Raw genomic sequence first — 56,329 nt, forward strand, 5'->3', positions numbered from 1 at the left:
ATTTGGTATATGCAATATCGCGCATCGTTCCCAATGTGATAGAAAAAATCATCGTTATTTTTAAGAAAATCTGGACTGTTAATTTTTATAACATTTATTAATGAATTTGGCATAGGAGAATTTTCTTCAATATAACTTTCTGCAACATCAATAAACTTCTTCTTTTCGATAATTTCTTTTCTTATTTCTGCGGAAATTCTTTCTAGATACAATAGAGCGTTGTGCTCTTTGTCATTTCGATCATTTTGATAGTTCTGTTGGGCAATGCGCGTGGCCGATGTCGCGGAAACGTATGCCAAGAAACCACCGCCAAGCGTCATGGCACCGGCAATCAGGGCGCCGACCAATGTCGCCCAGGTCGTTTCAGCCCAACCGCTTGGGTTGGCACTGGCAATCACATAGCCGCCAGCGATGACCAGCAGAGTCAGGGCGTGAAGAGTGGTGACAACGATGTTCCACATACTCCCCATGCTGCCTGCGGTACTGTGTTCCGGCAAGCCCCGATGGTGGCGGCATGAGCGGCACAATCGAAAGGCTGAAGGGCGACAGGGAAGGCGCGCAAGCAAGGAATAGGCGCATCCCCCATTTCCCCCTGCCGTGGCCTGTCGCCTTGCGCTAAGACTGTCGCATGAACAGCGCGATCCTCCTCGACCTTCTGGGCATTGCCCTTTTTGCCGCGACGGGGGCGCTGTCGGCCTCGCGCAAGCAGCTGGACATCATCGGCTTCCTGTTCCTGGCGACGATCACCGGCATTGGCGGTGGCACGGCGCGCGACCTGATCCTGGACGTGCCGGTGTTCTGGGTCGAGCAGCCGCTGCACATCCTGATCTGCGCGGTGACGGCGATTGGCCTGTTCTTCACCGCGCACCTGCTGGAATCGCGCTACCGCCTGCTGCTCTGGCTGGATGCCGTGGCGCTGGCCGCCTATGGCGTGTTCGGCGCCTATAAGGGGCTGCTGGTCACCGGCTCTCCCGTGGTTGCCGTGGTCATGGGCATGCTGACCGGCACGCTGGGCGGCATATTGCGCGACGTGCTGGCGGGCGAGCCCTCGGTGCTGATGCGCAAGGAGATCTATATCACCGCGGCGATGGCCGGCGGGCTCTGCTATGTCGGCGCCAGCCTTATCGGGCTGGCGCTGCCGCTGGCCGCCGGGGCCGGCTTCGCGGTGGCGCTGGGCATCCGCAGCGGCGCGCTGGCCTTCGGCTGGTCGCTGCCCTCCTACAAGGGGCGGCCGGGCCGCAATCCGGAAGATATTCCGTGAGGGGATTTCCGCTGCGCGCGCGCCTTGCCGGCCCTGTTGCGCTTCTGGGGGCGCTGGTGGCGGCGCTTACTGTCGCCGCTGTCTGGCAGTTCGCCCTGGCGCTGCGGGTGGTGGCGCCGTTCTCCGACATGTTCCGCGAATATCGCCGCTATGCCGACCGCGATCTGCTGCCCTACCTGATCTTCCCCGACAATGAACACCGCCCGGTGCTGCCGCGGCTGGTCTTCATCGCCGACCATCACCTTGCCGACTCGCTGGGCCTGATTACCCTGCCGGTGTCGCTGCTGTGCCTGCTGGCGGTGCCGGCTGTCATCTTCCTTGCGGTCCGGCGCGGGCTGGGCTGGAAGGCGGCGCTGCTCGCGGCCTCGGCGCTGGCGGCGGCCCTGTTCTGGCTCGGCCACCATCCCAACCTGATCTGGCCGAAGCAGCTGCACATGCATATGGCGCTGCTGCTGGCGGTGCTGGCGGCCTGGGCCGGCGCGCGGGAGCGCTGGGGCCTCGCGGCGCTGGCAGGACTCGCCGCCAGCTTCAGCTTCGGCTACGGGCTGGTGGTGTTTCCGATGCTGGTCATCGGCGTGCTGCTGGCGCGGGCGGGTTCCGGGCAGCGGATGCAGCCGCCCGGCATCGCACTGGCCATCGTGCTCGGCATCGGGGTGCTGACGGTGTTGCTCTATCTCGCAACCTTTCAGGCGGGGGGCGGGGCCGGCATCCAGCGGGGGCTTGGCGGGCCGGTCGGCATGGGCGGTATCGCCGCCTCGTTGCTCGATCCGCTGGCGGTCGCCCGCTATTTCCTGACGCTGAAGACCGTTCCGCTGGATTTCCTGCTGGGCAGCCTGGGGCTGAAATTACCGTCCCTTGTGCTGATGGTGCTGGCGGCGGCCGGTATCATCCTGTTCGCTGCCGGCACGCTGGCGGCATTACTGTTCCGCCGCCCGGTGCCGCCGGAGCAGCGGATGGCCCTGCTGCTGGGCTGGTTCTGCATCGGCACGGCGCTTATGACGGCGCTGGCCCGCGCCGGGCTGGACGAGCCGGGGCAGGCGGCCTCGGCGCGCTACCAGCAGGTCAGCCTGCTGTGGTGGTTCGCCCTCGCTTTGTGGGCAGCGCTGCGCTGGCCGGTGCTGCGGCCGGGCCTGGCCGCGCTGGCGCTGGCGGCCATTCTGATCTTCCCGCTGTCCAGCCGCGCCCTGCTGCCGGGCGTGGCCGCGGAATATCTCCAGCTGCGCCTGCCGGTCGCCGCCATCCTGTCCGGCGTGCCGGAGGAACGGACGCTGGCGCTGCTGCGCTCCAACCCGCGTGCCCGCGCCGAGGGGCTGGCGGTGGTGGCGCGGCGCGGCTGGGCGCTGCATGCGCTGCCGCAGGCGGGCTGGCCGGGGCGGCGACTGGACGATCTTGGCCTCAGCCGCGCGGACGGTGAATGCGTCAGCGCCAGCCTGGACGCGGTGCCGGCGGAGGGGCTTGCCGATGGCTGGGTGCTGCGCGGTGCCATTGCCGGCGGCGGCTGGCTGCACTGGATCGTGCTGGCCGATGGCGACGGGGTCATACACGGGCTGGGCGTGCCGCTGGGGCTGCAGAGGCCGGATGGCGTAGCCTGGCAGGGCTTCGTTCCGGGGGCGGCGCTGCCGGACGGCCTGACGGTCCATGCCGTGGAGCGCGGCTTGATCCGCGACCGGCTGCTGCCGCCCTGCCGCTAGAGGCTTTTAGCCCCCGTCACGCAGTAGGGTCACGCAGCGGGCTGCGGTCGATCTCCTCGGCGATCAGATAGTGCGGGCGCTGCTTCACCTCGATGAAGACGCGGCTGATATATTCGCCGAGGATGCCGATCGACAGCAGCTGGATGCCGGTGAAGAACATGATGGAGACGACGATGGTGGGGAAGCCCGGCACATCGGCGCCGAACACCAGCGTCTTCACGATGGTGTAGAGGGCGAACAGGAAGGCCATCAGCGAGATCACGAAGCCGATCCCGCCCCAGATCCGCAGCGGCACGTTGGAGAAGGAGGTGATGCCGGTCAGCGCCAGTTCCGCCAGCCGCAGGAAGCTGAAGGAGGAGCGGCCGATGCGGCGCGGCGCGATACGGACCGGAATGGCGAGGCTGCGGAAGCCGACCCAGCTGAACAGGCCCTTCATGAAACGGTTGCGCTCGGGCAGCTGGTTCAGCGCCGCCACCACCTTGCGGTCCATCAGCCGGAAATCCCGCGCGTCGGGCGGTACCTCTGTGCTGTTGCCCTGCGCCATCAGATAATAGAACAGCCGCACGCCGACACGCTTCAGCAACGTCTCGTCCTTGCGGCTGTCGCGCACGGCATAGATCATGTCATAGCCCGCATGCCAGTGCTCCAGCATCTGCGGAATCACCTCCATCGGCTCCTGCAGATCGGCATCGATGATGATGACGACATCGCCGCGTGCTTTCTGCAGGCCGGCGGTCATCGCCGCTTCCTTGCCGAAATTGCGCGAGAAGCGGACCAGCACGAGGCCCAGCGCCTCCGCCTCGGCGGCGACCGCGAACAGGCTGTCGTCGGTGCTGCCATCGTCCACCAGCACGATCTCGAACCGGCTGGTCTGCTTTTTCAGCAGGCCATGAAGCTGGCGCAGAAAGCCAAGGATGTCGGGCCCTTCATTATGCACCGGAACGATGCAGCTGATCGTGTAGTCGCTGGGGCGTGCGGTCATGTCCAGTCCGGCGGTAGGGGGACCCCTGGGGCGGACCCTGGGGCGGGACCTTGTCGTGCCTATCCTCTAGCAGATGGAAGAGGGCAGGCAAGCCAAACTGTTCGCTGCTAGACTGACTTCCAGGTAAGGGCAAAAAAGGAGGCGGCGGCGATGAGGCGTATTCTGGTGACGGGGTCGGGCAGCGGTATCGGGGCGGCCACGGCGCGGCAACTGGCCGGGCCGGGCACATCCATCGTGCTGCACGCGCTGAAGAATCGGGAGGGCTGCGAACGCGTCGCGGATGAGCTGCGGGCCAAGGGCGCCGAAACCCATATCGTTCTGGCGGACCTCACGCGGGCGGCGGAGGCCGACCGGCTGATCGATGAGGCTGTCTCCGCCCTGGGCGGGCTGGACGTGCTGGTGGCCAATGCCGGCTTTCCGGAGCTGAAGCGCTTCGGTGCGCTGGAACGGGCCGATCTCGACCGCTGCTACAGCGTTATTCTGGGCGGGCTGTTCCAGATGGCGAAGCGGGCGCTGCCGGCGCTGAAAGCATCGCAGGACGGGCGGGTGATCGCCATCAGCACGCTGAACGCCCATGTGTTCCGGCCGAATTATCCGCTCTGCCCGGCCTCGGCAGCGGCCAAGGCGGGGTCGGAGGCGCTGATCCGGGCGCTGGCGGTGGAGCTTGCGCCCTACAAGGTGACAGCCAATTGCGTGGCGCCGGGGCTGATCCTGAAGGATGCCGATACCGAGCAGTTCTACGATGATTCGGAGATGAAGCCGCTGCTGGCGCATATTCCGCTGGGCCGTCCCGGGGAGCCGGCGGAGGTGGCCGCGATGATCGGCTTCCTGTGCAGCCCGGCGGCATCCTACGTCACCGGACAGGTCATTCATGTGAATGGCGGCATTATCTGACGGTCATCGCGCGGGTATGGTGCGGCGCAAGAAACAGCCGGATTGCTGCGCCGGTCCGGCAATATCGCTGCGAAACGTCCGCCTTATCTCCATACCGGGTTGCCTGTCCAGACGTTAAGCGGTAAACCTGTCGTGCTGCATTGCAGCATCGTCTTTTCAAGCCTTGCCTAATGACGGTGTCCAGGCCGATGTGATCCGACCGACCCTTTCCGCACCCTTTTTGCCGCCGATGGTCCTGCTTACAAGCCGGTCTCTCGGCCCTGGTGGTGTAGCGGATACTGCAGGGTCGGCTTTCCGAAACACGGCCTGTTTTCATTCATTAATCGATTTTCGCCGATCCGTTTTACGCGCGTCGGCCTGCCTTCCGGAGACTCCCTTGACGCGATTTTCCCTTCCGCACGATTTTTTCGGACGGCTGCGCCATGAATGGCTCGGCAATATCCGCGGCGATGTACTCGCCGGCCTGGTGGTGGCGCTGGCGCTGATCCCCGAGGCCATCGCCTTCTCGATCATCGCCGGTGTCGATCCGAAGATCGGGCTCTACGCCTCCTTCTCGATTGCCGTCATCATCGCCATCGTCGGCGGCCGACCGGGCATGATCTCGGCAGCCACCGCCGCGACCGCCGTGCTGATGGTCACGCTGGTGAAGAATCACGGGCTGGAATATCTGCTGGCCGCCACCGTGCTGGCCGGGCTGATCCAGATACTGGCCGGCATCCTGCGACTGAACTACGTCATGCGCTTCGTTTCGCGCTCGGTGATGACCGGCTTCGTGAACGCGCTGGCGATCCTGATCTTCCTGGCGCAGCTGCCGGAGTTGATCGGCGTGCCCTGGCTGACCTATGTGATGGTCGCCGGCGGGCTGGCCATCATCTACCTGTTTCCGCGCCTGACCCGCATCGTGCCGTCGCCGCTGGTCTGCATCCTGGTGCTGACCGGCCTGTCCATCGGGCTGGGGCTGGAGGTGCGCACCGTGGGCGACATGGGCGAACTGCCCTCGACCCTGCCGATGTTCCTGATCCCCGATATCCCGCTGACGCTGGAGACGTTGTGGATCATCCTGCCCTATTCGGCGGCGGTGGCGGCGGTCGGCCTGCTGGAATCGCTGATGACTGCCTCCATCGTCGATGAGTTGACCGACACGCAAAGCGACAAGCGCCGCGAATGCATCGGCCAGGGCATCGCCAACACGGCGACCGGTTTCATCGGCGGCATGGCAGGCTGCGCCATGATTGGCCAGTCGATCATCAATGTGAAGTCGGGCGGCCGCGGGCGGCTGTCCTGCTTCTGCGCCGGTATCTTCCTGCTGTTCATGATCGTGGTGCTGGGCGAGTGGGTGAAGCAGATCCCGATGGCGGCGCTGGTCGCCATCATGATCATGGTGTCGATCGGCACCTTCTCCTGGGCCTCGATCCGCAATCTGAAGGACCATCCGCGCAGCTCCAGCATTGTCATGCTGGCCACCGTGGTGGTCGTGGTGGCGACGCATAACCTTGCCATCGGCGTGCTGGTCGGCGTGCTGCTGTCGGGCATCTTCTTCGCCTGGAAGATCGCGCAGATCTTCCGCGTCACCTCGACGCTGTCCGAGGATGGCGCGGCGCGCACCTATGTGGTGGAAGGCCAGGTCTTCTTTGCCTCGGTCGAGGATTTCTCCGCCTCCTTCGACTTCAAGGAGGCGCTGGAGAAAGTCACCATCGACCTCAGCCGCGCGCATATCTGGGACATATCCAGCGTGGCGGCGGTCGATACCGTCGTGCTTAAATTCCGCCGCGAAGGCGCCGAGGTCGAGCTGATCGGCCTCAACCAGGCCAGCGAGACCATCGTTGACAGGCTCGGCATCCACGATAAGCCCGGGGCGCTCGAACGCCTCATGGGGCATTGAGGAAGGAACGACCATGACCAAGCTGCTCGTGCTGATCGACGGTTCGACCTATTCGAAAAGCGTGTGCGACCATGCCGCCTGGGTGGCGGGGCGCACCAAGGCCTCGGTCGATCTGCTGCATGTGCTGGGCCGGCGCACAGTCTCGAACGTACCGGCGGACTTCAGCGGCAATCTGAACGCCGATGCGCGCGACACCCTATTGGAGGAACTCACCAGCCTCGACGAACAGCAGGCGAAGCTGGCGCAGAAGCGCGGCCGGCTGATCCTGGAGGAGGCCAAGGCGCAGCTCACCCAGGCCGGTGTCGCCGATGTCGCGACCAAGCTGCGCAATGGCGATCTGCTGGAAACCGTGCAGGAATTCGAGCCTGAGGCCGACCTGATCCTGATCGGCAAGCGCGGTGAGGCGGCGGATTTTGCCAGCCTGCATCTCGGCTCCAATCTGGAGCGCGTGGTGCGCGCCTCGCACAAGCCGGTGCTGGTCGCCTCGCGCGCCTTCAAGCCGGTGAGCAGCTTCCTCATCGCCTATGATGGTGGGCCGAGCGCCGAGAAGGCGGTGGATCATATCGCCGGGGGCCATCTTTTCCCTGGCCTGGCCTGCCGCCTGCTGATGACCGGCCAGCCGGACGCGGCCATGAAGGCGAAGCTGGAAGCGGCGGCGGCCAAGCTGCGCGCCGCCGGCTATGACGTCACTGCCGGCATCGAGGCCGGGCAGCCGGATGCCGTGATCGCCCGCATTGTCGAGCAGGAGGGCATCGGCCTGCTGGTGATGGGTGCCTATGGCCATTCCCGCATCCGCACCCTGATCATAGGCAGCACCACGACCGAGATGATCCGCTCCTGCCTCATCCCGGTCATGCTGTTCCGCTAATATATAGCCGTTATCCGCTCTCCGACATCATGCTAGCCTGTGATTGAAAGGGCGGCTGGACCCGTTTCCGCCGCGCTCTACTTCAATGGCGACGATGGCCGTCAGGCCATGATGACGCATGTCAGGGAGAGACCGAGATGAAAATCAGGGGCTTTAGTCTGCCTGCCGCAGCGGTTGCTGTGACGCTGGGCTTCGCTGTCGCGGGTGCGGCCCAGGCCGCCACGGTGAAGATCACGCCGCTGGGTAGCCATGAGGGCGAATTCTGCAGCTTCGACCGGGCGATGGTCTTCGAGGACCCGGACGGCACGCGCATCCTCTACGATGCCGGGCGCACGGTTGCCGGTGTGGATGATCCACGCCTCGGCAAGATCGATGCCGTGCTGGTCAGCCACATGCATGGCGACCATGTCGGCGACCGCCATATTCCGGCGGTCGGGGCCGGTGCCTGTGGCCGGCCGGACATCGCCACCGTGGCGCTGCCCGACACGCTGTCGGTGAAGATCGCCGCCGCCAAGGGGGCAAGGATCGTGACCGGCAGCGAGATGCCGTCCTTCTTTGCCGCCAAGCTGAAGGAAGTTGGCGGCGACCCGCAGAAATCCGAGCTGGTGCGCTTCGGCGCCTCGCGTAAGGTCGGCGGCGTTACCGTCACCACCGTGCCGGCGGCACACTCCAACGGCATCGCGCCCGGCATGATCGGCGGCCCGTTCGCCGAGATGCTCTCCAAGGCCGGGCTCACCGCCTATGCCGGCCCGCCGACCGGCTATGTGCTGACCTTCAGCAATGGCCTCGTCGCCTACCTGTCCGGTGATACCGGCGTGACTGCCGAGCAGCAGGTGGTGGTCGGCGACCAGTACAAGGCGAAGCTTGTGGTCATGAATATCGGAGATACCTTCACCACCGGCCCGACCGAGGCCGCCTATGTGGTGAACGAGCTGATCAAGCCGGCGGCGGTGATTCCGTCGCATGCCAACCAGCCCTCTACCGAGGGCGGCAAGCTGATCGCCGGTAGCCGCACCGACATCTTCGCCAAGGCGGTGACGGCACCGGTGCATCTGCCGCTGTCCGGCCGCACCATGGTGTTCGATGGCGCGGCGAAGTGCGTCTCGGGCTGCTGATCGCTCTCTGATATCAAACGGAAACGGGCGCTCCGGTAAGGAGCGCCCGTTTTGCTTTGTGTACGGGTGGACGGTCAGGAGCCGACCACGCCGCCATCCTCGCGGAAAATCACCAGCGTCGCCGAGCGCGGGATGGCGCTGCCGCCATCCGGCCAGTGGCTGACCAGCTTGCCGGCCGCCCAGTCCTTGGGCGCGGTGGTGGCGCCCGGATGCTGCACATTCACGAAGATGGTGCGGCCGTCCGGCGTGCCGGTGATGCCGGTGATCTCCTGCCCGATGGGGCCGGTGAGGAAGCGGCGCATCTCGCCAGTTGCGGGGTCGGCGCACAGCATCTGGTTATTGCCCATGACCGCCATGTCGCCCTTGTTCTGGGCGCTCTCGCCGATATCGGTCTGGATCCACAGCCGGGCCTCGGAATCGAACCACAGCCCGTCCGGGCAGGCGAAGATGTTGTCGGCGGTCAGCTTCTGGCCGTTCGGACCGCGCCCGGCCTGCTCGTCGCCGCCCAGCACGAAGATATCCCACTGGAAGCTGGTGGCGGCATGGTCGCCCCTGGCCTCAGTCCAGCGGATGATGTGGCCATACTGGCTCTTGGCGCGCGGGTTGGCGGGATCGACCTGATCCTCGGTGCGGCGGCTGTTGTTGGTCAGGGTGAAATAGACCGCCCCGGTGCGCGGATCGACCGCCCCCCATTCCGGCCGGTCCATCTTGGTCGCCCCGGCCTTGTCGGCGGCGAGGCGGGTGTTCACCAGGATATCGGCCAGATCGGCGAAGCCGTTCTCCGGCGTCAGCCCGTTCTGGCCCGGCGCCAGCGCCAGCCAGTCGCCGCTGCCATCGGCGTTGAAGCGCGCCACGTAGAGCGTGCCCGCGTCGAGCAGCGCGCCGCTGGCCGTGGTCGGGTCATAGGGCCGGGCCGAGACGAATTTATAGATATATTCGAAGCGCGCATCGTCGCCGGCATAGGCGACAACTGGCTTGCCTGCGACTGCCGGGGCGAACACCACGCCCTCATGCGCGAAACGGCCGAGATGGGTGCGCTTTACCGGTGCCTTGCCGGGATCGAAGGGGTCGATCTCGACAACCCAGCCGAAGCCGTTCGGCTCGTTGCGGTAATCCTCAGCCGCGCTGTCGCCGGTGCTGCTGGCGTCGAAGCGCACATACGCATCGGCACCGCCCTCGGCCAGCTCCCAGCCATAGCGCGACATGCCGCCGGCCCGCACGCCATAGCGGGCCTGCTCGCGCGGCAGGTTCGGCTTCTGGTCCTGCTGGTCGCCATTGCGGAAATAGCCGGCCCAGTTCTCCTCGGCCGCCAGATAGGTGTTCCAGGGTGTTACGCCATGGGCGCAATTGTTCAGCGTGCCGCGCGTGCGGGTGCCGTCCGGGCTGTATTTGGTGACAAGATGGGCCGTGCCGCGCACCGGGCCGGAAATCTCCATCGGCGTCAGTGCGGTGACCCGGCGGTTGTGCGGATCGGATACCACCGCCCAGGCGCCATCGGTGCCGCGCTTCACGCGCACCACGGAGATGCCGTGCCCGTTCATCTCCTTCAGCACCTCGTCATCCGCGCGCTTGCCGTTCTCCAGCAGCACCTCGCTCGATTTCAGCTCCTTGCCGGCATAGCGCGCGCTGTGCAGGAAGCGCGGCTCGACATATTCATGGTTCATGACCAGCAACCCGTCGGTCGCGCTGCCGTCGATGGGGAAGAAATGCATGCCGTCATGGTGCATGCCCATCTGCTGCGCCTGGTCAGCGCCGCTGTTGGACGGGGCGAAGGCCGGCATGGCGCCGGAGATCGGCGTGCCCCAGGGCGCCAGCACCTGCACCTTGTAGCCCTTCGGCACCACCACCGTATCGGCGCTGCTGACCGGTACCGACTGGAAGCCGACCAGCCCGCCGGAAGCGGCCTGCGCGGTCGCGACACGGGCGACGGTATTGAGAGCGGTACCGGCGAACAGCGCGCCAACGGCGGTGGCGAGGCCGCCAACCAGCACGTCGCGGCGTTTCAGCCGGCTTTCCAGCACATCATGGAAGGTCTCGTTGGCCGACAGATTGCAGCGCGGCTCGTCGCCGGGCTGATAGTCGGGGGATTGGGTGTGATCCGGGTAATCCTGTTCATAGGCGCTCATCGGCTTGCTCCGCAGCTAGGAGGGAAAAGCTGCATGGCGGGCCGGTTCGCCGGCACGCTCTGCTTGCAGCTCTCCTTCTATCGCCGGGGCGTTACAGTTGATTGTCAGCAATGGTGACGGAATGGTGTCAGTCGCGGACGCTTCCGTGGAAGCGGCAAAGCCTCTAGGCTGACGTCAGGGGAGCGCTTCGAAAGGGGGGCGCCCTGAAGGAAACCTGGCCGGGGGCTCAATGGCCCATGACAAGCGCAATCAGCGGGTGACGGGTCACGGTACCGGCAACGGCGCCTTTCGCATTGCCGACCGGATGCCTGACGGGATCGATTCCCTGCTGCAGGGCATCCTCGACTATTTCCTGGCCCATCTCCGGGAAAGCGACGCGGTCATCCGCAAGGCGCAGATCGATCCGCTGGCCTTTCACAAGGCGCTGCCGAAGGTCTGGATCTATGAGCGGATCGCGAAGCATGATTTCGTCTGCCGCCTGGCCGGCGACGATGTCCGCAGCATGTATGCCCGTCCGATTGTCGGCTGCTCCCTCTTGGACCTGATCCGCGTGCAGCATGCGCCGGACGTGATGGCGCATCACGAAGCGATCCTGGCCACGCCGGGCGTCGGCTATATGACGGGCCGCGTCTATCTGCAGAGCCTGGAGCGGTATGGCATCGGCGAACGGCTGCTGCTGCCGGCACTGGACGAGGAGGGTCGTCCCAGCTTTATCTGGGGCGCCACCAGCTATAACATCGCGGAAATGGATGACAGATCGGATGTCACGGGGCCAAACCGCCTGCTGATACCGCTCACCGCCTTCTCTGCCGAGTCTTGCTGACAGGAAAATCCCATGCCGATCCGCACCCGCCTGACCGAGCGCCTCGATCTGCGCCATCCCATCATGCTGGCGCCGATGGCGCTGGTCTCCGGCGGGGCGCTGGCATCCGCCGTCACCGGGGCCGGCGGGCTTGGCATGATCGGCGGCGGTTATGGCGACGAGGCGTGGCTTCGGCGTGAACTGGCGGCGGCCGGTAACCAGCGCGTCGGCTGCGGCTTCATCACCTGGTCGCTGGCGCAGCAACCGCATCTGCTGGATCTGGCGCTGGAGCACAGGCCGGCGGCGGTCATGCTGTCCTTCGGCGATCCGGCCCCCTTCGCGCCGAAGGTGAAGGCTGCGGGGATCCCGCTGATCTGCCAGGTGCAGACCCTTGCCCATGCACGCGAAGCGCTGGCGGCGGGCGCCGATATTCTGGTGGCGCAGGGTACGGAGGCGGGCGGCCATGGGGCGACGCGCGGGACCATTGCGCTGGCTCCGGCAGTGGTCGATCTGGTGAGCCGGAACGCACCGGAGACGCTGGTGCTGGCGGCGGGCGGTATTGCCGACGGGCGCGGGCTGGCGGCGGCGCTGGCGCTGGGTGCGGATGGGGTGCTGGTCGGCACGCGCTTCTACGCGGCTGCCGAATCGCTGGCGCCGGACGCGGTGAAGCGTCGGATCACCGATATCGGCGGCGACGATACGCTGCGCACCAGCGTGTTCGACATCGTGCGGGAGAAGGATTGGCCGAAGCCCTTCACCATCCGCGGCGCGCGTAATGCGCTGACGGCGGAATGGCAGGGGCGCGAGGCCGAACTGGCTGCCGAGGGCAAGGGGGCGGTGGACCGCTACAACCAGGCTGTCTCGGCGCTGGATCTGGAAATCATGGGGGTGTTCGCCGGAGAGGGGGCCGATCTGATTGCCGATGTGGCGCCGGCCGCCACTCTCCTGGAACGTATGGCGGGCGAAGCCGAGGCGGCGCTAACCCGCGCCGCCTCTCTGATCGGCTAGGGTCAGTTGATCGTCGGGACACTGCCGCCCAGCACGCCAAACAGGCGCAGCAGCCAGATCACGACCAGAATCACCACGACGATGTTCAGGATCGATTTGATCTTGTGATCCATCGGGATGTAGCGGTTGATCGCCCACAGTACGACGCCGACGATAACAAGAGTAAGAATCAAGGAAATAACCGACATTTCTGCCCTCCTGGCCCTGCGGGTATAGTCGTTCCCGAATCAGGGCCGAAAATTATTTCGAACAGCCCAGGAAACCGGCCAGGAAAACGGCGCGATCTCTTGGTTCGTCCTGGAGTAACGCAGAAGGACGCGTTTGGTTCTCTTGTCGGTTGAAAAAAAGCGGTGCTCTATTCCGCGGCGTCGGTCTTGCCGTGCGGCTGCGCCCAGCGGTCCAGCGCATGATCGTCGCTCTCGCGGGCATCGACCCACTGCGCGCTGTCGCCGGTTTCCTCCAGCTTCCAGAAAGGGGCCTTGGTCTTCAGATAATCCATCAGGAACATGGCGGACTCGAAGGCCGCCTGCCGGTGCGCCGAGGCGGTGACCACCAGCACGATGCGGTCGCCCGGTTCCAGCCGGCCATAGCGGTGGATGATCAGGCTGGCCTGCAGCGGCCAGCGTTCCTGTGCCTCGGCCTCGATCTTGGCCAGCGCCTTTTCGGTCATGCCGGGATAATGCTCCAGCGTCATCGCACCGATGCTGGCATTGCCAGCCATGTCGCGCACGAGGCCGACGAAGCTGGCCACGCCGCCGATGGCACGGTTGCCGTCGGTCAGCGCCGCAATCTCCGCGCTGATGTCGAAATCCTCGCGCTGCACCCGGATCATGGCCTATCCCCCCGTCACCGGCGGGAAGATCGCCACCTCGTCGTCCGGCTTAAGCGGATGGTCGGGGCGGACATATTCCTGATTCACCGCGACCTTCACCACGCGGGCATCCTTCAGCGCCTCGGCATAGCCGGGGCCGCGCGCCTTCAGCCAGTCCAGCAGCCCGGCCACGTCGGTGACCTCGGCGGGGGGCGAGACCTCTTCCTCGGCGGTACCGATCTTCTGGCGCACCCAGGCGAAATAGAGCAGCTTCACAGTCCGACCTCGCTGAACGGCAGATAGGGAACCACGGAACCGGCCGCGATCCGCGTCGCCTCCTCGGGCAGTTCGACCAGCCCGTCGGCGGCGACCATGGAGGATAGCACACCGGCCCCGTCCTGTTCGAATCGATGGGCGACGAGCTGGCCGTCGCCGCGCCGCTCCAGCCGCACGCGGACATATTCGCGGCGGTCCTGCTTCTTCTTGTAGTCGAAGCCCGCCAGCACGGGAAACAGCCGGGGCTCGCTCTCCTCCGCGCCCGACAGGCGCTCGATGATCGGCCGGGCGACGCGCAGGAAGGTGACCATGACCGCGACCGGATTGCCCGGCAGGCCGATGAAGGCGGTGCCTTTCACCTGGCCCAGCGCCACCGGGCGGCCCGGCTTGATCGCCAGCCGCCAGAAATAGAGCGAGCCCAGCGCCTCCACGGCGGCTTTCACGTGATCCTCCTCGCCGCCGGACACACCGCCCGAGGTGATCAGCAGATCATGCGCGCCGGCGGCCCGGTCCAGCGCCTGGGTGATCGCCTGCCGGTCGTCGGGCAGGATGCCGAGATCGGTGACGGCGCAGCCCATGCCGTCCAGCAAGGCCGCCAGGGTGAAGCGGTTGGAATCGTAGATGCCGCCGGCGGGCAGCGGAGCGGGCGGGTCGCGCACCTCGTCGCCGGTGGAGAAGATCGCCACGCGCAGCGGCACGTGTACCGGCAATTCGGTCAGCCCTTGCGCGGCGGCCAGGCCGATATCCTGCGGCCGCAGCTTCTGGCCCTGGCGCAGGAGGCTGTCGCCCTGCCGCACATCCTCGCCGGCCGCGCGCCGGTTGGCGCCGCGCTTGATGCCGGCGGGGATGACCACATGCCCATCCTCCTCCCGGCAATCCTCCTGCATCATCACCGTGTCGGGGCCGCTGTTGCCTTCGCCGGAGGGCATCGGCGCGCCGGTGAAGATGCGGATGGCGGTGCCGCGCCGGGCCGGACCATCCAGCGTGTGGCCGGCGGCGACGCGCCCGGCCAGCGGCAGCCGGACCTCGCCCTCGGCGGGCAGATCGTCGAAATAGACGGCATAGCCATCGACGGCGGAATTATCGTGCGGCGGCACGTTCAGCCGCGCCGTCAGCGGTTCTGCGAGGCAGCGCCCCAGCGCGGCGCGTAGCGGCACACTCTCCATCGCCGTCAGCGGCGCTAGCCGGCCGCGCAGTTCGGCAAGCGCCTCCGCGACCGGAATCAGCCGGCCGCCAAAAGCGAAGCAATCGTCGGTAAGCTGTGCCATGGGAAGATACTGGTCAGCGTTGCGACAGACCGCAATGGGTCAAAATGAACCGGACGATAGCGTCCGGATCGCTGATCGGCAGCACCGGCACTTTTGCATCCTCCAGTACCGCGTCGCTGGCGATGGCGACAACCTTCGGATCGTCGCGGTAGAGCGGCGGTTTGCCGACCGAGGGGCGATAGACTTCCAGCTTGTCATGGCCTTCATGCTTGAAGCCCTCGACCAGCAGCAGATCGACCGGCGTCATGTTGCGGGTAAGGTCGGTCAGCGTCGGTTCCGGCGCGCCGCGATGCTCGTGCATCAGCGCCCAGCGCGCGGCGGAGCTGATCATCACCTCAGTCGCGCCGGCCTCGCGGTGCTGGTAGGAATCCTTGCCGGGCTGGTCCACATCGAAGGCGTGATGCGCGTGCTTCACCGTGGAAACCGTGATGCCGGTGCGCACCAGCAGCGGAATCAGGCTGGTCAGCAGGGTGGTCTTGCCGCTGCCGCTCCAGCCGGCGACGCCGAAAATCTTCATTGCGGGTCTGTCTGTCTGCGGAACATCATTCGGCGGGTGGCGACGATTGCGCCGGCTTCAGCGGTTGCTGTGCCGGCGTCTGGCGCGCATCTTCCGCCCGCATGTGGCGGATGCCGGCGCGCAGATAGTCATAGCCGGTGATCAGCGTCAGCCCGGCGGCGCCCCACAGCAGCACCTCGCCAATCACCGTGATCGGCAGGGTCAGCTTCAGCAGCGGGTTCAGCACCCCGTTCCCGGCATCGCCGACAATCAGCACGGCGATGGCGACCATCTGCAGGCCGGTCTTCCATTTGGCGAGCCAGGTGACCGGCAGGCTGATTGCGGTGCCGGCGAGGAATTCGCGCAGACCGGAAACCAGGATTTCCCGGCACAATATGACCAGCACGGCCAGCACGCTCAGCTCGCTGACCCGTTCCGCATGCACCAGCATCAGCAGGGCTGCGGCGACGAACAGCTTGTCGGCGATGGGGTCTAGGAACCGGCCGAAGGCGGAAATCTGCCCCATGGTGCGCGCGAAATAGCCATCGAAATAATCGGTGACGGCGGCCAGCACGAACAGGCCGCAGGCCAGCCAGCGATACAGCGGCGCGTCGAAAAACAGCAAGGCCACGAGACCTGGAATCGCGAGGATTCGCGACAGGGTCAACAGGTTCGGCAGGCTGGTCAGCATGGGTGCCCCGATTCTCTTCGCTTCGGGAGGCGTTTCAGGACTTTACCCTTCCTCATGGAAATGGGCATAGATTTTTTTCGCCGTTGCCCGGCTTATTCCCTCCACCGCCTCCAGATCGGCGAGGCCGGCACGCTCGACCGCGCGGGCGGAACCGAAATGCATCAGCAGCGCCTTCTTGCGCTTGCCGCCGATGCCGGGGATATCGTCCAGGCTGGAGCGGTGCAGTGCCTTTGCCCGTTTGGCGCGGTGCGTCTCGATGGCGAAACGGTGCGCCTCGTCGCGCAGCCGCTGCAGGAAATACAGCACCGGGTCGCGCAGTTCCATGCTGAAGGGTTCGCGGCCCGGCATGAAGAAGCGCTCGCGCCCCGCATTGCGGTCCGGTCCCTTGGCGATGGCGACCAGCGGCACATCGTCGATGCCGAGTTCCGCCAGCACCTCGACGGCGATGCCAAGCTGGCCCAGCCCGCCATCGATCAGCACCAGATCGGGCCAGGCACTGGTCTCGCGGTCCGGGTCTTCCTTCAGCGCACGGGCGAAGCGGCGGGTCAGCACCTCGCGCATCATGCCGTAATCGTCGCCGGCCACCTCGGTCGCGCGGATGTTGAACTTGCGGTAGGCGTTCTTCATCAGCCCGTCTGGCCCGGCGACGATCATCGCGCCGATGGCGCTGGTGCCCTGGACATGGGAATTGTCATACACCTCCACCCGCTCCAGCGGCCCGTCCAGCCCGAAGGCAGCAGCCACCCCGTCCAGCAGCTTGCGCTGCGAGCTGCTTTCGGCCAGCCGCCGGCCCAGCGCCTCGCGCGCATTATTGACCGCCTGATCGATCACCTTGCGCTTGGCGCCGCGCTGCGGCACCACCAGCTCGACCCGGTGGCCGGCGCTGAGCGCCAGCGCCTCGGCCAGCAGCTCCTGCTCATCCGGCGCATGGCTCAGCAGGATCGCGCGCGGCGGCTCCTTATTGTCGTAGAACTGGCCGATAAAGGAGGCGAGCACCGCCGGCAGCTCCAGATTCTTCTCATGGCTGGGGAAATAGGCGCGGTTGCCGTAGTTCCGCCCGCCGCGGAAGAAGAACACCTGGATGCAGGTGCTGCCGCCTTCCTGATGCGCGGCGATCACATCGGCATCCTCCAGCCCGGCCACATTCACATCCTGATGCGCATGGATGTGCGACAGACCGCGAATACGGTCGCGGAACAGGGCGGCGGCCTCGAAATCCAGCGCCTCGCTGGCCTGCTGCATGCGCCGGGCGAGCATTTCCTGGATCTGCCGGCTCTTGCCGCTGAAGAAGTCGCGCGCCTCGCGCACCTGCTCCGCATATTGCTCCTTCGTCACATAGCCGACGCAGGGCGCGGTGCAGCGCTTGATCTGATATTGCAGGCAGGGCCGGGTGCGGCTGGCGAACATGCTGTCGGTGCAGTTGCGCAGCAGGAAGGCGCGCTGCAAGGCGGTCAGCGTCAGTTTCACGGCGCCGGCGGAGGCGAAGGGGCCGAAATAGTCGCCGGCCCCGGTGCGTGCGCCGCGATGCTTCAGGATCTGCGGGAAATCATGGTCACCGCTGATCCGGATATAGGGGAAGGATTTGTCGTCGCGCAGCAGCACATTGTAGCGCGGCATGAAGCGCTTGATGTAATTGCTCTCGAGCAGCAGTGCCTCGACCTCGGTGTGGGTGACCACCACCTCCAGCGTCACCGTCTCGGCCACCATGCGCTGCAGCCGGTAGGGCAGGCGTTCCGGCTGGGTATAGGCGACGACGCGCTTCTTCAGGCTGCGCGCCTTGCCGACATAAAGCGCGTCGCCGCGCTTATCCAGCATGCGATAGACGCCGGGCGCATTCGGCAGGGTGCGCAGCTTTGCCTTCAGCACGGCGACGCCGCGTTCCAGCGACACGGTGGGCGCGGGTGTTGCTGCGTCCGGTTCGTGCGGGGGCTCGCGGCCCGGCGCCGGTTTGAAAGGATGAGTGTCGCGTGCTGCCTTGGCCATGTGTCGAACTTATTACCCTTGTCGGGCATTTCTGTGTAGGGGGCCTGTGTAGGGCCTGTATGGCGGCCAGCTCTTGGTTAACGTTGGAACTCTTCCGGCTATCCACGATTCCTGTGGATAACTTTGTGTGCAACCGAAATGACGTGGTGCGCCAGCAACGGGCTTCCTAGGCTTTGCCGTTATTGCCCAAAAAATAGGCAAACAATTAATTCGTTGATTTTATTACGTGTTTTTATGTCAATCCGAGAAAATAGGGACTCTGGAGTTTTTCCCGTTGACAGTCACGGGCGTTCCTCGTCCATGGTTTTTGCTGTGCACAACTTTCATCTAATGCGGTCTATCCGAAACCGGAATAGCGTCATTTTTGAAGCGCTTACAGCGTCATATTAACGCCCTATTTAACCATTCCTTCATATTCGGCATCCGGGCTGCGGCTGCGGCAGTCCGGCATCACTCGCCAGGAAAGATACTGGTCAGGAAAGATGCTGGCCGCCATCCAGCGCGATCATCTGTCCGGTCATCGACCGCGCCGACAGGATGAAGCCGATGGCCCGGCAGATTTCCGAAAGATCGGTCTGCCGTTGCAGGGGCACGCTGGCCACTTCCGCCGCGAATGCCGCTTCCGTCTGGTGGATGCTGCGCAGCACCGGGCCGGGGCCGATGGCATTCACGCGGATGCGCGGCGCCAGCGCCAGCGCCAGGGTGCGCGTCAGGGTCCACAGGCCGGATTTGCTCAGCGTATAGGACAGGAAGTCCGGCCCGGGATGCAGCACGCGCTGGTCGATGATGTTGATGACAACACCCTCGGCGTCGGCCGGTAGTGCGGCCGCGAAATCCTGTATCAGCAGCGCCGGCGCGCGCAGATTGGCCTCCATATGGCGGTCCCAGCCCGCCCGGTCCATGCAGGATATATCGTCCTGTTCGAAGATCGAGGCGTTGTTGACCAGCAGGCCGACCGGTCCCAGCGCGGCGGCGGCGGCCGGCAGCAGGGCGGAGACCTCGGCTTCCTTCGTCAGCTCGGCGCGCAGCACGACAACCCGCCGGCCGAGTGCCACGATCTCCTGTGCCAGACTGTCGGCCTCGTCCCGGGAATTATTGGCATGCACCGCCACATCCCAGCCCTGGCGGGCGAGGTCGAGCGCGATGGCGCGCCCGATGCGGCGGGCGGCACCCGTCACGAGCGCCACCCGGGGAAGGGGGCGGGGTAAGGTGTCGGGCAGGGAGGTGTCGCTGTCGGCCATGCGCAGCAAGCTACGTGGACCGCCGGCAAGGTCAAGCTGCTTGATGGGCGGCTTCGGATGGAGTGCTTCGACGGATGCTGACAGCCGGGGCCGCTTGGTCTTACTGTTGGGCCTTACTGTTGGCGCACCATCTTTGCCAGGACGGGACCGAGCCATTGGACGATATCGCGAAGCTGCTCTGGAATCCCGACGCGATGCATGGCACGGGAACGGCCGATGTTCTCGTCTTCCTGATCGCCGCCGTGATGTTCGCGCCGCTGTTCCGGCGGCTCAGATTCAGCCAGGTGCTGGGATATCTTGCCGCCGGCGCGTTGATCGGCCCGTTCGGGCTTGGCCTTGTCGCCGATGTCGAGGGCACGCGGCATCTGGCGGAATTCGGCGTCGTCTTCCTGCTGTTCGCCATCGGTCTGGAACTCAGCTTCGAGCGTCTGCGGATCATGCGGCGCCTGGTGTTCGGCCTGGGCACGGCGCAGGTGCTGGTGACCGGCATCGCGTTGGCCGGCATTGCCGTTGCCGTCGGATTGGACCTGCCGGCCGCCATCGTCATTGGCGGCACGCTGGCGCTGTCCTCCACCGCCTTCGTGGTGCAGCTGCTGCAGGAACGCGGCGAGTTCGCCACGCATCACGGCCGCGCCGCCTTCGCCACACTGCTGTTCCAGGATCTGGCGGTGGTGCCGCTGCTGGTCATCGTGCCGCTGCTGAACGCGCCGTCGGAGGGGGCGATCGCGTTCAGCCTCGTCATCGCCGTGCTGAAGGCGATCGTCGCCCTGGTGGTCATCGTGCTGATCGGCCGGCTGCTGCTGCGCCCGCTCTACCGGCTGATGGCGTCGGTCGGCTCGCGCGAGATTTTCACCGCGCTTACCCTGCTTGTCGTGCTGGGCATCGGCTCGGCGACACAGATGGCGGGCCTGTCGATGGCGCTGGGCGCCTTCCTCGCCGGTCTGCTGATTTCGGAATCGGAATTCCGCCATCAGGTCGAGGCGGATATCGAGCCGTTCCGTGCCATCCTGCTCGGCCTGTTCTTCATGACCGTCGGCATGTCGGTCAATCTTGGACTGGCGTTCGATCATTTCGATACGGTGCTGCTGCTGATCGGCGGGCTGATCGCGGTGAAGATGCTGGTTCTGTTCGGCCTGTCGATGTTGTTCCGGCAGGGCGTTCTGGCCTCGCTGCGCATCGCGGCGCTGCTGTGCCAGGGCGGCGAGTTCGCCTTCGTCATCTTCGGTGTGGCGATCGGGGCCGGCGTGCTGGACACGCTGACCGTGCAGGTACTGTTCCTTGTCGTCTCTGTCAGCATGGCGCTGACACCCGTGGTCATGCTGATCGTGGACCGGCTGACCCGGCGCATGGATAACAGCCATCTGGAGGAGCTCGGGCCGGACGAGTGCGGCACGCTGGAGAATCACGTCATCATCGCCGGTTATGGCCGCTTCGGGCGGATCATCGCGCGGCTGCTGGAGGCGCAGGGCGTCACCGTGGTGATGCTCGACATGGACGCCGCCAATGTGGCGGAGAACCGCGCCAATGGCCGCCCGGTCTATTATGGCGATGCCGCCCGGCCCGATATCCTGAGGCTGGTCGGGGCGGAGAAGGCCACCGGCATCGTGCTGACCCTTGACCGCCACAAGCATCTGACCGGGCTGGTAGGCCAGATCCGCGAGGACTTCCCCAACCTGACCATCTTCGCGCGCTCGCCTGACGCACAGACGACACGCGAGCTGGAGGCGGCGGGCGCCTATGTCGCCGTGCCGGAGCTGCTGGAGGCCAGCCTGCAGCTGGGCGCGGAAGTGCTGGCGAAGATCGGCGTGCCGGAAACCGAGATCGAATCGCTGGTCGATGCCTTCCGCCATGTCGATAGCGGCCGCCGGCGCACGGCCCGGTCCGATGCCCAGTCCGATGCCGGCGAGGCACTGGAGCCGGAATCCGAACGGCCTGTCGATCCTGTCGTCGCGGCCTGCGAGGCGCTGGACCGGGTGGATGAGTTGCGGCTGGTGGAACCGCCCGCCGATGATGAGAAGCGCGCCGTCGCCTGATGGCCATCGCCTGATGCCCGATGCCCGCTTTATGAACGAACAGCGGCTGGCCTACATCCTGCTGGCCATCGCCCCGGCCCTGTTCGCCAGCAACATGCTGACGGCGCGGCTGGTGCATGATCTGGTGCCGCCGGTGGGCCTCGCCTTCTGGCGCTGGGCGGTGACCTTCCTGCTGCTGCTGCCGCTGGTCGGGCCGCAGCTCTGGCGGCAGCGGCGCGACGCGCTGGCGGAATGGAAGGATTTGCTGGTGCTGGGCGCGCTCGGCATGGGGGTGTGCGGCGCCTTCGTCTATATCGGCGCGCAGACCACGCCAGCCAGCAATATCGGCCTGATCTACAGCGCCTCGCCGATCCTGATCGTGCTGATCGCCGGGCTGTTCTATGGCGAGCGGGTGACGCCGCGGCAGGGCGGCGGCATCGTGCTGTCGCTGGCCGGTGTGCTGGCGATCATCGCCAAGGGCGACCCGGCGGTCCTGATCGGCCTGTCCTTCACCATCGGTGATCTGTGGATCGCGGCGGCGATGGCCGGCTGGGCGCTCTATGCCATCCTGTTGAAATACCGGCCGAGCCGGCTGGGCCTGATGACCCGCTTTGCCGCCATCATACTGGGCGGGCTGATCGTCATCCTGCCCTTCTATCTGTGGGAGAGCCTGTCGGGCCAGCCGATGCCGATGAGCCGCGAGGGCGTGCTGGCGGTACTGTTCCTGGCCTGCTTCGCCTCCTTCGGCGCCTATCAGGCCTATGCGAAGATCCAGAACGTACTGGGCGCCGGCCGCACCGGGCTGCTGATGTATCTGGTGCCGCTCTATACCAGCGGGCTTGGCTATCTTCTGCTGGACGAGCCGGTACGCGGCTACCATCTGCTGGGGGCGGCGCTGATTCTGCCCGGCCTTTATCTGGCCACGGTAAGGCGGCAATAAGGGCCGGCACTATTCACCGGACGAGGAAAGCAGGTTCGACGATGGCTGACAGTTCGATCTTCTCCCGGATTGGCGACTGGATCGCCCGGCGCCGTGCGCCGCTGGTGCCGGTGGTCCGGCTGGCCGGCGTGATCGGGCAGGTCGGGCCGTTCCGCACCGGCCTGACGCTGACCGGCCTTGCCCCGGTGCTGGAGCGCGCCTTTTCCATGCGCCATGCCAGGGCGGTGGCGCTGGTGGTGAATTCGCCCGGCGGCTCGCCCGTGCAGTCGGCGCTGATCCACAAGCGCATCCGCGACCTGGCGACGGAGAAGAAGCTGCCGGTGCTGGTGTTCGTGGAGGATGTGGCGGCCTCGGGCGGCTACTGGCTGGCCTGCGCCGGCGACGAAATCTTCGCCGACGAGAACTCGATCCTGGGCTCCATCGGTGTGATCACGGCGGGCTTCGGCTTTCCGGACCTGCTGGAGAAGATCGGCGTCGAGCGCCGGGTCTATACGGCGGGCAAGTCGAAATCCATGCTCGATCCGTTCAAGCCGGAGAATCCGGAGGATGTCGCCCGGCTGCGCGCGATCCAGGAGGAAATGCACGCCAGTTTCCGCGCGCTGGTGGAAAGCCGGCGCGGCGAACGGCTGCATCCCGGCGAGACTGAATTGTTCGATGGCAGCTTCTGGACCGGCCGCACGGCGGTTTCCCTTGGCCTTGCCGATGGCCTGGGCGATCTTCGGGGCTTGTTGCGCGCCCGTTTCGGCGACAAGGTGAGGCTGCGCCCGGTCGGCATGCGCCGGCCGCTGCTGTCCTTCCGGGCCGGCGGGGCGGCGCGCGCCGGGGGCTGGGCCGCGGCACTGCCGGAAGCGGCCATGGGTGCGGCGGAGGAACGGGCGCTGTGGGCGCGTTACGGCTTATAAGGAAGATGGGGCAGGGATGTTCGGTTTGAGTTTCAGCAAGCTTCTGGTTCTGGCGGCGGTGATCGCCGGGGTGATCTTCTTCTTCAAGATGGTGACCAAGCTGGAAAAGGCGCGCCGCGACGTCGCCCGGGGCGAGATGCGGAGCGAGGCCAGGAAGGCGGCGCCGCGCAAGGAAGATGGCGGCCTCGGCGGCATGTTCCGGCGCGCTAGGGGAGACAAACAGGCGGCCGCCACCGAGGATACCCACGAGATGCGGGCCTGCCCGACCTGCGGCACCTATGTGCCGGCCAGGGGTGCCCGCGATTGCGGCCGGGAGCTGTGCCCCTACGGGACGTAAAAGACGGGCCGTAAAAACAGCGGTGTTTCCCCGCATGACCGTTTCTTGACCCTGCCGGGTGAGGTCGCTATGTTGCGGCGCACCGAAAAACCGGTTCCATCCTAGCGCGAGAGAAGCAATGTCCGCCGGTAGGCCAGCCGCCGCCACCAGCTTCCAGTCAATTATCCTGACGCTCCAGCAATACTGGGCCGCACAGGGCTGCGTGATCCTGCAGCCTTACGATCTGGAGGTGGGTGCAGGCACCTTCCATCCGGCGACGACGCTGCGCGCGCTGGGGCCCGATCATCACTGGAACTGTGCCTATGTGCAGCCGTCGCGCCGTCCGACCGATGGCCGCTATGGCAACAACCCGAACCGGTTGCAGCATTATTACCAGTTCCAGGTGCTGATGAAGCCCTCGCCGGACAATATCCAGGAGCTGTATCTGGGCAGTCTGGCGGCCATCGGCATCCATGCCCACGAACACGATATCCGCTTCGTCGAGGATGATTGGGAAAGCCCGACGCTGGGCGCCTGGGGACTTGGCTGGGAAGTCTGGTGCGACGGCATGGAGGTGACGCAGTTCACCTATTTCCAGCAGGTTGGTGGCATTGAGTGCAAGCCGGTGCCGGTCGAGCTGACCTACGGGCTGGAACGCCTCATCATGTACGTCCAGGACGTCGAGAACGTCTATGATCTGGACTATGACGGCGTGCCCAAGGACAAGGGCGGCAAGACCTATGGCGATGTCTTCCTGCAGTCCGAGCGGGAATTCAGCGCCTTCAATTTCGAACATGCCGATACCGACACCCTGTTCCAGCATTTCAAGGATGCCGAGACGGAATGCCAGCATCTGCTGGGTCTGGCGCAGCCGCTGGCGCTGCCGGCCTATGACAAGTGCATGAAGGCCAGCCATCTGTTCAACCTGCTGGATGCGCGCGGCGTCATCAGCGTGCAGGAACGCGCCTCCTATATCGGCCGGGTGCGCGCGCTGGCGAAGGGCTGCTGCGAGGCGTGGGTGGCTTCTCATGGGGTTGCCTCCCATAAGGTTGAGGCGTAAGCGATGGCCGATCTGCTGCTGGAGATTTTCTCCGAGGAAATCCCCGCGCGCATGCAGGCGCGGGCATCCGAGGATCTGAAGCGCCTGGTCTGCGACGCCCTGACCGCTGCCGGACTGAGCTTCGACAGCGCCGCCGCCTATGTCACGCCGCGCCGGCTGGCGCTGTCGGTCGAGGGGCTGCCGCTGACCCAGCCGGATGTGACGGAAGAACGCCGCGGCCCGCGCGTGGGATCGCCGGAACAGGCGCTGGCCGGCTTCCTGAAGGCCAACAACCTGGCCTCCATCGACGCCTGCGAACAGCGCGATACCGGCAAGGGTGTATTCTATTTCCTGACTGTCGAGAAGCAGGGCGCGGCCACGCAGGACGTGCTGCCGGGCCTGCTGGTCGAAGCGATCCGCAAGCTGCCCTGGCCGAAATCGATGATCTGGGGTGAGACCGATTTCCGCTGGGTCCGCCCGATGCACTCCATCCTGTGCCTGTTCAACGGCCAGGAACTGCCGGGCCGGCTCGATCTCGGCGGTGGGCGGGAAATCCTGTTCGGCGACCGCACGCAGGGTCACCGCTTCCTGGCCCCGGCCGCGCTGGCGGTCGATAATGTCGAGGATTACAAGGCCAAGCTGCTGGCCGCGAAGGTGATCCTCGACCCGGCGGAGCGCCGTGCCTCGATCCTGCAGCAGGCCGAGGCTCTGGCCGCCAATGCCGGGCTGGTGCTGAAGCAGGATGACGGTCTGCTGGACGAAGTCACCGGGCTGGTCGAATGGCCGGTGGCTTTGATGGGCCGCATCGACGAGGCCTTCATGGATGTGCCGCCGGAGGTGCTGACCACCTCGATGCGGGCGCACCAGAAATATTTCGCGGTGGAGACCAAGAGCGGCGACCTTGCCCCGCATTTCATCGTCATTTCCAACATGCAGCCATCGGATGGCGGCGCGGTGATCGTCGGCGGTAATGAGCGTGTGCTGCGCGCCCGCCTGTCCGACGCCAAATTCTTCTGGGACCAGGACCGCAAGCACACGCTGGCCTCCCGCCTGCCGGCGCTGGCCAACATCACCTTCCATGCGAAGCTGGGCACGCTGGCCGACAAGGTGGGCCGGGTGCGCAAGCTGGCGGCCTATCTGGCGACGCTGATCCCCGGTGCGGATGCCAAACGCGCGGACCGCGCGGCGGAGCTTGCCAAGGCTGACCTTGTCACCGGCATGGTCGGCGAGTTCCCCGAATTGCAGGGCATCATGGGCCGGTATTACGCCCGCCATGATGGCGAGAGCGAGGCTGTGGCCCAGGCGATTGCCGATCATTATTCGCCGCTGGGCCCGTCCGACCGCTGCCCGACCGCGCCGGACTCGGTTGCCGTGGCGCTGGCCGACAAGATCGATACGCTGGTGGGCTTCTTCGCCATCGACGAGAAGCCGACCGGCTCGAAAGACCCCTATGCGCTGCGCCGCGCCGCGCTGGGCATCATCCGGCTGATTGTGGAGAATGGCCTGCGGCTGTCGCTGGAGGCGGTGTTTGCCAAGGCCGGCGCGAAATCCGATGTCGTCGCCGACCTCATGGGCTTCTTCGCCGACCGGCTGAAGGTGGCGATGCGCGAGCAGGGCGTGCGGCACGATCTGGTCACCTCTGTCTTCGCGCTGGGCGATGAGGATGATCTGGTGCGCCTGCTGAAGCGGGTGGACGCGCTGGCGGCTTTCCTCGCCAGCGAGGATGGCGCCAACCTGCTGACCGCCTATCGCCGCGCCGCCAATATCGTCGCCATCGAGGAGAAGAAGGACGGCCGCGCCTATGAGGGCCGCGCCGACCTGAAGCTCATCAAGGCGCGCGGCGAGGTGGCCGAGGCGGAACTGCACGGCACGCTGGGCGTTATCGAGGTGAAGATCGCCGATGCGCTGAAGGCGGAGGATTTCGCCGCCGCCATGGCCTCGCTGGCCAGCTTGCGCGCGCCGGTGGACCGGTTCTTCGAGAGTGTGACGGTAAATGCCGAGGATGCGGCCTTGCGCGAGAACCGGCTGAAGCTGCTGACGAAGATTCGCGATACGATGAACCAGCTTGCCGACTTCTCGAAGGTCGAGGGTTAGCCTCTCCCCAAGGGGAAAGGCGGAGGCCGCCTTTAGGGCGGCGCTATAGCGAGCCGGCCACCATGCGGGTGCCGGCAGATGTCCAACGCCAAGGCGGAACGACGATGACGAAATGGGTGTACAGCTTCGGAGACGGCAAGGCCGATGGCAGTGCCGCGATGCGCAATCTTCTGGGCGGCAAGGGCGCCAATCTGGCTGAGATGAGCAGCCTGGGCCTGCCGGTCCCGCCGGGATTCACCATCTCGACCGAGGTCTGCACCTATTTCTATGACCATGGCAAGCAGTACCCGGACGAGCTGAAGGCGCAGGCCGATGCCGCGCTGGCGGTGCTGGAAAAGGCACTGGGCATGAAGTTCGGCGATCCGGCGGACCCGCTGCTGGTCTCCGTGCGCTCCGGCGCGCGCGCCTCCATGCCGGGCATGATGGACACGGTGCTCAATCTCGGCCTGAACGACACCACGGTCGAAGGTCTGGCGAAGAAATCGGGCGATCCGCGCTTCGCCTATGACAGCTATCGCCGCTTCATCCAGATGTACAGCGACGTGGTGCTGGAGGTCGATCATGGCCATTTCGAGGAAATTCTCGAGAATGCCAAGGACGAGAAGGGCTACCGCCTCGATACCGAGCTGACCGCCGAGGACTGGAAGGCGGTCGTCGCCGGCTACAAGGCGAAGGTGGAGGAGGAGCTGGGCCGCCCCTTCCCGCAGGACCCGCAGGAGCAGCTTTGGGGCGCCATCGGCGCGGTGTTCAGCTCCTGGATGAACCAGCGCGCCATCGTCTATCGCCGGCTGCACGAGATTCCGGCCAGCTGGGGCACGGCGGTGAATGTGCAGGCCATGGTGTTCGGCAATATGGGCAATGACTGCGCCACCGGCGTGGCCTTCACCCGCGACCCTTCGACCGGCGACAACCTGTTCTACGGCGAGTTCCTGGTGAACGCGCAGGGCGAGGATGTCGTGGCCGGCATCCGCACGCCGCAGCCGCTGACCATTGCCGGCAAGGCGACTTCCGACGACGGGCTGCCGGCGATGGAAGAAGTCATGCCGGAGGTGTTCGGCCAGCTGATGGATGTGCGCGAGAAGCTGGAAACGCATTATCGCGACATGCAGGACATCGAGTTCACGGTGCAGCAGAACAAGCTGTGGATGCTGCAGACCCGTACCGGCAAGCGCACTGCCGCGGCGGCGCTGAAGATCGCCGTCGATATGGTGCGTGAGAAGCTGATCACCGAACAGGAAGCCGTGCAGCGCGTCGATCCGTCGGCACTGGACCAGCTTCTGCATCCGACGCTTGATCCGAAGGCCGAACGCATTGTCATCGGTCGCGGCCTTCCGGCCTCGCCGGGGGCGGCTTCCGGCAAGGTGGTGTTCACCGCCGATGCCGCCGAGGCACAGGCCGGCAAGGGCGAGGCCGTGATGCTGGTGCGCATCGAGACCAGCCCCGAGGATATCCACGGCATGCACGCGGCGCGCGGCATCCTGACGACGCGCGGCGGCATGACCAGCCACGCCGCCGTGGTGGCGCGCGGCATGGGCCGCCCTTGCGTGTCCGGCGCTGGCGAGCTGCGCATCGACTATGCCAAGAAGCAGATGTTTGCCGGCGACAAGGTGGTGAAGGAAGGCGACATCCTGACCATCGATGGTGGCACCGGCGAGGTGATGCTGGGCGAGGTGCCGACCATCCAGCCGCAGCTTTCCGGCGAATTCGCCGAGCTGATGGGGTGGGCCGACCGATTTCGCACGATGAAGGTGCGCACCAACGCCGAAACCCCGGCGGATGCCCGCGCGGCCCGCAAGTTCGGGGCAGAGGGCATTGGCCTGTGCCGGACCGAGCACATGTTCTTCGATGCCGAGCGCATCGTCGCCGTGCGCGAGATGATCATGGCCTCGACCGAGAAGGGCCGCCGCCAGGCGCTGGCCAAGATCCTGCCGATGCAGCGTCAGGATTTCGTCGAGCTGTTCCAGATCATGAAGGGGCTGCCGGTCACCATCCGGCTGCTTGACCCGCCGCTGCACGAATTCCTGCCGCACACTGACGAGGAGCTTGCCTCCGTCGCCAAGGCCGCCGGTGTGGATGCCGAGGCGCTGCGCCAGCGCGCCGTGCAGCTGAAGGAATCCAACCCGATGCTCGGCCATCGCGGCTGCCGCCTTGGCATCTCCTACCCGGAGATTTACGAAATGCAGGCGCGCGCCATCTTCGAGGCGGTTGCCGAGGTGCTGAAGCAGGATGGCGATACGGTCACGCCGGAAGTGATGGTTCCGCTGGTCGCCACCCGCAAGGAGCTGGACATACTGAAGCTCATCATCGACCGCACCGCCAAGGCGGTGATGGAGGAAAGCGGCCACAAGATCGACTATCTGGTGGGCACCATGATCGAACTGCCGCGCGCCGCGCTGAAGGCCGCCGAGATCGCCGAGAGCGCGGAATTCTTCAGCTTCGGCACCAACGATCTGACGCAGACCACCTTCGGCCTGTCGCGCGACGATTCCGGTTCCTTCCTGAAGGATTACCAGGATCAGGGGATACTGGAGAACGACCCCTTCCAGTCGCTGGATACGGAAGGCGTTGGCGAGCTGATCGCCATCGCCGCCGAGCGCGGCCGGTCCACACGCCCGGACATCAAGCTGGGCATCTGCGGCGAGCATGGCGGCGATCCCGCCTCGATCCAGTTCTGCCAGCAGGTCGGGCTGGATTATGTGTCCTGTTCGCCCTTCCGGGTGCCGATCGCCCGGCTGGCCGCCGCCCAGGCGGCGATTGCCGGCGGCGAGGCGGCCATGCGCAAGACCGAGAATGCCTAGGAGGAACGCCCTGGGGAGAACGCCTCGGGCGAACGCCCAGGGCGTACGCCTGACGGCCAAAGCGATCTATGGGAAATGGAAAGGGGGGCCAGCGGCCCCCTTTTCTTTTCGGTAATGTTAAATATGCGGCTGGCCGACAAAATGCTTTCTTCTATTTCTTTCCTGTTCGAATAGATTTCTTAAACGACGCTGCGCCGTTTGAGGCACAGCAACAGCAATGGCAGAACGCCAGCGCCGGACAAGAAGGTCAGCATGATCGATATTATCGCCGCCACCGAGATTCAGGATTCCCGTTTGCTCGCCCTCGCGAGCCAGTGGCAGGACGCGCTGAGCGATACCGGCAGTCCGCCCGCCTTCGAGCGCCTGCAGCCGGTGATGGGGCCGCAACTGCTGGATATCCACTGGCTGGTCGAGGAGCAGGGACACCCGCGCCGGTTCCGCTATCTCAGCATTGGCGATCATGTGAAGATTGCCTATGGCGGCAGCATCGTGGGGCGTTATCTCGACGAGATCGTGAAGCGATCCGCACAGCAGCGCGTCATGGGTTATTTCGATATCGCGATTTCGCGCCCCGCCGTCGTTCATATCGCGGGCCGCGTCTATTCTGAGGCGACCCGGCCGGCCAGCGGCGAACGCCTGCTGCTGCCGGTAGCCGATGACAAGACCGGGCGCGTCAACCGAATCCTGGGGGCGACCACCCATTCCTGGGTCGCGCCGAACAACCCATCCGGGCCGGTTCCGATCCGCCAGGTGCGGACCTATATCCCGCTCGATGGGGCCGCCCCCTGGAGCGAGACCAGCCTGTAGTTGCGTCAGCCGCCGCCCAGCGTCTTTTCCGCCAGATAGCGGATTTCGGCATCCAGTTCGCGTGGCGTGGTATCGATTCCCTGGCCCAGCCTGTCGGCGATAATTCCGAAGGCGGCGAGCCGCGAGAAGGGCTTGTCGTTCGATGGGATGATGTGCCAGGGCGCGGCCTCGGTCGAAGTGCGCTCCACCATGTCCTCGATGGCGGTCTGGTAGCCATCCCACAGCGCGTGATTGCGGAAATCCTCATAGCTCAGCTTCCAGCGCTTCAGCGGGTTTTCCATGCGGTCGCGGAATCGCTGTGCCTGTTCCTCATGGCTGATGTGCAGGAACAGCTTCACCAGCCGCACGCCATCATCGACCAGCATGCGCTCGAAGCTGTCGATCTCCGCATAGGCGCGCTGCCAGTCGGGTTCCGGCGTCAGGTTCTCGACCCGCTCCACCAGCACCCTGCCATACCAGGACCGGTCGAACACGGTGATCTGGCCGTGCTGCGGCAGCCTTTCCCAGAAACGCTGCAGATAATGCTGGCGCGCCTCGATGCTGTTCGGCGCGGCGATGGAATGGACCCGGAAGCTGCGCGGGTCGAAGGTCCAGCCCAGCCGGCGCACCAGCCCGCCCTTGCCGGCGGTATCCCAGCCTTCCAGCACGATGACGGCGCGTTCGCGGCTGCCCAGATAGGCCTGCTGGATGCGCTGGAGCGCTTCCTGCAGTGGCTTGATGCGCTTGTCGAAAACGCTGTCGCTGACGTCATGGTCGTTGGCCAGACGGTCCAGTTGCGGCCGGCCCTGGACCAGAAAACTCTCGGCTTGCGGTTGTTTCTTCTTGCTGGCCATCGGTCTTTCTCCTCCCCCCGCAGGACATCCGGTGATGCTACCGCGTCCACCACATCTTGTGTGAATCTTTGGTGAAGCCGCAATTTGATGCGGACAGGGCTGCTGCAGCGCGGTATGATTTTCTTGGAAACGGACTGAAGGATGGTTGGCCCATGCTTCCCTTGCCGGCATCAGCAGGCTGCCCTACGCCCCTCATGCTACCGAGGCGGAACAGGCCGGTTTTGCTATCGCCCGCAAGCCCGCTCGCCAGCCTCTTCAGAATGATCGATCGCGCATGCCTCCCATTGGGAGGCATTTTCGTTTCCGGCGTTCCCCGTACATTTCCGTCTCTTACCTGAGGAGCTTGCAGTATGGCCAAGCGTTCCACCCGTCAGGCGCAGGTCCGCGAATCCCGATCCCGTGAAGCGAATGTGAGGGCGCTGTTTCCCGGCGCTCCAGGCTGGCATCCGCTGGATGAGGGCTTTGACGAGGCCGGCCGGGAGCAGCGTTACGTGAAATCCGTGCGCCCGATGGGCGAGAACCAGAACGCGCTGCTGACCGCGATGGAGACGAAACACATGGTGGTCGCGGTCGGGCCGGCCGGCACCGGCAAGACCTACCTGGCCATCGCCAAGGCGGTGGAGGCGTTCGAGGCCGGCAAGGTGGCGCGCATCCTGCTGACGAGGCCCGCGGTCGAGGCGGGCGAGAGCCTGGGCTATCTGCCGGGCAGCCTGGAAGACAAGCTGGCCCCCTATCTGCGTCCGCTCTATGACGCGCTGAACGAGCGGCTGGGCGGCAAGCGGCTGAAGACGCTGATGACCGACGGCTCCATCGAGATCGCCCCGGTTGCCTATATGCGCGGGCGCACGCTGAACAACGCCTTCATCGTCATCGACGAGGCGCAGAACTGCACTTACGGCCAGATCAAGATGCTGCTGACCCGGCTGGGCTGGAACTCCACCATGGTGCTGACCGGCGACCCGGACCAGACCGACCTGCTGCCGGAATTGTCCGGCCTCGCCGAGATTTCCCGCCGGCTGGAAGCGCTGGAGGATGTCGCCGTGGTGCGTCTGCGCGAGCAGGACATCGTTCGCCACCCGCTGGTCGCCAGCATGCTGACGGTGCTGTAACCCCTTTACTTGCCGACCTGATCCGCCTCGCCTAGTCTTCGCGTCCGATCATTTGGACAGGAGATGGGGCGATGGCGGAGAAGGTGGCGCTGGTCACGGCGGCGGGGCGCGGCATCGGGGCGGCGATTGCAACGGAACTGGCGGCGCAGGGCTATAGGCCCGTGCTGCTGTCGCCCGGCGAAGCGGTGCTCGACCTGGCCGAAAAGCTGGGCGGCAAGGCGATCCGCGGCAGCGTGACCGAACCCGCTGACCTTGAGGCGCTGGTCGCGCTGGCGATGGACAGCTATGGCCGCATCGACGCGCTGGTGAACAATACCGGCCATGCGCCGAAGGGGCCGCTGCTCGAGATCAGCGATGCCGACTGGCACAAGGGCCTCGACATGGTGCTGCTGAACGTCATCCGCATGGCGCGGTTGGTGACGCCGATCATGCAGAAGCAGGGCAAGGGCGCCATCGTCAACATTTCCTCCTATGCCGCGCTGGAGCCGGAAGCGGACTTCCCGATGAGCACGCTGCGCGCCGCGCTGAGCGCCTGGAGCAAGCTCTACGCCGACGAGCATGCCGCGCTGGGCATCCGCATGAACTGCGTGCTGCCGGGCTTCGTGGACAGCTTGCCGGAGAAGGAGGCGCGCCGTGCCCGCATCCCGATGCAGCGCTACGCCCATGCCTCGGAGATCGCTACGGCGACCGCCTTCCTGTTGTCGGATGGTGCGAGCTACATCACCGGCCAGAGCCTGCGCGTCGATGGCGGCGTGACCCGCTTCGTCTGAGGCCGGGTCAGCGCAGCGCGCCGAACAGCAGCAGGCAGATTGTCACGGCGGCGATGATGCCGGCCAGATCAGCCGACAGCGCGGCAAACAGCGTGTGGCGCAGCCGGCGGATGTTCACCGCGCCGAAATAGACCGCCAGCACGTAGAAGGTGGTCTCGGTCGAGCCCTGCAGGGTGGAGACCAGATAGCCGGTATAGCTGTCCGGCCCGATGGCGGGGTCGTTGATGATCGAGGCCATGATGCCATAGGCGCCGGAGCCGGAGAGCGGGCGTAAGAGCGCCATTGGCAGCGCCTCCGGCGGCAGCCCGACCAGGTTGGTGACGGTGCCCAGCGGCACGATCAGCATCTCCAGCGCGCCGCTGGCCCGGAACATGGCGACCGCGACCAGGATCGCCACCAAATAGGGGATGATCCGCACCGCGACCTGGAAGCCGTCCTTGGCGCCCTCGACGAATACCTCGTAGATCTTCACCCGCTTGATGGCGCCGAAGCCCAGCAGCAGCACCATCAGGCCGGGGATGATCCAGGGCGCGATGGTCCGTCCATGGATGATGGTGACCGGCACCATGGCGAGGATGGTGCCCAGCGCCAGCATCGACACCCAGGCGGGATAGCCCTCTCCGGTCGGGTAGGATTCGGCTTCCGGCAGCGGCACGGAGACCGGCTCTTCCTCGGGCCTTTCCGCGGTAACAGGCAGGTCGGCGGGAAGATCGGCAGGGCCGGTGCTCCAATAGCGCTGCAACATCTTCGCCATCAGAATCGCGACCGTCGTGGAGCAGATGGTGGCGAACAGGGTGGTCGGCAGGATGCCGGCGGGATCGGCCGATCCGGCTGCCGCGCGGATGGCGATGACGCCGGTCGGCAGCAGCGTGATGGAGGAGGTGTTGATCGCCAGGAACAGCGCCATCGCGTTGGTCGCCGTGCCCTTGTGCGGGTTCAGCTTGTCCAGCTCCTGCATGGCGCGGATGCCGAACGGCGTGGCGGCGTTGCCGAGGCCCAGCACATTGGCCGAGAAATTCATGATCATGGCGCCCATCGCCGGATGATCCGCCGGCACCTCGGGGAACAGCCGCACCATCAGCGGGCGCAGCAGCCGCGCCACGATGGTCAGCAGGCCGCCGGCCTCCGCCACCTTCATCAGGCCGAGGAACAGCGCCATCACGCCAATCAGGCCGATGGCCAGCGTCACCGAGCCCTCGGCGGCCTTGATCATGCCGGCACCCAGCAGCTCCATCGGCGACTGATCTATCCCCTCCCAGGCGATCTGCCGGATGGCGGCGACAAGGAAGGCGATCATCACGATGGCGAGGAAGATGATGTTCACGGGCGGGTGCGTCCTGGTTTTGCCAAAGCCGGGTCCAATCTATAGGCTGGCGGGCAATATGGAACAGGCTCTTAAGGGCAGGAGCGAGGCAGGCATGAAGTTCGCGGATCAGATGGCGATTAAGCTGCTGGCCCATGCGGTCAACCAGCTGGGTACGGCGACGACGGAGGCGCTGTGCGCCACGCCCGACCGCCGCATGGTGCGCCTGATGGTCGAGCGCGTGAAGGGCGATCTCGACAGCTTCCTGGAGCATTACGAAGCGGTCGAACCGGCGGACGAGAAGCAGGGTTAGGCGCTGACAGATTTTCCTCGATATGTCATTCCCGGCCCCATGTTCCATTGGGTGCCGGGAATCCAGGGTTCAGCTTACTCAGTCGATGCTCCAGCAGGCGGAAGCCTGGACCCCCGCAACAAGTGCGGGGGTGACGGTTAGGGTGGATGGGCAGGGGGGTGCGAGACCTGCCACAAGAGCCATCACCGCTTCAGATACGTCCCATTCACGCAGTTGCGCAGCTCGCCGTCGCGTAGGTAGGCGATGGCGGTCTCCACCGCCTTGCGGCGGGCGTCCGTCTGGCTCTCCACGCTGTACCAGGCAGCGTGCGGGGTAACGACGAGGCGGCCTTTGATCCAGTCCGGCTGATCACGAAAATCGCGCATCAGCGGATGGTTGGCTTCTGGCGGCTCCTTTGGCAGCACGTCGAGGCCGGCGGCGGCGATGCGGTTGTCTTTCAGCGCTGCGTGCAGGGCATCAAGGTCGATCAGCGCGCCCCGCGCTGTATTCACCAGCACCGCTTCCGGTTTCATCGCAGACAGCGCGGCGGCGTCGATGATGTGCCGCGTCTCCTCGGTCAGCGGCGCGTGCAGGCTGACAATGTCGGCCTCGCCCAGCATCGTATGCAGGTCGGCCATCCGGGTGACGCCCAGCGCGATCTCCTGCCCCCAGGCGAGATAGGGGTCGTAGGCCAGCACATCGAGCCCGAAGGCCTTGGCGCGCAACGCCGCCGCGGTGCCGATGCGGCCGAGCCCGACGATGCCCAGCTTCTGGCCCCGGATGCGGCGGATGGTGGTCGCCGGGCCGCTCCAGTCGAAGCCGGCCACCGGGTCAGTGCGGATGCGGTCATTATACTGCACGATGTTGCGGCGCAGCGTCAGCATCAGGGCGATGGCGTGGTCTGCCACCTCGCTGGTGCCATAATCCGGCACGTTGCAGACCGGGATGCCGGCTTCCCCCGTCGCCTTCAGCTCGACATGGTCGAAGCCCGCACCGCAGCGCACGATGATGCGGCATTTCTTCAGCTTCGGCACCAGTGCGGGCGTGATCGGGCATTCGTGCCACAGCAGGATGGCCTCCGCCTGTTCCCATTCGGCATCGGGGATGGCGTCGCTGCTGCGCTCGCGCAATGTAACCAGATTCAGCAGGCCGGCGGCAGCCTCGCGCTCGACCAGCGCGCCGTCATGATATTGCGCGTCCGGCGTCAGGGTGCGGAAGGGTGCGGTCATGGCGTTATCCTGAAATAAGGGGTCAGACGAGATATTCGGTGCCGGCATCGACATTCAGGCTCTGCCCGGTGACGTGCCGTCCGGCATCGGAGCAGAGATAGAGCGCCATGTTGGCCACATCGGTCGCGGTCACGAATTCCTTCAGCGAGATCGGCGCCAGCATCTCGGCGCGCATCTCCTCCTCGCCGATGCCGCGCGCCTTGGCCTTGGCCGACAGCACCGCCTCGATACGCGGGCCGGCGACCGAGCCGGGCAGGATGGCGTTCACCCGGATTCCGTACTCCCCAAGCTCGACAGACAGGGTGCGGGTGACGCCGACCACGCCCCATTTCGTCGCCGAATAGGGGCTGCGCATCGGGAAGGCAAAGCGCCCTGCGGCAGAGGCCAGGTTCACGATGCATCCGCCACCCGCCTGTTTCCCCGCCTGCTTCAGGGCCGGTACGGCGCGGCGGGTGCAGTAGAACAGCCCGTTCAGATTCACATCCAGGGTACGTTGCCACTCATCCGGGTCGATCTCCTCGATCGGGCCGGTGGGCCCGGCGATACCAGCATTATTGACCAGGATGTCGAGGCCGTTCAGTTCCTTCAGCGCCCTGTCCATGAAGCGGTCCACCTGCGCCCGGTCAGCGACATCCACCACCATGCCGAAGCTGCCGGGCAGGGCGGCGATGATCTCGTCCAGCGCCTTCTCATCGATGTCGCAGAGGAACAGCCGGGCGCCGGCCTGGTGGAACAGTTCGGCAATCCGCCTGCCAATGCCGCCGCCGGCCGCCGTGACGATGGCGTTGCGCCCGTTGAGGCTGAGCTGCATGGGGGACCCTCCGCTGTGCTTCTTGATTGGGTTCAAGATGTATCAGGCGAGGCGGATAGGGGGGAAGGGGAGCGTACTTACTGACGCAAATATTTACAGCCGGTCGGGGTCGATCTGGTCCTTCGGGTCGCCATCGCGGCTGCCGACCATCAGCCCGCCGGCGATGAAGGCGCCGGTCAGCAGCAGGGCGGTGATTGTCGCCAGCGTGCTCCAGGCGGCGCCGAATTCCTGGCCGATCCAGACCACGCCGAACCAGAAGGCGAAGAAGGAGGCGACGGCGGCCAGGAGCATGAAGCCGACCCTGAGCACCAGATTGCCGATGCGCCGGGCCGACATCACCTCGCCCACAGCGGCACGCAGCGCGGTGTCGCGCAGTGCTTCGGCGATTTCCTGCTGCGCCAGCTTGCGCCAGTCGCGGTAGGACATGCCGCCGCCGGTCTTGTCGCTGACTTCCTTGCGGCTCTCGATGACGTCGCGCAGATGATCGACGATCTCTGCCGCGCGCTCGTCATGTGTCATGTCGGAACGCCGCTTCTTCGGTCCCGGTGTTTCGCGGGAAGGCGCGATCTTCAGCGGCGGCATGGAGACATGCCTGGGGGCAGGACGGGGCGGCCGGCCCGCCTGTCCGCCATTTCGATAGGAACTTTGCGACATCTTCGCCCTGGCATCTGTTGCGTATCGGCTCATGCTGCGAGCCAAGCAAGGATTGCGCCAGACAATAGCGGCTGCGGGCTGCGGCGTCGATCCTGATGCTGTTTTCAGCACCCCACCCTAGCGTACCACCTCTAGGCGGCGGTCGAAGGCTTCAAGCACCTCCTCCAGCGTCGAGCCGCGCTTCAGCTGCTGCTTGCCGCTGACCAGATAATACTCAACCGGGCGCTGCGGCCCCTTGTTGCATTTCTGGATGGCGAAAATTGGCCGTTCATGCGTGTGGCGGAAGATCGAGAAGGAAGCAACCTGCCCGTCATGGTCGATGGCGTAGTCGCGCCATTCGCCCGAGGCCACGCGGCGGCTGTACACATCCAGTATCCTGCCCAGCTCATGCCGGCTGAAATAGGTGCTGCGGCGTTGCTTCTGATAATCGGCCAGGCGGACGAACTGGTTCATAAGGCGGTCTCGGCACCTATTCCGGTTAGGGTTGCTGTAACAGTTTTGCCAAAATTGCCGGCAGCGTAAAGCCCGAAGGAAGCGAACTCGTCTCTGCGGCACCGCTTCGCATTGCATTGCCGGGGCGTGGAGGCTACCTTACGCCGCTTTCGGACCGATCCGGTCCTCCCGTTAGCGAGAAGCTTGCCCGTGGCCGATATTTTTCGCGAAATCGACGAGGAACTTCGTCAGGACAATCTGAAGCGCATCTGGACGCGCTATCGATACCTGATTGTGGGTGGTGTGGCGGCGCTGCTGCTGGGCACCGCCGGCTATGTCGGCTGGAAGGAATACCAGTCGCGCCAGCAGGCGGCGACCGCGGAAAGCTATTCGGCGGCGCTGGCCCTCGTCGGCGAACAGAATGCCGAGGCGACCGACCGCTTCGCCGATCTGGCGCAGTCGGGCAGCACTGGCTATGCCGCGCTGGCACGGCTGGAGCAGGCAGCCCTGCTGTGGCAGGACGACAAGCGGGCTGAGGCCATCGCCGCCCTGGATGCGCTGGCTGGCGATTCCGCCGCCCCCACGGCGCTGCGCGAACTGGCGACGGTGCTGGGTGCCCAGCGCCGGCTGGAAGCGGGCGAGAGTGCCGGCGTGAAGACGCATCTGGCCACCCTTATCGACAGCGACAGCGCCTGGCGGCATCTGGCGCGCGAGCTGGCCGCCCTGGCCGCCGAGGCCGAGGGCAACCGGGCGGAAGCGCGCGAGCTGCTGCGCAAGCTGACCGACGATCTGGAAGCCCCGCAGGGTGCCCGCGCCCGCGCGGCCGAACTGCTCCAGGCATTGCCGGAATAGACCCGAAATGACCAGATTTCGTGCCCTGCTTCGCTGGACCCTGGCGGCTTCCGTCAGCTTTGCCTTTACCGGTGCCCTTGCCGGCTGCGGCTGGTTCGGCGCCAAGGAAGCGCCGCCGCTGCCGGGCGAGCGCATGGCGGTGCTGCTGTTCGACAGCGAGCTGAAGGCCGATCCCCAGGTGGCCGAGCAGGCGGTCAGGCTACCGCGCCCGGTCGTCAATCCGGACTGGGCAATGGCCGGCGGCCGTCCGAGCCATGCCATGCATCATCTGGCGCTGGGTGATATGCCGGGCGTCGTCTGGCGCGCGGATGCCGGCACCGGCTCCGACGATAACGCGGTACTGACCGCGCCGCCCATCGTCGCATCCGGCAAGGTATTCACCATCGATGCCGAGGGCATGGTCAGCGCCTTCGATGCTGGGAACGGTAACCGGCTCTGGCAGGTCGAGACCGCGCCGGAAGGCGAGAACAGTGCGGTGGTCGGCGGCGGGCTCGGGTATAACAATGGCCGGATCTATGTCGGCAGCGGCTATGCCCAGGTGCTGGCCCTCTCGGCGGAGAATGGCGAGCAGGTCTGGCGCGCCAACATGCCGGCCCCGGTGCGTGCCGCGCCGACCGTCTCCGACGGGCGCGTCTTCATCGTCACGCTGGACAATCAGGCGATTGCGCTGAACGCGGAGACCGGCGAACGCCTGTGGGGCCATGCCGGTATCTCCGAAGTGGCGGGTCTTGTCGGCGGTGCCAGCCCGGCGGTGGAGCGCGATGTGGTGGTCGTGCCATTCTCCTCCGGCGAGATTTTCGCGCTGCGGGCGGAGAATGGCCGCCTGCTGTGGACCGACAATTTGACCGCCGTGCGCCGCGTCGATGCGATCTCCAGCCTGGCCGATATCCGTGGCCTGCCGGTGATCGATCGCGAGATCGTGCTGGCGGTCAGCCATAGCGGCCGCATGGCCGCGGTGGACCGCCGGATCGGCGCCCGCCTGTGGGAAAAGGATATTGGCGGCACGCAGATGCCGTGGGTCGCCGGCGATTACGTGTTTGTCGTGACCAATGATGCCGAACTGGTGGCGCTGACCCGCAAGGAAGGGTATATCCGCTGGATCGCCCGGCTGCCGCGCTTCGAGGATGAGGAGGATCGCGAAGACCCGATCTTCTGGTCCGGCCCGGTGCTGGCGGGGGACCGGCTGATCGTCGCCGGCTCGCATGGCGAGGCGATGTCGGTCTCGCCCTATACCGGCGAAGTGCTCGGTCGCTTCGAACTGCCGGATGGCGTCTCGATATCGCCGGTGGTGGCCGACAACACGCTTTACATTCTCACCGACGCCGCCGAATTGCTGGCGTTGCGCTGAGCCCGACACACATCAGGTTGGGACAGGTCACTTGACCGACATGACTCGCTTTACCATCGCCATCGTCGGCCGGCCGAACGTCGGTAAATCGACGCTGTTCAACCGGCTGGCCGGCAAGCAGCTGGCCATCGTCGAGGATACGCCGGGCGTCACCCGCGACTGGCGCGAGGCGGCGGGCCGGCTCGGGCCGCTGCGCTTCCGGCTGATCGATACTGCCGGTTACGAGGAAAGCTACGATGACAGCCTGCCAGCGCGGATGCGCCAGCAGACGGAGCGGGCCATCCAGGAGGCCGACCTCACCCTGATGGTGGTGGATGCGCGCGCCGGGCTGACGCCGCTGGACGAGACCTTCTCGCGGCTGTTGCGCAAGGGCAGCCGGCCGGTCGTGCTTGTCGCCAACAAATGCGAGGGCAGGGCGGGCGAGCCCGGCTTGCTGGAGGCATATTCCCTGGGGCTGGGCGATCCGATCCCGTTTTCGGCGCAGCATGGCATCGGCCTGTCCGATCTGTATGACGCCATCGTCGCCCATATGCCGGAGGAGCCGGAAGAGCCGGCGGAAGAGGATGAGCCGTTGCCGGTGCCAGCGGTGGCCGGTGTAGCGGTCGTGGACGCGGATGGCGTGGAGGTGCTGGATGGCGATTTGCTGCCAGACGATGCGCCCCGCATCATCCAGATGGCCATTGTCGGCCGACCGAATGCCGGAAAATCGACGCTGGTGAACCAGCTGCTGGGCGTGGAGCGCATGCTGACCGGCCCGGAGGCCGGCATCACCCGCGACGCCATCGCCACCGACTGGGAATATGGCGGCCGTCCGGTGCGGCTGGTCGATACCGCCGGCATGCGCCGCAAGGCGCGCATCGACGAGAAGCTGGAGCAGCTTTCCGTACAGGATACGCTGCGCTCGATCCGCTACGCCCATGTCGTGGTGCTGATGCTGGATGCCGAGCTTGGCATGGACAAGCAGGACCTCACCATCGCCCGCATGGTGGAGGAGGAGGGGCGCGCGCTCGTCATCGCCTTCAACAAGTGGGACGCCGTCACCGACAAGGAAACCGCGCTGGCCGATCTGCGCGACCGGCTGGAAGTCTCCCTCAGCCAGGTCAAGGGCGTGCCGGTGGTGACGTTGTCGGCGCTGAAGGGCCGCAATCTCGACAAGCTGATGGGGGCCGTCTTCCAGGTCTATGACACCTGGAACCGCCGCGTCTCCACGGCGCAGCTCAATCGCTGGCTGGCCGGCCTTACCGAGATGCATCCGCCGCCGCTGGTCGCAGGCCGCCGGCTGAAGCTGCGCTACATGACCCAGATCAAGACAAGGCCGCCGACCTTCGCGATCTGGGCCAGCCGGCCGGACGAGCTGCCGGGCAGCTACCAGCGCTATCTGGTGAACGGGCTGCGGCAGGATTTCGATTTGCCGGGGGTACCGGTCAGGCTCTATCTGCGCAAGGGCCGCAACCCCTATGCCAGCAAGAAGAAGTAAGGTTACGCCCTACTGACGCTGCTCGCGCTGGAACTGGCGCCAGCGCCGGACATTGGCATTGTGCTCGTCCAGCGTGCGGGCGAAGGCATGGCCGCCGCTGCCATCGGCCACGAAATAATACTCGTCGCTGGAAATCGGATTCAGCACGGCGCGCAGCGAATCGCGGCCGGGATTGCAGATCGGCGCCGGCGGCAGCCCATCGCGCGTGTAGGTGTTGTAGGGGTGGTCCTTCTGCAGATCGACGCGCAGCAGGGGCCGGTCCAGCGTGCCGAGGCCGTCGCTGAGGCCATAGATCACCGTCGGGTCGGATTGCAGCCGCATGCCCTTGCGCAGCCGGTTCACGAACACGGCGGCGACGCGCGGGCGCTCTGACGGGATCGCGGTCTCGCGTTCGACGATGGAGGCCAGCACCAGCGCCTCCTCCCTGGTATCGAAGGGCAGGTTCGGCGCGCGGCTTTCCCACAGCCGGTCCAGCGTTTCGCGCATGGCGTGCTGCATGCGCCGCAGGATATCCGCGCGCTCGTCACCATAGGAGAAATGATAGGTCTCGGGCAGCAGGGCGCCTTCCGGCGGCAGCGGGGCGGGGTCGCCGTCCAGCCCCTCGACGGCGGCGAGCTGGGCAGCGATCTGCCGTACCGTCAGCCCTTCGGCGATGGTCAGGCGGCGCACCACGGTCTCGCCGCTTTGCAGCAGCGCCATCACCTCACGCGGGCTGATGCCGGGCTTGAAGGCATATTCCCCGGCCTTCAGCGCGCCGGAGACGCCCTTCAGCTTTACCGCGGCCATGAACAGTTCGGGATAACGCAGGATGCCGGCCTGCTCCAGCCGGCGGGCGATGCCCTCGACACCGCTGCCGCGCGGGATGACCAGCGCGGTCTCGGTCAGCAGAGGGCCGGGCCGGGTAAACTGGGCATAGCCCCAGACCAGCAGGCCGCCGCCGGCCAGCATGGCCAGCAGCAGGAAGGTCAGAAAGCCGGAAAGCAGGCGTCCCATCGGACGCCCGCTCAGGCAATCGCCGTGAAGATCAGCGAGGCGTTGGTGCCGCCGAATCCGAAGGAGTTGGAGAGCGCCGCCCGGACTTTCCGCTCCTTCGCCTTGTGCGGCACGAGGTCGATGCCCGTGCAGCTCTCGGACGGATTGTCCAGGTTCAGCGTCGGCGGCACGAGGCTGTTGCGCATCGCCTGGATGCAGAAGATCGCCTCGACGCTGCCGGCGGCCCCCAGCAGGTGGCCGATGGCCGATTTGGTGGAGGACATGGAAATCGACTTGGTGGCATCGCCGAACAGCCGCTTCACCGCGCCCAGCTCGATCTCGTCGCCCAGCGGCGTCGAGGTGCCGTGCGCGTTCACATAGTCGATATCCTCGGGCGACAGGCCGGCATCGCGCAGCGCGTTGCGCATGGAGCGGAAGCCGCCATTGCCATCATCCGCCGGGGCGGTGATGTGGTGCGCATCGCCCGACATGCCATAGCCGACCAGCTCGGCATAGATCGTCGCACCGCGCCGCTTGGCGCGCTCATACTCTTCCAGCACGACGATGCCGGCGCCTTCGCCCATGACGAATCCGTCGCGGTCCTTGTCCCAGGGGCGGGAGGCCTTTTCCGGCGTGTCGTTGTAGTTGGTGGAGAGCGCACGGGCCGCCGAAAAACCGGCGATGCCGATGCGGCTGACCGCTGCTTCCGCGCCGCCGGCGACCATCACGTCGCAATCGCCATGCATGATCAGCCGGGCCGCATCGCCGATGGCGTGCGCGCCGGTCGAGCAGGCGGTGACGGGAGCATGGTTCGGTCCACGAAAGCCGTATTTGATCGAGACATGGCCGGAGGCCAGGTTGATCAGCGCGGCCGGGATGAAGAACGGCGTGACCCGGCGCGGGCCCTGTTCCTTCAGCGTGATGGAGCCATTATAGATGGTCTCCAGCCCGCCGATGCCCGAACCGATCATGACGCCGACGCGCTCGCTCTCCTCATCGGTTTGCGGCGCAACCCCGGAATCCGCTACCGCCTGGTCGGCCGCAGCCACCGCATAGATGATGAAGCGGTCCATCTTGCGCTGGTCTTTGGTCGATATCCATTCGTCGGCGTTGAACTTGCCCTCCGACGCCGGACCAGACGGTACCTGACCGGCGATCTTCGCCGGCAGGTCCGAGACATCGAAATGCTGTACGCCGGTAATTCCGGACTGTCCGGCAACGAGGCGATCCCAGGTGGCACTGACACCGCATCCCAGCGGTGTGACCAGACCCATCCCGGTGACGACGACACGTCTCATGCTCTGTACCGCTGTTCGTTACGTGAATCCGTGCATCCTGCGTACAGCACCGACAGGACAGCGACGCTCAGGCAGAGTTCTTTTCGATGAAGCTGATCGCGTCCTTGACGGTCTGGATCTTCTCCGCCGCATCGTCCGGGATCTCGCAACCGAATTCTTCTTCGAACGCCATCACCAGCTCGACGGTGTCCAGGCTGTCGGCGCCCAGATCGTCAATGAAGCTGGCATCTTCGGTAACCTTCGCCTCATCGACACCCAAGTGCTCGACGACGATTTTCTTCACCCGCTCGGCGACATCGCTCATGATTAGCAGTCCCTTGATTTGTATTGAAAAATACCTGTTTACCGAAGGCGCCGCCAATGGCCGATACTTCCCTCGGGCGGCAAGGTGGGGTTGTCTATCACACTTTGTTTTTTCAGGCCAGCCTTCGACAAATGCAACATGAAACCGCTTTTGCGCTGGTTTCGTGTCGCATTCAAGCCGTTACAGCATCGCCATTCCGCCATTCACATGTAACGTATGGCCGGTCACATAGGATGCCTCGTCGCTGGCGAGATAGAGCACGGCGGCGGCCACATCCTCGGGCGTGCCCAGCCGGCCGGCCGGGATACGCTCGGACAGTTTCGCGTGCTGCTCTTCCGACAGGGCGTCGGTCATCGGCGTGGCGATGAAGCCGGGGGCGACCAGATTGACCGTGATGTTGCGCGCCGCGACCTCGGCGGCCAGCGCCTTGGAGAAACCGATCATGCCGGCCTTGGATGCGGCGTAGTTGGTCTGCCCCGGATTGCCGGTAGCGCCGACCACGGAGGAAATGCCGACAATCCGGCCCCAGCGCTTCTTCATCATCCCGCGCAGGGCCGCGCGCGCAAGGCGCATGCCAGCGGTCAGATTGACGTCCAGCACGGTCTGCCAGTCCTCGTCCTTCATGCGCAGCAGCAGGCCGTCGCGGGTCAGGCCGGCATTGTTCACCAGAATATCCAGGCCGCCCGCCTGCTCCTCGACAGTCTTGATCAGCGCCTCGGTGGCGGCGGTGTCGGTCAGGTTGGCCGGGGTGACGATGGCGCGCTCGCCGAGAGCAGCGGCCAGCTCCTCCAGCGGCCCGGTGCGGGTGCCGCTTAACGCCAGTGTGGCGCCCTGGGCGTGCAGGGCGCGCGCGATGGCGCCGCCGATGCCGCCCGACGCGCCGGTGACCAGCGCGACCTTACCCGTCAAATCGAACATGCGGTACTCCCTGTTCTTATAAAGCCGGTCCGAGTCGGCCAGCCCAAACTCTTCAGCCCAGCGTCGCGGCGAAAGCCTCGATGGCCGCCGGCGTGCCGATGGCGGCGCCTTCCAGGCGCGGGTCGATGCGCTTGGCGAGACCGGTCAGCACCTTGCCGGCGCCCAGTTCGACCAGCTGGGTCACCCCCTGGTCGGCGGCGTAGGTCATCGATTCGCGCCAGCGTACCATGCCGGTCACCTGTTGCACGAGGAGCTGGCGCAGATTGGCCGGGTCGGTCTCGGCCTGGGCGGAAACGTTGGCGATCACCGGGATGGACGGCTTCTGCAGGCTGATCTCTGCCAGCGCCTGGCCCATCACATCGGCGGCGGGGGCCATCAGCGTGCAGTGGAACGGCGCGCTGACCGGCAGCATGATGCTGCGCTTGACGCCCTTGGCGGTGGCGATGGCGACGGCGCGCTCGACCGCTTCTTTGTCGCCGCTCAGCACGATCTGGCCGCCGCCATTATCGTTGGCGATATCACAGACCTGATCGCCAGCACCCCCTGCGGCAGCCTCTGAAGCGATCTCGCGGGCCAGCTCGATCTCGACACCCAGCATGGCGCACATGGCGCCGGCGCCGACCGGCACGGCCTGCTGCATGGAACGCCCGCGCAGGCGCAGCAGGCGGGCGGCGTCCTCCAGCTCCAGCGCACGGGACGCGGCCAGCGCCGAATATTCGCCCAGCGAATGGCCGGCGGCGAAGTGCCCCATCTCGGCCAGCTGCTTGCCGGTGACGCTTTCCAGCGCGCGAGCGGCGGCAACGGACACGGCCATCAGCGCCGGCTGGGCGTTCTCGGTCAGCGTCAGGGTTTCCAGCGGCCCGTCGAAGATCAGCGCGGACAGCTTCTCGCCCAGCGCCTCGTCCACCATATCGAAGACCTCGCGGGCGACGGGGTAGGCCTCGGCCAGCTCCTTGCCCATGCCGACAGCCTGCGATCCCTGCCCGGGAAATACGAATGCGCGTTTCATCATGTTCTTTCCGACTCGCCGCGAAATGGCGGCAAGTGATAGCCTGCCAGACTCACCTGTCAAGCCCTGCCGCACCTGTCTTGCGTCCGGGCCTGCGCCCGCACCCGCATCCGGTTTGGCCAAATCTGTGCTTGAACGCGGCGCGGCATGGTGTATAAGCGGCGCTTCGTTTTTCCCTTGCCGGCAATGGGGCCGGCTATGCCTGTGTCCGATTTTCCGATGCTCGGAAGGTCCGGCGGGGGCCGATATAGCCAGAAGGGGTTATAAATGGCTTTGTATGAAAGCGTGTGGATCGCACGCCAGGACATTTCCACCACGCAGGTGGAAGCCCTGACCGAGCAATTCTCGGAGATCATCAAGAATAATGGCGGCGAAGTGAAGTCCAACGAACAGTGGGGACTGCGCAGCCTTGCCTACAAGATCAAGAAGAACCGCAAGGGCCACTATGTGATGTTCAACATCGAAGCACCGGCGTCCGCCGTTGCCGAGATGGAGCGCAACATGCGCCTGAACGAGGACGTCCTGCGCTGCCTGACCCTGCGGGTCGATGCGCTGCAGGAAGGCCAGTCGGTCATGCTGCAGCAGCGCGGCGAGCGTAGCGACCGCCCGGATCGCGGTGATCGCGGTGACCGTCCGGATCGTGGCGATCGCGGTGACCGGGGTCCGCGCGGCGACCGTCCGGATCGCGGTCCGCGCAGCTTCGACCGTGCCGAGTCGAATGAGAGCCGAAGCGAAGGAGACGCCGCATGAGCATGCGTCCTGGTGGTGGTGGTGGTCGCCGGCCGTTTACGCGCCGTCGCAAGTCCTGTCCGTTTTCCGGCCCGAATGCGCCGGTGATCGACTATAAGGACGTCCGCCTGCTCGGCCGTTTCATTTCCGAGCGCGGCAAGATCGTGCCGAGCCGTATCACGGCGGTGTCGAACAAGAAGCAGCGCGAGCTGGCCCAGGCCATCAAGCGTGCGCGCTTCCTGGCGCTGCTGCCGTACGTGCTGGACTAGGTCCAACCGGTTAAGGGCTATCCCGGCGGCATTGGCCTGATGGGCGGATGTTACCGGGCAGCGGTGGGAGGACGATGACAGGCTATTGGGGATGGGCCGGTGCGGCCGGGCTGACAAGCGCGGCATTGTATCTGTCCGTGGTGTTGGGGTCTCCCGGCGCCTTCCTTCTGGCCTATCTGGCGCCGCTGCCGCTGTTCCTGGCCGGTCTCGCCCTGGGGCTTAGCGCCCTGCTGGCGGCTGGTGCCGCAGCCTGCGTTATCGTGGCCCTGGCCAGCGGTAGCGTGATTGCGGCGGGGCTGTATCTCGGGATCGAGGTGCTGCCCATCGCGGTTCTGGTGCGCCAGGCCTTGCTGTCCCGGCCCGTTGTGGGCGGTGTGGCGGACGGTGCTGGCGCCGGTGCCCTCGAATGGTACCCGGTGGGCCGTCTGACGGGTTTGCTGGTCGCCATGGCTGCCGCGGTGCTGGTGGTCATCTGGCTGGTCTTCGCAGGCAGCGAGGGTGGGCTGGAAGGCACGGTTCAGATGTTCCTGAACGCCGGCTTGCAGGGAATGTTGCAGGCAGGCGGCGCGGAAGCCGAGGAGATGACGCCCGCCATCGCGTTGATGGCGGCGCTGTTTCCAGGGATCGCGGCGGCCTCCTGGGTCGTGATGATCGCGGTCAATGGCGCGCTGGCCCAAGGGCTGGCATCGCGTTTCGGGCGCAATCTCCGCCCGTCGCCGGATATGGCGACGCTGGAATTGCCCCGGGTGCTGCTGGGGGCGCTGGTCGTGGCGGCGGTGGTTGGTCTGGTGGCGCCCGACGGTTTGGGCTATATCGGGCGCAACCTGCTGGTCGTGCTGGGTATGGCGTATTTGTTCGCCGGTCTGGCGGTGGTGCATGGCTTCATTCTGAGGCTGACCGCAAGACAGGTGTTGTTGGTTGTCGTGTATGTGACGATGGTGCTGTTCGGCTGGCCGGTTCTACTGGTGATGCTGCTCGGTATCCTCGATCAGCTTTTCGGGCTGCGGCGTCGCTTCGCCGGTCCGACCCAAGGCGAGGAGTGAAGAATATGGAAGTCATCCTGCTCGAGCGTGTCGAGAAGCTCGGCCAGATGGGCGACGTGGTCAATGTTCGGCCCGGCTTCGCCCGTAATTTTCTGCTGCCGCAGAGCAAGGCGCTGCGCGCGACCAAGGGGAATCTGGAGCAGTTCCAGACCCGCAAGACGCAGCTTGAGGCAGATAATCTGCAGCGCAAGCAGGAGGCCGAGCAGGTCTCCGGCAAGCTGGACGGTCTGACGGTGGTTCTGGTGCGCCAGGCCAGTGAGATGGGCAACCTGTTCGGTTCCGTGACGGCGCGCGACGTCGCCGAGGCGGTCACCGAGGCGGGCGTCACCATCGAGCGCCGCCAGGTCATCATCGACCGGCCGATCAAGACGCTGGGCCTGTTCGGGGTGCGCGTCGTGCTGCATCCGGAAGTCGCGGTCAGCATCAAGGTGAACATCGCCCGTTCGCTGGAAGAGGCCGAGACCCAGGCGAAGACCGGCGAGGCCTTCATGAGCAACGAACCGGTGGACGAGATCGAGGAATTGATCCAGGCCGCCGAGGATGCTGCCGCCGAAGGCTACGAGATGTCTTCGCGCGATTAATCCCCGCGCATCCGGTTTTTTTTACGGCGGAACGGCGCCCCCTGCGGGGCGCCGTTTTTCTTTGCTCGACCCTGCTTATCCACGCAGTTAACAGGCTGTGGATAAAAACCATCCCCGACATCCTTGGCGGCGGGCATCTTCCGATGTCGCGCCTGCGGGGATAGAGTGCAGTCATGACCGACGGAAATCAGACCAGCGCGACGATCACCAGCCTGCCAGAACGGACGACCGAAGGGCAGCCGCTCTCCCCGGCGGACCCCAAGGGCCCTGCCTATCGCATCCCGCCGCATAACCTGGAAGCCGAGCAGGCGCTGCTGGGCGCCATCCTGGTGAATAACGGCGCCTATGAAAGGGTTTCCGAGTTCCTGCAGAAGGATCATTTCGCCGATCCGGTGAATGGCCGCATCTATGAGGCCTGCGGCAAGCTGATCGAGCGCGGCCAGATGGCCAATCCGATCACCCTGAAGAATTTCTTCGACCAGGACGGATCGCTGGCCGATGTCGGCGGCGCGCAGTATCTGGTGAAGCTGGCGGCCTCGGTCGTCACCGTGGTGAATGCCGAGGATTACGGCCGCACCGTCTATGACCTCTATCTGCGCCGCCAGCTGATCGATTTCGGCGAGACCGTGGTGAACGAGGCGTTCAAGCACGATCTCGATGCCACCGCCGAAAGCCAGATCGAGGCGGCGGAAGGCCGGCTGTTCGGCCTGGCGGAGACCGGGCGCAGCGAACGCGGCTTCCAGACCTTCTCCAAGGCGATGGCCGATTCCATCGAGATGGCGGCCAGCGCCTATCGCCGCGAGGGCGGGCTGGCCGGCGTGCCGTCCGGTTTCTCCGAACTCGACAAGATGCTGGGCGGCCTGCATTACTCCGACCTGCTGATCCTGGCGGGCCGCCCCGCCATGGGCAAGACGGCGCTGGCCACCAACGTCGCCTTCTACGCCGCCACGCGGACGCTGGAGCAGGATGACCGCTACGTCGTCGCCTTCTTTTCGCTGGAAATGTCGGCGGAACAGCTGGCCACCCGTATCCTCGCCGAGCAGACCGGGATTCCCTCCGAGAAGATCCGCAAGGGCGAGCTGAACGACCAGGATTTCCAGAAGCTGGTGCAGGCGACCCAGCGGCTGGAGCGCACACCCCTGTTCATCGACGATACCCCGGCCCTGCCGGTGTCCAGCTTGCGGACCCGCGCCCGGCGGCTGAAGCGCCAGCACGGGCTGCATCTGATCGTGGTGGATTATCTGCAGCTGCTGCAGGGGCCCGTCGGCGGGCGGGCCGAGAACCGGGTGAACGAGATTTCCGAGATCACCCGGAACCTGAAGGCCATCGCGAAGGAACTGCATGTGCCGGTGATCGCCCTGTCGCAGCTGTCGCGTGCCGTCGAGCAGCGCGAGGACAAGCGCCCGCAGCTGGCTGACCTGCGCGAATCCGGCTCGATCGAGCAGGACGCGGACGTCGTGATGTTCGTGTTCCGCGAGGAATATTATCTTGGCCGGGCCGAACCTGTGCGCCGTCCCGAGGAGGGTGACGAGAAATTCCACGACCGGCATGCGCAGTGGCAGGCGCTGTGCGAGTCTGCCTACGGCAAGGCGGAAGTCATCATCGGCAAGCAGCGCCATGGCCCGACCGGCAAGATCACGCTGCGCTTCGATGGCAACACCACGAAATTCTCGAACTACGTCGCGGACGATCACCTGCCCGATACGTATTGACCCCCGGCACCGGATGGGCGATGACCACGCCATGCAAACCGAGGCCGCCTGTTCCATCCTGACCATCGACCTTACCGCCGTGACCGACAATTGGCGGCTGCTGCGTGACCGCGCGGCGCCGGCCGCCTGTGCCGCCGTGGTGAAGGCGGATGCCTACGGGCTGGGCATCGAACAGGTCGCGCCCGCCCTGGCCGATGCCGGCTGCACGCTGTTCTTCGTGGCCACGCTGGATGAGGGGCTGCGCTTGCGCAGCCTGCTGCCGCAGGTCGAGGTTGCGGTGCTGGGCGGGCTGCTGCCGGGCACGGCGACGATTTTCCTGCGCGACCGGCTGATCCCGGTGCTGAACGATCTGGGGCAGGCCGCGCGCTGGCGCGAGGAAACCGCGAAGGCCGGCCGCCGCGCGCCGGCGATCCTGCATGTCGATACCGGCATGAACCGGCTGGGCCTTGACCCTGCAGAAACCGCGTTGCTGACCGCCGATCCCGCGCTGCTGGACGGGATCGATCTGTCCTATGTCATGACCCATATGGCCTGTCCCGACGAGCCTGCGCATCCGCTGAACGCGCTGCAGCTTGCCCGTTTCCGCGCAGCGCTGGCGGCGCTGCCGGGGGCGAAGGGCAGCCTTGCCGCCTCCTCGGCGATCTTCCTTGGCCCCGATCATCATTTCGATCTGGTGCGGCCGGGGGCGGCCCTTTATGGCGTGAACCCCACACCGGGCGCGCCGAATCCGATGCGCCAGGCGGTGCGGCTGGACGGGCGGGTGCTGCAGGTCCGTCACGTTGACAGGGGGGAGGGGGTTGGCTACGGTGCCTCCCGCACATGCGATAAACCCTCGAAAATTGCAACTGTGGCAACAGGTTACGCGGATGGTTACCTGCGGGCTCTCAGCAATCGGGGAAGCGCCCGGATCGCGGGCCATGACGTGCCGATGATCGGGCGGGTATCGATGGATTTGCTGACTTTCGACGTCACCGGGCTGCCGGAAGGGCTGGTGCATCCGGGCGGGCTCGTGGAGCTTCTGGGAGAGGGCTATACGCCGGACGATGCGGCACGCGATGCCGGCACCATCGGCTATGAAATCCTGACCTCGCTGGGCGGCCGCTATGCCCGGCGCTATATCGGCGCCGGAGAATAGAGCCGCATGATCCGCGTTCTTCGCACCATCGGCGCCGGTTTCCTGGAGTTCCTCGCCAGTGTCGGGCGCATCATGCTGTTTGCGCTGACGGCGGTGACGCATTGTTTCCGCCCGCCCTTCTATTTCCGGCTGATCGGCCGGCAGATGATCGATATCGGCTATTACTCCCTGCCGGTCGTCGGCATGACCACGCTGTTCAGCGGCATGGTGCTGGCGCTGCAGAGCTATAGCGGCTTCGCCCGTTTCTCGGCCGAGGGCGCGGTGGCCACCGTGGTGGTGCTGTCGATCACCCGTGAGCTGGCGCCGGTGCTGGCCGGGCTGATGGTGGCCGGGCGCGTGGGCGCGGCGATGGCGGCCGAGATCGGCACCATGCGGGTGACCGAGCAGATCGACGCGCTGACCACGCTGTCCACCAACCCGTTCAAATATCTAATCGTGCCGCGCGTGCTGGCGGCGACGCTGATGCTGCCGGTGCTGGTGGCGGTCGGCGATGTCATCGGGGTGTTCGGCGGTTATGTCGTGTCGATCTACAATCTGGGTTTCAACCCGGCGGCCTATATCAAGAGCACCATCGAGTATCTGGAGTTCGTCGATGTGTTCTCCGGTCTCGTGAAAGCGGCGGCCTTCGGCTTCCTGATTGCCCTGATGGGCTGCTATCACGGCTTCAAGTCACGTGGCGGCGCCCAGGGCGTGGGCGCGGCCACCACCAACGCCGTGGTGTCGGCCTCGATCCTGATACTGATTTCCAATTACATCATCACCACATTGTTTTTTGCCAAATGAGCCAGCCGCCGAAAATCCGCATCCGCGGCCTGAAAAAGCACTTCGGTCCGAAGCATGTGCTGAACGGCATCGACCTCGATGTGGCGGAGGGCGAATCGCTGGTCATCATCGGCGGCTCCGGCTCGGGCAAGTCGGTGCTGCTGAAGTGCATTCTCGGGCTGATCACGCCCGATGCAGGCTCCATCGAGATTGATGGCGAGGAAACCGTTGGCCTGTCGGGCGGCGAGCGCGACCGGGTGATGAAGAAATTCGGCATGCTGTTCCAGGGCGGTGCGCTGTTCGATTCGCTGCCGGTCTGGGAGAATGTCGCCTTCGGGCTGATCCAGGGATCCGGCACGCCGCGTGCGGCGGCGCACGAGACCGCCATCGCCAAGCTGGCGCAGGTCGGCCTCGGCGAGGCGGTCGCCGGCCTCTCGCCGTCGGAGCTGTCGGGCGGCATGCAGAAGCGCGTGGCGCTGGCCCGCGCCATCGCGACCGAGCCGGAGATCATCTTCTTCGACGAGCCGACCACCGGCCTTGATCCGATCATGGCCGATGTCATCAATGACCTGATCGTCGCCTGCGTGAAGGATCTGGGCGCGACTACACTGTCGATCACCCATGACATGGCGAGCGCCCGCAAGATCGCCCACCGTATCGCGATGATCTATGAAGGGCGTATCATCTGGGACGGCCCGGTCGGCGAGATCGATCGTTCCGGCAACGACCATGTCGATCAGTTCATTCATGGCCGGGCCGAGGGGCCGATCCAGATGCAGGTGATGCGGCCATGATGGCAAGGGAAGGCTGACAGGCGTGGCGAAACCCAAATCCCGCTTTGTGTGCCAGTCCTGCGGCGCGGTGACATCGCGCTGGAGCGGCAAATGCGATTCCTGCGGGGAATGGAACAGCATCGTCGAGGAATCGGTGGAGCCCGCCCTGCCGAAAGGCCAGAGCCGCGCTGGCGGCAGGCGCATCGAGTTTGTCGGCCTGACCGGCGCCAGCGCACCGCCGCCGCGCCGCACCACCGGCATTGCCGAACTGGACCGCGTGACCGGCGGTGGCCTGGTTCCCGGCTCCGCCATCCTGATCGGCGGCGATCCCGGCATCGGCAAATCGACACTGCTGCTGCAGGCCACGGCCAGCCTCGCACGGGGCGGGCTGGCGGCCTATATCTCCGGCGAGGAATCGGTCGATCAGATCCGCCTGCGCGCGCAGCGGCTGAATGTCGGCGACGCGCCGGTGATGCTGGCCTCGGCGACGGCGATGCGCGACATCCTGGCCTCGCTGGATGGCGCCGACGCGCCGGACGTCGTGGTCATCGATTCGATCCAGACCATGTATGTCGATTCGCTGGAATCGGCGCCCGGCACGGTTGCCCAGGTGCGCGCCGCCGCGCAGGAACTGATCCGGCTGGCCAAGCGCCGGGGGTTCACCGTCATCCTGGTCGGCCATGTCACCAAGGAAGGCGCCATCGCCGGACCGAAGGTGCTGGAGCACATGGTCGATACGGTGCTGTATTTCGAGGGCGAGCGCGGCCACCAGTTCCGCATCCTGCGCGCGGTGAAGAACCGTTTCGGGGCAACCGACGAGATCGGCGTGTTCGAGATGACCGATGGCGGGCTGGTCGAGGTCGCCAACCCGTCCGAGCTGTTCCTGGCCGACCGCAAGCAGGATGTCTCCGGCGCCGCCGTGTTCGCCGGCATGGAGGGCAGCCGCCCGGTGCTGGTCGAGGTACAGGCGCTGGTGGCGCCATCGCCGTTTTCCACCCCGCGCCGCACCGTGGTCGGCTGGGACAGCGGACGGCTTGCCATGGTGATGGCGGTGCTGGAAGCGCGATGCGGCGTCGAGGTGGCGGGCGCGGACGTGTTCCTGAATGTTGCCGGCGGGCTGAAGATTGCCGAGCCGGCGATGGATCTGGCCGTCGCGGCGGCGCTGGTCTCCTCGCTGACCGGCGTGCCGGTGCCGAAGGAGGCGGTGGTGTTCGGCGAGATCGGCCTGTCCGGCGAGGTGCGTGCGGTCAGCCAGATGGACACCAGACTGAAGGAGGCGGCGAAGCTGGGCTTCGCCAAGGCGCTGATGCCGGCCCGGCGTAAGCGGGGTGGCAAGGGAGAAGGACGGGGAGAGACCATCGAGATGATCGAATTGTCGCGTCTCGGCGATCTGACCCTGCTGTTCGACGATGGCAGCCATGCGCGTCGGTTGCCCCGACCGGCCGCCCGCGGCCAGGGTTAGGAGAGGTTCATGGACAATCTCCCCATCAACGCCACCGACATTCTGGTCTTCGCGATCCTGCTGATCTCCGGTTTGCTGGCGTTTTTCCGCGGTTTCGTGCGTGAGGTGCTGTCGGTCGGTGCCTGGGTCGGCGCCGCCTTCGCGACGCTCTACGGCTTCGCGCATGTGCGGCCCTATGCCCGCGATCTGATCGGCATCGACATGATCGCCGACATCATCGCCGGGGCTGGCCTCTTCATAATCGCGCTGATCATCCTATCTGTGGTGAGCAATATGCTGGCCGGGCTGGTGAAGGGCAGTGCACTGAATGCGGTGGACCGCTCGCTGGGCTTCCTGTTCGGGCTTGTGCGCGGTGCCGTGCTGGTCTGCCTCGCCTTCCTGGTACTGGACTGGGCGGTCACCGAACAGGACCGGCCGGACTGGATAACCGGGGCCAAGACCATGCCGCTGGTCGAGCGCGGGGCCGGCTTCATCATGACGCTTGTCCCCTCGGAGGCGCGCGAGGATGCCGCCGCCAAGGCGGAAGCGGCGCGGCGCGAGAGCGAGCAGCGGGTGCGCCGGGAAATTTACAACCAACTCGTCAATCCGCCGGCAACGCCCGGAGAACGGAAAGACGGGGAACGGAAAGACGATGCACAGTCCCCGTCATCGGGGTATAAGACCGACGAACGGCAGGACATGGATCGGTTGATCCAGAAAACGCAGTAGCGGTCCGATGGCAATACTCGACCGTACCGGGCGCCCGCGACGGCGCGCAGCGAAGGCCAGGCAGGATACGATGATCACCACCCACCCGTTCCACATGCCCGAAACGCCTGAAACCGAAGACGACGATCACCTGCGCGAGGAATGCGCGATCTTCGGCATCTTCGGCACGCAGGATGCCGCCGCGCATGCGGCCCTGGGGCTGCACGCGCTGCAGCATCGGGGACAGGAGGCCAGCGGGATCGTTGCCTTCGACGGCAAGCGCTTCAATGCCCATCGCGGGCTTGGCCATGTGTCGGAAATCTTCGTCTCGCCCAATGTGATGGCGCGGCTGGAAGGCCATGCCGCCATCGGCCACAATCGTTATGCCACCACAGGTGAGACGCTGCTGCGCAACGTGCAGCCGCTGTTCGCGGATTTCGAGTTCGGCGGGCTGGCCATCGGCCATAACGGCAATTTGACCAACGCGCTGAAGCTGCGCCGCCAGCTGGTGAAGCGCGGCTGCCTGTTCCAGTCCACCACCGATACCGAGGTCATCATCCATCTGATCGCCACCTCGCAGGGGGCGACCGTGCTGGACCGGCTGATCGATGCGCTGCGGCAGGTCGAGGGCGCCTATTCGCTGGTTGCCCTCACCGCCCAGGGGGTGATCGGCGTGCGCGATCCCAACGGCGTGCGGCCGCTGGTGCTCGGCAAGCTGGGCGACGCCCATATCCTGGCCTCGGAAACCTGTGCTTTCGACATTATCGGCGCGGAATTCGTGCGCGATGTGGAGCCGGGCGAGATCATCGTGCTGAATGGCGAGGGGGTGACCAGCCACCGGCCCTTTCCGCCCGGCCGCAAGCGTTTCTGCGTGTTCGAGTACATCTATTTCGCGCGGCCCGACAGCAATGTCGAAGGCCAGTCGGTCTATGAGGCGCGCAAGAATATCGGCATGGAGCTGGCGCGCGAGAGCCATGTTGATGCCGATGTCATCGTGCCGGTGCCGGATTCCGGCGTGCCAGCCGCCATCGGCTATGCCGCGGAATCGGGCCTGCCCTTTGAGCTGGGGATCATCCGCAACCATTATGTCGGCCGTACCTTCATCCAGCCGACCGACCAGATTCGCCACTATGACGTGAAGCGCAAGCACAACGCCAACCGCATGCAGATCGAGGGCAAGCGCGTGGTGCTGGTGGATGATTCCATCGTGCGCGGTACCACCTCGAAGAAGATCGTCGAGATGGTGCGCAATGCCGGGGCGA

At 65.7% G+C, this 56,329-nt stretch carries 55 protein-coding genes (1 of these 55 cut by a window edge); 33 read left to right on the top strand and 22 right to left on the bottom strand.

The genetic code is table 11. The features are described from left to right. Positions 1-461 (bottom strand): hypothetical protein (locus BKM74_RS18505; RefSeq protein WP_140056042.1); only part of this gene is annotated, 461 nt, incomplete at its 3' end. A gap of 167 nt (positions 462-628) precedes the next feature. Between BKM74_RS18505 and BKM74_RS07465 the strand changes: the two genes are divergently transcribed. Both BKM74_RS07465 and BKM74_RS07470 read left to right on the top strand, forming a co-directional pair. Next, the gene (locus BKM74_RS07465) at positions 629-1,261 is read left to right on the top strand and encodes a trimeric intracellular cation channel family protein (RefSeq protein WP_086465086.1); all 633 of its coding nucleotides are present in this window, start codon (positions 629-631) and stop codon (positions 1,259-1,261) included. Beyond that, positions 1,258-2,952, top strand: coding sequence for a hypothetical protein (locus BKM74_RS07470; RefSeq protein ID WP_086465087.1), 1,695 nt, complete (start codon positions 1,258-1,260; stop codon positions 2,950-2,952). The genes BKM74_RS07465 and BKM74_RS07470 overlap by 4 nt, the downstream gene beginning before the upstream one ends. A 16-nt stretch (positions 2,953-2,968) precedes the next feature. On the opposite strand, the gene BKM74_RS07475 is transcribed toward BKM74_RS07470, so the two are convergent. Next, complete coding sequence (locus tag BKM74_RS07475) at positions 2,969-3,934, bottom strand: glycosyltransferase family 2 protein (RefSeq protein WP_086465088.1); 966 nt, start codon at positions 3,932-3,934, stop codon at positions 2,969-2,971. Between the two features lie 150 nt (positions 3,935-4,084). Between BKM74_RS07475 and BKM74_RS07480 the strand changes: the two genes are divergently transcribed. From BKM74_RS07480 to BKM74_RS07495, 4 genes are all read left to right on the top strand, one after another. Continuing rightward, positions 4,085-4,828, top strand: a complete 744-nt coding sequence (locus BKM74_RS07480) for an SDR family NAD(P)-dependent oxidoreductase (protein ID WP_086465089.1) — start codon at positions 4,085-4,087, stop codon at positions 4,826-4,828. Between the two features lie 376 nt (positions 4,829-5,204). Further along, positions 5,205-6,710 carry a SulP family inorganic anion transporter gene (locus BKM74_RS07485; RefSeq protein ID WP_086465090.1) on the top strand — a complete coding sequence of 502 codons (1,506 nt, stop codon included), beginning with the start codon at positions 5,205-5,207 and terminating at the stop codon, positions 6,708-6,710. Between the two features lie 13 nt (positions 6,711-6,723). Beyond that, positions 6,724-7,578 carry a universal stress protein gene (locus BKM74_RS07490; RefSeq protein ID WP_086465091.1) on the top strand — a complete coding sequence of 285 codons (855 nt, stop codon included), beginning with the start codon at positions 6,724-6,726 and terminating at the stop codon, positions 7,576-7,578. Positions 7,579-7,715: 137 nt separating this feature from the next. Next, a complete protein-coding gene (locus BKM74_RS07495) occupies positions 7,716-8,693 on the top strand; it encodes an MBL fold metallo-hydrolase (protein ID WP_245825861.1) in 978 nt (325 codons plus the stop codon). 74 nt (positions 8,694-8,767) lie between these two features. Here the strand turns inward: BKM74_RS07495 and BKM74_RS07500 are convergent, their stop codons facing one another. Further along, positions 8,768-10,819: a PhoX family protein gene (locus BKM74_RS07500; protein WP_086465092.1), complete on the bottom strand. Its 2,052-nt coding sequence runs from the start codon at positions 10,817-10,819 to the stop codon at positions 8,768-8,770. A 229-nt stretch (positions 10,820-11,048) separates the two neighbouring features. Here BKM74_RS07500 and BKM74_RS07505 point away from each other — a divergent pair, with 229 nt between their 5' ends. Next, complete coding sequence (locus BKM74_RS07505) at positions 11,049-11,642, top strand: PAS domain-containing protein (protein WP_086465093.1); 594 nt, start codon at positions 11,049-11,051, stop codon at positions 11,640-11,642. A gap of 12 nt (positions 11,643-11,654) precedes the next feature. After that, positions 11,655-12,629: an NAD(P)H-dependent flavin oxidoreductase gene (locus tag BKM74_RS07510; RefSeq protein WP_086465094.1), complete on the top strand. Its 975-nt coding sequence runs from the start codon at positions 11,655-11,657 to the stop codon at positions 12,627-12,629. A gap of 2 nt (positions 12,630-12,631) precedes the next feature. Here BKM74_RS07510 and BKM74_RS07515 read toward each other — a convergent pair whose 3' ends face one another. The 8 genes from BKM74_RS07515 to BKM74_RS07550 all read right to left on the bottom strand — a co-directional run bounded on the left by BKM74_RS07515 (position 12,632) and on the right by BKM74_RS07550 (position 19,395). After that, a complete protein-coding gene (locus BKM74_RS07515; protein WP_086465095.1) occupies positions 12,632-12,817 on the bottom strand; it encodes a Thivi_2564 family membrane protein in 186 nt (61 codons plus the stop codon). 167 nt (positions 12,818-12,984) lie between these two features. Then, on the bottom strand, positions 12,985-13,461 hold the full coding sequence (locus BKM74_RS07520) for a molybdenum cofactor biosynthesis protein MoaE (RefSeq protein WP_086465096.1): 477 nt from the start codon (positions 13,459-13,461) through the stop codon (positions 12,985-12,987). 3 nt (positions 13,462-13,464) lie between these two features. Continuing rightward, entirely contained in the window at positions 13,465-13,716 is a 252-nt protein-coding gene (moaD, locus tag BKM74_RS07525) for a molybdopterin converting factor subunit 1 (protein ID WP_086465097.1), read from the bottom strand. Then, positions 13,713-14,984 (bottom strand): molybdopterin molybdotransferase MoeA, encoded by a 1,272-nt coding sequence (locus tag BKM74_RS07530; protein WP_086465098.1) that lies wholly within the window; start codon positions 14,982-14,984, stop codon positions 13,713-13,715. Before BKM74_RS07530 ends, moaD begins: the two co-directional genes overlap by 4 nt. Before the next feature lie 13 nt (positions 14,985-14,997). Continuing rightward, complete coding sequence (mobB, locus tag BKM74_RS07535) at positions 14,998-15,501, bottom strand: molybdopterin-guanine dinucleotide biosynthesis protein B (protein WP_086465099.1); 504 nt, start codon at positions 15,499-15,501, stop codon at positions 14,998-15,000. 25 nt (positions 15,502-15,526) lie between these two features. Then, the gene (gene pgsA / locus BKM74_RS07540; protein ID WP_086465100.1) at positions 15,527-16,171 is read right to left on the bottom strand and encodes a CDP-diacylglycerol--glycerol-3-phosphate 3-phosphatidyltransferase; all 645 of its coding nucleotides are present in this window, start codon (positions 16,169-16,171) and stop codon (positions 15,527-15,529) included. Positions 16,172-16,213: 42 nt separating this feature from the next. Next, positions 16,214-18,154, bottom strand: a complete 1,941-nt coding sequence (uvrC, locus tag BKM74_RS07545; RefSeq protein WP_086465101.1) for an excinuclease ABC subunit UvrC — start codon at positions 18,152-18,154, stop codon at positions 16,214-16,216. Between the two features lie 473 nt (positions 18,155-18,627). Next, the gene (locus BKM74_RS07550) at positions 18,628-19,395 is read right to left on the bottom strand and encodes an SDR family oxidoreductase (protein WP_086465491.1); all 768 of its coding nucleotides are present in this window, start codon (positions 19,393-19,395) and stop codon (positions 18,628-18,630) included. 155 nt (positions 19,396-19,550) lie between these two features. Between BKM74_RS07550 and BKM74_RS07555 the strand changes: the two genes are divergently transcribed. The 8 genes from BKM74_RS07555 to BKM74_RS07590 all read left to right on the top strand — a co-directional run bounded on the left by BKM74_RS07555 (position 19,551) and on the right by BKM74_RS07590 (position 30,303). Continuing rightward, positions 19,551-21,428, top strand: coding sequence for a monovalent cation:proton antiporter-2 (CPA2) family protein (locus tag BKM74_RS07555; protein ID WP_176342444.1), 1,878 nt, complete (start codon positions 19,551-19,553; stop codon positions 21,426-21,428). Positions 21,429-21,441: 13 nt separating this feature from the next. Further along, positions 21,442-22,347 carry a DMT family transporter gene (locus BKM74_RS07560; RefSeq protein WP_245825862.1) on the top strand — a complete coding sequence of 302 codons (906 nt, stop codon included), beginning with the start codon at positions 21,442-21,444 and terminating at the stop codon, positions 22,345-22,347. A 41-nt stretch (positions 22,348-22,388) separates the two neighbouring features. Continuing rightward, the gene (locus BKM74_RS07565; RefSeq protein WP_086465103.1) at positions 22,389-23,249 is read left to right on the top strand and encodes a S49 family peptidase; all 861 of its coding nucleotides are present in this window, start codon (positions 22,389-22,391) and stop codon (positions 23,247-23,249) included. A gap of 25 nt (positions 23,250-23,274) precedes the next feature. Next, positions 23,275-23,586: a hypothetical protein gene (locus tag BKM74_RS07570; protein WP_140056043.1), complete on the top strand. Its 312-nt coding sequence runs from the start codon at positions 23,275-23,277 to the stop codon at positions 23,584-23,586. 118 nt (positions 23,587-23,704) lie between these two features. Further along, the gene (locus BKM74_RS07575; protein ID WP_086465105.1) at positions 23,705-24,625 is read left to right on the top strand and encodes a glycine--tRNA ligase subunit alpha; all 921 of its coding nucleotides are present in this window, start codon (positions 23,705-23,707) and stop codon (positions 24,623-24,625) included. 3 nt (positions 24,626-24,628) lie between these two features. Then, positions 24,629-26,698, top strand: a complete 2,070-nt coding sequence (gene glyS, locus BKM74_RS07580) for a glycine--tRNA ligase subunit beta (protein WP_086465106.1) — start codon at positions 24,629-24,631, stop codon at positions 26,696-26,698. Positions 26,699-26,802: 104 nt separating this feature from the next. Continuing rightward, positions 26,803-29,496 carry a pyruvate, phosphate dikinase gene (gene ppdK / locus BKM74_RS07585; RefSeq protein WP_086465107.1) on the top strand — a complete coding sequence of 898 codons (2,694 nt, stop codon included), beginning with the start codon at positions 26,803-26,805 and terminating at the stop codon, positions 29,494-29,496. Positions 29,497-29,748: 252 nt separating this feature from the next. Next, the gene (locus BKM74_RS07590) at positions 29,749-30,303 is read left to right on the top strand and encodes a hypothetical protein (protein WP_086465108.1); all 555 of its coding nucleotides are present in this window, start codon (positions 29,749-29,751) and stop codon (positions 30,301-30,303) included. A 5-nt stretch (positions 30,304-30,308) separates the two neighbouring features. Here BKM74_RS07590 and BKM74_RS07595 read toward each other — a convergent pair whose 3' ends face one another. After that, entirely contained in the window at positions 30,309-31,136 is an 828-nt protein-coding gene (locus BKM74_RS07595; protein ID WP_086465109.1) for a polyphosphate kinase 2 family protein, read from the bottom strand. Positions 31,137-31,486: 350 nt separating this feature from the next. On the opposite strand from BKM74_RS07595, the gene BKM74_RS07600 reads away from it, so the two are divergent. Together BKM74_RS07600 and BKM74_RS07605 are read left to right on the top strand one after the other, a co-directional pair. Next, positions 31,487-32,245 (top strand): PhoH family protein, encoded by a 759-nt coding sequence (locus BKM74_RS07600; RefSeq protein WP_086465110.1) that lies wholly within the window; start codon positions 31,487-31,489, stop codon positions 32,243-32,245. Between the two features lie 71 nt (positions 32,246-32,316). Beyond that, on the top strand, positions 32,317-33,015 hold the full coding sequence (locus BKM74_RS07605; RefSeq protein ID WP_086465111.1) for an SDR family oxidoreductase: 699 nt from the start codon (positions 32,317-32,319) through the stop codon (positions 33,013-33,015). A 7-nt stretch (positions 33,016-33,022) separates the two neighbouring features. Here BKM74_RS07605 and BKM74_RS07610 read toward each other — a convergent pair whose 3' ends face one another. Further along, on the bottom strand, positions 33,023-34,339 hold the full coding sequence (locus tag BKM74_RS07610; protein WP_086465112.1) for a nucleoside recognition domain-containing protein: 1,317 nt from the start codon (positions 34,337-34,339) through the stop codon (positions 33,023-33,025). Between the two features lie 94 nt (positions 34,340-34,433). On the opposite strand from BKM74_RS07610, the gene BKM74_RS07615 reads away from it, so the two are divergent. Next, positions 34,434-34,631, top strand: coding sequence for a hypothetical protein (locus tag BKM74_RS07615; protein ID WP_086465113.1), 198 nt, complete (start codon positions 34,434-34,436; stop codon positions 34,629-34,631). Positions 34,632-34,813: 182 nt separating this feature from the next. Here BKM74_RS07615 and BKM74_RS07620 read toward each other — a convergent pair whose 3' ends face one another. The 4 genes from BKM74_RS07620 to BKM74_RS07635 all read right to left on the bottom strand — a co-directional run bounded on the left by BKM74_RS07620 (position 34,814) and on the right by BKM74_RS07635 (position 37,757). Beyond that, positions 34,814-35,839, bottom strand: a complete 1,026-nt coding sequence (locus tag BKM74_RS07620; RefSeq protein ID WP_086465114.1) for a C-terminal binding protein — start codon at positions 35,837-35,839, stop codon at positions 34,814-34,816. A 22-nt stretch (positions 35,840-35,861) separates the two neighbouring features. Continuing rightward, a complete protein-coding gene (locus BKM74_RS07625) occupies positions 35,862-36,650 on the bottom strand; it encodes an SDR family oxidoreductase (RefSeq protein ID WP_086465115.1) in 789 nt (262 codons plus the stop codon). A 93-nt stretch (positions 36,651-36,743) separates the two neighbouring features. After that, positions 36,744-37,232, bottom strand: a complete 489-nt coding sequence (locus BKM74_RS07630) for a hypothetical protein (protein WP_086465116.1) — start codon at positions 37,230-37,232, stop codon at positions 36,744-36,746. A gap of 189 nt (positions 37,233-37,421) precedes the next feature. Beyond that, positions 37,422-37,757, bottom strand: a complete 336-nt coding sequence (locus BKM74_RS07635; protein ID WP_176342445.1) for a DUF2794 domain-containing protein — start codon at positions 37,755-37,757, stop codon at positions 37,422-37,424. Positions 37,758-37,946: 189 nt separating this feature from the next. Here BKM74_RS07635 and BKM74_RS07640 point away from each other — a divergent pair, with 189 nt between their 5' ends. From BKM74_RS07640 to der, 3 genes are read left to right on the top strand one after another with little or no spacing between them, the layout of a single operon-like run. Further along, the gene (locus BKM74_RS07640; RefSeq protein WP_176342446.1) at positions 37,947-38,588 is read left to right on the top strand and encodes a tetratricopeptide repeat protein; all 642 of its coding nucleotides are present in this window, start codon (positions 37,947-37,949) and stop codon (positions 38,586-38,588) included. Positions 38,589-38,595: 7 nt separating this feature from the next. Further along, positions 38,596-39,936 (top strand): outer membrane protein assembly factor BamB family protein, encoded by a 1,341-nt coding sequence (locus tag BKM74_RS07645; RefSeq protein WP_086465119.1) that lies wholly within the window; start codon positions 38,596-38,598, stop codon positions 39,934-39,936. A gap of 40 nt (positions 39,937-39,976) precedes the next feature. Next, complete coding sequence (gene der / locus BKM74_RS07650; protein WP_086465493.1) at positions 39,977-41,413, top strand: ribosome biogenesis GTPase Der; 1,437 nt, start codon at positions 39,977-39,979, stop codon at positions 41,411-41,413. Positions 41,414-41,422: 9 nt separating this feature from the next. Here der and mltG read toward each other — a convergent pair whose 3' ends face one another. From mltG to fabD, 5 genes are all read right to left on the bottom strand, one after another. Next, positions 41,423-42,406: an endolytic transglycosylase MltG gene (gene mltG / locus BKM74_RS07655; protein WP_086465120.1), complete on the bottom strand. Its 984-nt coding sequence runs from the start codon at positions 42,404-42,406 to the stop codon at positions 41,423-41,425. Positions 42,407-42,417: 11 nt separating this feature from the next. Then, on the bottom strand, positions 42,418-43,683 hold the full coding sequence (gene fabF, locus BKM74_RS07660) for a beta-ketoacyl-ACP synthase II (protein WP_086465121.1): 1,266 nt from the start codon (positions 43,681-43,683) through the stop codon (positions 42,418-42,420). Between the two features lie 67 nt (positions 43,684-43,750). After that, positions 43,751-43,987: an acyl carrier protein gene (locus BKM74_RS07665; RefSeq protein ID WP_086465122.1), complete on the bottom strand. Its 237-nt coding sequence runs from the start codon at positions 43,985-43,987 to the stop codon at positions 43,751-43,753. Positions 43,988-44,167: 180 nt separating this feature from the next. Further along, positions 44,168-44,905 (bottom strand): 3-oxoacyl-[acyl-carrier-protein] reductase, encoded by a 738-nt coding sequence (fabG, locus tag BKM74_RS07670; protein ID WP_086465123.1) that lies wholly within the window; start codon positions 44,903-44,905, stop codon positions 44,168-44,170. A gap of 52 nt (positions 44,906-44,957) precedes the next feature. Beyond that, a complete protein-coding gene (gene fabD, locus BKM74_RS07675; protein ID WP_176342470.1) occupies positions 44,958-45,914 on the bottom strand; it encodes an ACP S-malonyltransferase in 957 nt (318 codons plus the stop codon). Positions 45,915-46,181: 267 nt separating this feature from the next. Between fabD and rpsF the strand changes: the two genes are divergently transcribed. The 11 genes from rpsF to purF form a co-directional block, all read left to right on the top strand. Continuing rightward, positions 46,182-46,664, top strand: coding sequence for a 30S ribosomal protein S6 (gene rpsF / locus BKM74_RS07680; protein ID WP_086465125.1), 483 nt, complete (start codon positions 46,182-46,184; stop codon positions 46,662-46,664). After that, on the top strand, positions 46,661-46,912 hold the full coding sequence (rpsR, locus tag BKM74_RS07685; protein WP_086465126.1) for a 30S ribosomal protein S18: 252 nt from the start codon (positions 46,661-46,663) through the stop codon (positions 46,910-46,912). Before rpsF ends, rpsR begins: the two co-directional genes overlap by 4 nt. A gap of 74 nt (positions 46,913-46,986) precedes the next feature. Continuing rightward, entirely contained in the window at positions 46,987-47,955 is a 969-nt protein-coding gene (locus BKM74_RS07690) for a DUF2232 domain-containing protein (protein ID WP_176342447.1), read from the top strand. Between the two features lie 5 nt (positions 47,956-47,960). Further along, entirely contained in the window at positions 47,961-48,536 is a 576-nt protein-coding gene (gene rplI / locus BKM74_RS07695; protein ID WP_086465128.1) for a 50S ribosomal protein L9, read from the top strand. Between the two features lie 173 nt (positions 48,537-48,709). After that, complete coding sequence (locus BKM74_RS07700; RefSeq protein WP_086465129.1) at positions 48,710-50,248, top strand: replicative DNA helicase; 1,539 nt, start codon at positions 48,710-48,712, stop codon at positions 50,246-50,248. Positions 50,249-50,279: 31 nt separating this feature from the next. Next, positions 50,280-51,383: an alanine racemase gene (alr, locus tag BKM74_RS07705; protein ID WP_245825864.1), complete on the top strand. Its 1,104-nt coding sequence runs from the start codon at positions 50,280-50,282 to the stop codon at positions 51,381-51,383. Between the two features lie 6 nt (positions 51,384-51,389). Next, a complete protein-coding gene (locus tag BKM74_RS07710) occupies positions 51,390-52,166 on the top strand; it encodes an MlaE family ABC transporter permease (RefSeq protein ID WP_086465131.1) in 777 nt (258 codons plus the stop codon). Further along, positions 52,163-52,939 (top strand): ABC transporter ATP-binding protein, encoded by a 777-nt coding sequence (locus BKM74_RS07715; protein WP_086465132.1) that lies wholly within the window; start codon positions 52,163-52,165, stop codon positions 52,937-52,939. The genes BKM74_RS07710 and BKM74_RS07715 overlap by 4 nt, the downstream gene beginning before the upstream one ends. A 22-nt stretch (positions 52,940-52,961) precedes the next feature. Continuing rightward, positions 52,962-54,380: a DNA repair protein RadA gene (radA, locus tag BKM74_RS07720; RefSeq protein ID WP_086465133.1), complete on the top strand. Its 1,419-nt coding sequence runs from the start codon at positions 52,962-52,964 to the stop codon at positions 54,378-54,380. A gap of 9 nt (positions 54,381-54,389) precedes the next feature. Further along, complete coding sequence (locus tag BKM74_RS07725) at positions 54,390-55,088, top strand: CvpA family protein (protein WP_086465134.1); 699 nt, start codon at positions 54,390-54,392, stop codon at positions 55,086-55,088. A 70-nt stretch (positions 55,089-55,158) separates the two neighbouring features. Further along, positions 55,159-56,329 carry the 5' portion of an amidophosphoribosyltransferase gene (gene purF, locus BKM74_RS07730; RefSeq protein WP_086465135.1) on the top strand. Its footprint extends 317 nt past the window's final position, so only the first 1,171 of its 1,488 coding nucleotides appear in the window; it begins with the start codon at positions 55,159-55,161; the stop codon falls past the right edge of the window.

The sequence above is a fragment of the Oceanibaculum nanhaiense genome (assembly GCF_002148795.1).
In the GTDB taxonomy this organism is placed as follows: Bacteria; Pseudomonadota; Alphaproteobacteria; order Oceanibaculales; family Oceanibaculaceae; genus Oceanibaculum; species Oceanibaculum nanhaiense.

Bases quoted from the DNA above. Each gene is read 5' to 3' on its own strand.
- BKM74_RS07510 (WP_086465094.1), top strand. From the start codon at position 11,655: ATGCCGATCCGCACCCGCCTGACCGAGCGCCTCGATCTGCGCCATCCC.
- BKM74_RS07600 (WP_086465110.1), top strand. From the start codon at position 31,487: ATGGCCAAGCGTTCCACCCGTCAGGCGCAGGTCCGCGAATCCCGATCC.
- BKM74_RS07500 (WP_086465092.1), bottom strand. From the start codon at position 10,819: ATGAGCGCCTATGAACAGGATTACCCGGATCACACCCAATCCCCCGAC.
- mobB (WP_086465099.1), bottom strand. From the start codon at position 15,501: ATGAAGATTTTCGGCGTCGCCGGCTGGAGCGGCAGCGGCAAGACCACC.
- BKM74_RS07475 (WP_086465088.1), bottom strand. From the start codon at position 3,934: ATGACCGCACGCCCCAGCGACTACACGATCAGCTGCATCGTTCCGGTG.
- fabD (WP_176342470.1), bottom strand. From the start codon at position 45,914: ATGAAACGCGCATTCGTATTTCCCGGGCAGGGATCGCAGGCTGTCGGC.
- BKM74_RS07575 (WP_086465105.1), top strand. From the start codon at position 23,705: ATGTCCGCCGGTAGGCCAGCCGCCGCCACCAGCTTCCAGTCAATTATC.
- BKM74_RS07710 (WP_086465131.1), top strand. From the start codon at position 51,390: ATGATCCGCGTTCTTCGCACCATCGGCGCCGGTTTCCTGGAGTTCCTC.
- BKM74_RS07480 (WP_086465089.1), top strand. From the start codon at position 4,085: ATGAGGCGTATTCTGGTGACGGGGTCGGGCAGCGGTATCGGGGCGGCC.
- rplI (WP_086465128.1), top strand. From the start codon at position 47,961: ATGGAAGTCATCCTGCTCGAGCGTGTCGAGAAGCTCGGCCAGATGGGC.
- BKM74_RS07625 (WP_086465115.1), bottom strand. From the start codon at position 36,650: ATGCAGCTCAGCCTCAACGGGCGCAACGCCATCGTCACGGCGGCCGGC.
- pgsA (WP_086465100.1), bottom strand. From the start codon at position 16,171: ATGCTGACCAGCCTGCCGAACCTGTTGACCCTGTCGCGAATCCTCGCG.
- BKM74_RS07635 (WP_176342445.1), bottom strand. From the start codon at position 37,757: ATGAACCAGTTCGTCCGCCTGGCCGATTATCAGAAGCAACGCCGCAGC.
- BKM74_RS07530 (WP_086465098.1), bottom strand. From the start codon at position 14,984: ATGGCACAGCTTACCGACGATTGCTTCGCTTTTGGCGGCCGGCTGATT.
- BKM74_RS07620 (WP_086465114.1), bottom strand. From the start codon at position 35,839: ATGACCGCACCCTTCCGCACCCTGACGCCGGACGCGCAATATCATGAC.
- BKM74_RS07605 (WP_086465111.1), top strand. From the start codon at position 32,317: ATGGCGGAGAAGGTGGCGCTGGTCACGGCGGCGGGGCGCGGCATCGGG.
- der (WP_086465493.1), top strand. From the start codon at position 39,977: ATGACTCGCTTTACCATCGCCATCGTCGGCCGGCCGAACGTCGGTAAA.
- BKM74_RS07630 (WP_086465116.1), bottom strand. From the start codon at position 37,232: ATGCCGCCGCTGAAGATCGCGCCTTCCCGCGAAACACCGGGACCGAAG.
- BKM74_RS07465 (WP_086465086.1), top strand. From the start codon at position 629: ATGAACAGCGCGATCCTCCTCGACCTTCTGGGCATTGCCCTTTTTGCC.
- BKM74_RS07715 (WP_086465132.1), top strand. From the start codon at position 52,163: ATGAGCCAGCCGCCGAAAATCCGCATCCGCGGCCTGAAAAAGCACTTC.
- BKM74_RS07490 (WP_086465091.1), top strand. From the start codon at position 6,724: ATGACCAAGCTGCTCGTGCTGATCGACGGTTCGACCTATTCGAAAAGC.
- uvrC (WP_086465101.1), bottom strand. From the start codon at position 18,154: ATGGCCAAGGCAGCACGCGACACTCATCCTTTCAAACCGGCGCCGGGC.
- fabG (WP_086465123.1), bottom strand. From the start codon at position 44,905: ATGTTCGATTTGACGGGTAAGGTCGCGCTGGTCACCGGCGCGTCGGGC.
- BKM74_RS07505 (WP_086465093.1), top strand. From the start codon at position 11,049: ATGGCCCATGACAAGCGCAATCAGCGGGTGACGGGTCACGGTACCGGC.
- BKM74_RS07565 (WP_086465103.1), top strand. From the start codon at position 22,389: ATGGCTGACAGTTCGATCTTCTCCCGGATTGGCGACTGGATCGCCCGG.
- BKM74_RS07495 (WP_245825861.1), top strand. From the start codon at position 7,716: ATGAAAATCAGGGGCTTTAGTCTGCCTGCCGCAGCGGTTGCTGTGACG.
- BKM74_RS07550 (WP_086465491.1), bottom strand. From the start codon at position 19,395: ATGGCCGACAGCGACACCTCCCTGCCCGACACCTTACCCCGCCCCCTT.
- fabF (WP_086465121.1), bottom strand. From the start codon at position 43,683: ATGAGACGTGTCGTCGTCACCGGGATGGGTCTGGTCACACCGCTGGGA.
- alr (WP_245825864.1), top strand. From the start codon at position 50,280: ATGCAAACCGAGGCCGCCTGTTCCATCCTGACCATCGACCTTACCGCC.
- BKM74_RS07560 (WP_245825862.1), top strand. From the start codon at position 21,442: ATGCCCGATGCCCGCTTTATGAACGAACAGCGGCTGGCCTACATCCTG.
- BKM74_RS07665 (WP_086465122.1), bottom strand. From the start codon at position 43,987: ATGAGCGATGTCGCCGAGCGGGTGAAGAAAATCGTCGTCGAGCACTTG.
- BKM74_RS07615 (WP_086465113.1), top strand. From the start codon at position 34,434: ATGAAGTTCGCGGATCAGATGGCGATTAAGCTGCTGGCCCATGCGGTC.
- mltG (WP_086465120.1), bottom strand. From the start codon at position 42,406: ATGGGACGCCTGCTTTCCGGCTTTCTGACCTTCCTGCTGCTGGCCATG.
- rpsR (WP_086465126.1), top strand. From the start codon at position 46,661: ATGAGCATGCGTCCTGGTGGTGGTGGTGGTCGCCGGCCGTTTACGCGC.
- glyS (WP_086465106.1), top strand. From the start codon at position 24,629: ATGGCCGATCTGCTGCTGGAGATTTTCTCCGAGGAAATCCCCGCGCGC.
- BKM74_RS07595 (WP_086465109.1), bottom strand. From the start codon at position 31,136: ATGGCCAGCAAGAAGAAACAACCGCAAGCCGAGAGTTTTCTGGTCCAG.
- BKM74_RS07590 (WP_086465108.1), top strand. From the start codon at position 29,749: ATGATCGATATTATCGCCGCCACCGAGATTCAGGATTCCCGTTTGCTC.
- BKM74_RS07690 (WP_176342447.1), top strand. From the start codon at position 46,987: ATGACAGGCTATTGGGGATGGGCCGGTGCGGCCGGGCTGACAAGCGCG.
- BKM74_RS07520 (WP_086465096.1), bottom strand. From the start codon at position 13,461: ATGATCCGGGTGCAGCGCGAGGATTTCGACATCAGCGCGGAGATTGCG.
- BKM74_RS07700 (WP_086465129.1), top strand. From the start codon at position 48,710: ATGACCGACGGAAATCAGACCAGCGCGACGATCACCAGCCTGCCAGAA.
- BKM74_RS07645 (WP_086465119.1), top strand. From the start codon at position 38,596: ATGACCAGATTTCGTGCCCTGCTTCGCTGGACCCTGGCGGCTTCCGTC.
- ppdK (WP_086465107.1), top strand. From the start codon at position 26,803: ATGACGAAATGGGTGTACAGCTTCGGAGACGGCAAGGCCGATGGCAGT.
- BKM74_RS07725 (WP_086465134.1), top strand. From the start codon at position 54,390: ATGGACAATCTCCCCATCAACGCCACCGACATTCTGGTCTTCGCGATC.
- BKM74_RS07515 (WP_086465095.1), bottom strand. From the start codon at position 12,817: ATGTCGGTTATTTCCTTGATTCTTACTCTTGTTATCGTCGGCGTCGTA.
- rpsF (WP_086465125.1), top strand. From the start codon at position 46,182: ATGGCTTTGTATGAAAGCGTGTGGATCGCACGCCAGGACATTTCCACC.